The 56,896-nt window shown below is 64.8% G+C and carries 50 protein-coding genes; 13 read left to right on the top strand and 37 right to left on the bottom strand.

Translation table 11 applies throughout. From position 1 onward, the window contains the following. Positions 1-172: 172 nt before the first annotated feature. The 12 genes from E8E75_RS03795 to E8E75_RS03850 form a co-directional block, all read right to left on the bottom strand. Positions 173-442, bottom strand: coding sequence for a DUF2790 domain-containing protein (locus tag E8E75_RS03795; RefSeq protein ID WP_120654466.1), 270 nt, complete (start codon positions 440-442; stop codon positions 173-175). A gap of 29 nt (positions 443-471) precedes the next feature. Further along, positions 472-1,302, bottom strand: a complete 831-nt coding sequence (locus E8E75_RS03800; protein ID WP_153920550.1) for an oxidoreductase — start codon at positions 1,300-1,302, stop codon at positions 472-474. Between the two features lie 212 nt (positions 1,303-1,514). Continuing rightward, positions 1,515-1,880 carry a cytochrome c3 family protein gene (locus E8E75_RS03805; RefSeq protein WP_120654464.1) on the bottom strand — a complete coding sequence of 122 codons (366 nt, stop codon included), beginning with the start codon at positions 1,878-1,880 and terminating at the stop codon, positions 1,515-1,517. Further along, complete coding sequence (locus tag E8E75_RS03810) at positions 1,877-2,587, bottom strand: ferric reductase-like transmembrane domain-containing protein (RefSeq protein ID WP_120654463.1); 711 nt, start codon at positions 2,585-2,587, stop codon at positions 1,877-1,879. The genes E8E75_RS03805 and E8E75_RS03810 overlap by 4 nt, the downstream gene beginning before the upstream one ends. A gap of 150 nt (positions 2,588-2,737) precedes the next feature. Next, the gene (locus E8E75_RS03815) at positions 2,738-3,361 is read right to left on the bottom strand and encodes a glutathione S-transferase C-terminal domain-containing protein (RefSeq protein WP_153920552.1); all 624 of its coding nucleotides are present in this window, start codon (positions 3,359-3,361) and stop codon (positions 2,738-2,740) included. A gap of 13 nt (positions 3,362-3,374) precedes the next feature. Further along, positions 3,375-4,259, bottom strand: a complete 885-nt coding sequence (locus E8E75_RS03820) for a TauD/TfdA family dioxygenase (protein ID WP_153920554.1) — start codon at positions 4,257-4,259, stop codon at positions 3,375-3,377. 21 nt (positions 4,260-4,280) lie between these two features. After that, positions 4,281-6,635 (bottom strand): TonB-dependent receptor, encoded by a 2,355-nt coding sequence (locus tag E8E75_RS03825; protein ID WP_153920556.1) that lies wholly within the window; start codon positions 6,633-6,635, stop codon positions 4,281-4,283. A 653-nt stretch (positions 6,636-7,288) separates the two neighbouring features. Further along, positions 7,289-8,605, bottom strand: coding sequence for a methyl-accepting chemotaxis protein (locus E8E75_RS03830; protein ID WP_153920558.1), 1,317 nt, complete (start codon positions 8,603-8,605; stop codon positions 7,289-7,291). A 241-nt stretch (positions 8,606-8,846) separates the two neighbouring features. Then, a complete protein-coding gene (locus tag E8E75_RS03835) occupies positions 8,847-9,026 on the bottom strand; it encodes a hypothetical protein (protein ID WP_120654458.1) in 180 nt (59 codons plus the stop codon). An 81-nt stretch (positions 9,027-9,107) separates the two neighbouring features. Next, positions 9,108-9,353 (bottom strand): DUF3203 family protein, encoded by a 246-nt coding sequence (locus E8E75_RS03840; RefSeq protein ID WP_120654457.1) that lies wholly within the window; start codon positions 9,351-9,353, stop codon positions 9,108-9,110. A gap of 313 nt (positions 9,354-9,666) precedes the next feature. Then, entirely contained in the window at positions 9,667-11,064 is a 1,398-nt protein-coding gene (locus tag E8E75_RS03845) for a sigma-54 dependent transcriptional regulator (RefSeq protein WP_280358060.1), read from the bottom strand. Next, the gene (locus E8E75_RS03850) at positions 11,064-12,518 is read right to left on the bottom strand and encodes a HAMP domain-containing sensor histidine kinase (protein WP_153920560.1); all 1,455 of its coding nucleotides are present in this window, start codon (positions 12,516-12,518) and stop codon (positions 11,064-11,066) included. The genes E8E75_RS03845 and E8E75_RS03850 overlap by 1 nt, the downstream gene beginning before the upstream one ends. A 385-nt stretch (positions 12,519-12,903) precedes the next feature. On the opposite strand from E8E75_RS03850, the gene E8E75_RS03855 reads away from it, so the two are divergent. Genes E8E75_RS03855 through E8E75_RS03875 form a run of 5 tightly spaced genes read left to right on the top strand, consistent with a single transcriptional unit; the run spans position 12,904 to position 18,788 of the window. Continuing rightward, entirely contained in the window at positions 12,904-14,265 is a 1,362-nt protein-coding gene (locus tag E8E75_RS03855) for a hypothetical protein (protein ID WP_153920562.1), read from the top strand. A 39-nt stretch (positions 14,266-14,304) separates the two neighbouring features. Next, positions 14,305-16,530: an Ig-like domain-containing protein gene (locus E8E75_RS03860; RefSeq protein WP_153920564.1), complete on the top strand. Its 2,226-nt coding sequence runs from the start codon at positions 14,305-14,307 to the stop codon at positions 16,528-16,530. Positions 16,531-16,540: 10 nt separating this feature from the next. Beyond that, positions 16,541-17,011, top strand: coding sequence for a curlin (locus E8E75_RS03865; RefSeq protein ID WP_120654452.1), 471 nt, complete (start codon positions 16,541-16,543; stop codon positions 17,009-17,011). A 53-nt stretch (positions 17,012-17,064) separates the two neighbouring features. Next, on the top strand, positions 17,065-18,447 hold the full coding sequence (locus tag E8E75_RS03870) for a curlin (RefSeq protein WP_153920566.1): 1,383 nt from the start codon (positions 17,065-17,067) through the stop codon (positions 18,445-18,447). 44 nt (positions 18,448-18,491) lie between these two features. Then, on the top strand, positions 18,492-18,788 hold the full coding sequence (locus tag E8E75_RS03875; protein WP_153920568.1) for a hypothetical protein: 297 nt from the start codon (positions 18,492-18,494) through the stop codon (positions 18,786-18,788). Positions 18,789-18,946: 158 nt separating this feature from the next. On the opposite strand, the gene E8E75_RS03880 is transcribed toward E8E75_RS03875, so the two are convergent. The 20 genes from E8E75_RS03880 to E8E75_RS03975 form a co-directional block, all read right to left on the bottom strand. Beyond that, the gene (locus E8E75_RS03880; protein ID WP_120654449.1) at positions 18,947-19,255 is read right to left on the bottom strand and encodes a hypothetical protein; all 309 of its coding nucleotides are present in this window, start codon (positions 19,253-19,255) and stop codon (positions 18,947-18,949) included. Positions 19,256-19,332: 77 nt separating this feature from the next. Beyond that, positions 19,333-20,178 (bottom strand): CsgG/HfaB family protein, encoded by an 846-nt coding sequence (locus E8E75_RS03885; RefSeq protein WP_120654448.1) that lies wholly within the window; start codon positions 20,176-20,178, stop codon positions 19,333-19,335. Positions 20,179-20,205: 27 nt separating this feature from the next. Further along, the gene (locus E8E75_RS03890; protein WP_120654447.1) at positions 20,206-20,607 is read right to left on the bottom strand and encodes a curli assembly protein CsgF; all 402 of its coding nucleotides are present in this window, start codon (positions 20,605-20,607) and stop codon (positions 20,206-20,208) included. Continuing rightward, the gene (csgE, locus tag E8E75_RS03895) at positions 20,604-20,996 is read right to left on the bottom strand and encodes a curli production assembly/transport protein CsgE (RefSeq protein ID WP_153920569.1); all 393 of its coding nucleotides are present in this window, start codon (positions 20,994-20,996) and stop codon (positions 20,604-20,606) included. Before csgE ends, E8E75_RS03890 begins: the two co-directional genes overlap by 4 nt. Then, on the bottom strand, positions 20,993-21,481 hold the full coding sequence (locus E8E75_RS03900) for a type II secretion system protein (RefSeq protein ID WP_120654445.1): 489 nt from the start codon (positions 21,479-21,481) through the stop codon (positions 20,993-20,995). The genes csgE and E8E75_RS03900 overlap by 4 nt, the downstream gene beginning before the upstream one ends. Further along, positions 21,468-21,842 carry a type II secretion system protein gene (locus E8E75_RS03905; RefSeq protein WP_120654444.1) on the bottom strand — a complete coding sequence of 125 codons (375 nt, stop codon included), beginning with the start codon at positions 21,840-21,842 and terminating at the stop codon, positions 21,468-21,470. Before E8E75_RS03905 ends, E8E75_RS03900 begins: the two co-directional genes overlap by 14 nt. A gap of 2 nt (positions 21,843-21,844) precedes the next feature. After that, on the bottom strand, positions 21,845-22,315 hold the full coding sequence (locus E8E75_RS03910; protein ID WP_153920571.1) for a type II secretion system protein: 471 nt from the start codon (positions 22,313-22,315) through the stop codon (positions 21,845-21,847). Between the two features lie 3 nt (positions 22,316-22,318). Next, the gene (locus E8E75_RS03915) at positions 22,319-24,139 is read right to left on the bottom strand and encodes a secretin N-terminal domain-containing protein (protein ID WP_120654442.1); all 1,821 of its coding nucleotides are present in this window, start codon (positions 24,137-24,139) and stop codon (positions 22,319-22,321) included. Then, entirely contained in the window at positions 24,136-24,633 is a 498-nt protein-coding gene (locus E8E75_RS03920) for a secretion system X translation initiation factor (protein WP_153920573.1), read from the bottom strand. The genes E8E75_RS03915 and E8E75_RS03920 overlap by 4 nt, the downstream gene beginning before the upstream one ends. Positions 24,634-24,635: 2 nt before the next feature. After that, a complete protein-coding gene (locus E8E75_RS03925; protein ID WP_153920575.1) occupies positions 24,636-25,187 on the bottom strand; it encodes a GspMb/PilO family protein in 552 nt (183 codons plus the stop codon). Continuing rightward, entirely contained in the window at positions 25,174-25,719 is a 546-nt protein-coding gene (locus E8E75_RS03930) for a pilus assembly protein (protein WP_120654439.1), read from the bottom strand. The genes E8E75_RS03925 and E8E75_RS03930 overlap by 14 nt, the downstream gene beginning before the upstream one ends. Position 25,720: 1 nt before the next feature. After that, entirely contained in the window at positions 25,721-26,512 is a 792-nt protein-coding gene (locus tag E8E75_RS03935) for a hypothetical protein (RefSeq protein ID WP_280358063.1), read from the bottom strand. Then, positions 26,493-28,181, bottom strand: a complete 1,689-nt coding sequence (locus E8E75_RS03940) for a GspE/PulE family protein (protein ID WP_153920577.1) — start codon at positions 28,179-28,181, stop codon at positions 26,493-26,495. Before E8E75_RS03940 ends, E8E75_RS03935 begins: the two co-directional genes overlap by 20 nt. A 416-nt stretch (positions 28,182-28,597) precedes the next feature. Continuing rightward, positions 28,598-29,233, bottom strand: a complete 636-nt coding sequence (locus E8E75_RS03945) for a SurA N-terminal domain-containing protein (RefSeq protein WP_153920579.1) — start codon at positions 29,231-29,233, stop codon at positions 28,598-28,600. Positions 29,234-29,257: 24 nt separating this feature from the next. After that, complete coding sequence (locus E8E75_RS03950; RefSeq protein ID WP_153920581.1) at positions 29,258-30,817, bottom strand: ABC transporter substrate-binding protein; 1,560 nt, start codon at positions 30,815-30,817, stop codon at positions 29,258-29,260. 11 nt (positions 30,818-30,828) lie between these two features. After that, on the bottom strand, positions 30,829-31,461 hold the full coding sequence (locus E8E75_RS03955) for an SCO family protein (RefSeq protein WP_153920583.1): 633 nt from the start codon (positions 31,459-31,461) through the stop codon (positions 30,829-30,831). Continuing rightward, complete coding sequence (locus E8E75_RS03960; RefSeq protein WP_153920585.1) at positions 31,458-32,150, bottom strand: SCO family protein; 693 nt, start codon at positions 32,148-32,150, stop codon at positions 31,458-31,460. The genes E8E75_RS03955 and E8E75_RS03960 overlap by 4 nt, the downstream gene beginning before the upstream one ends. A gap of 10 nt (positions 32,151-32,160) precedes the next feature. Next, positions 32,161-34,071 carry a cytochrome D1 domain-containing protein gene (locus tag E8E75_RS03965; RefSeq protein WP_153920587.1) on the bottom strand — a complete coding sequence of 637 codons (1,911 nt, stop codon included), beginning with the start codon at positions 34,069-34,071 and terminating at the stop codon, positions 32,161-32,163. Between the two features lie 497 nt (positions 34,072-34,568). Then, positions 34,569-40,376 carry a manganese-oxidizing multicopper oxidase MnxG gene (gene mnxG / locus E8E75_RS03970; RefSeq protein ID WP_256673127.1) on the bottom strand — a complete coding sequence of 1,936 codons (5,808 nt, stop codon included), beginning with the start codon at positions 40,374-40,376 and terminating at the stop codon, positions 34,569-34,571. Between the two features lie 528 nt (positions 40,377-40,904). Further along, positions 40,905-41,528 carry a lytic transglycosylase domain-containing protein gene (locus E8E75_RS03975; protein WP_153920590.1) on the bottom strand — a complete coding sequence of 208 codons (624 nt, stop codon included), beginning with the start codon at positions 41,526-41,528 and terminating at the stop codon, positions 40,905-40,907. 162 nt (positions 41,529-41,690) lie between these two features. On the opposite strand from E8E75_RS03975, the gene gspG reads away from it, so the two are divergent. Continuing rightward, positions 41,691-42,113, top strand: coding sequence for a type II secretion system major pseudopilin GspG (gene gspG, locus E8E75_RS03980; RefSeq protein ID WP_120654430.1), 423 nt, complete (start codon positions 41,691-41,693; stop codon positions 42,111-42,113). Between the two features lie 5 nt (positions 42,114-42,118). Beyond that, positions 42,119-43,309 (top strand): type II secretion system F family protein, encoded by a 1,191-nt coding sequence (locus E8E75_RS03985; RefSeq protein WP_120654429.1) that lies wholly within the window; start codon positions 42,119-42,121, stop codon positions 43,307-43,309. Between the two features lie 240 nt (positions 43,310-43,549). Here E8E75_RS03985 and E8E75_RS03990 read toward each other — a convergent pair whose 3' ends face one another. The 3 genes from E8E75_RS03990 to E8E75_RS04000 form a co-directional block, all read right to left on the bottom strand. After that, the gene (locus E8E75_RS03990) at positions 43,550-44,077 is read right to left on the bottom strand and encodes a response regulator (RefSeq protein ID WP_120654428.1); all 528 of its coding nucleotides are present in this window, start codon (positions 44,075-44,077) and stop codon (positions 43,550-43,552) included. A gap of 192 nt (positions 44,078-44,269) precedes the next feature. Continuing rightward, positions 44,270-45,700 carry a sigma-54 dependent transcriptional regulator gene (locus E8E75_RS03995; protein ID WP_120654427.1) on the bottom strand — a complete coding sequence of 477 codons (1,431 nt, stop codon included), beginning with the start codon at positions 45,698-45,700 and terminating at the stop codon, positions 44,270-44,272. A 5-nt stretch (positions 45,701-45,705) separates the two neighbouring features. Next, positions 45,706-47,118: a HAMP domain-containing sensor histidine kinase gene (locus E8E75_RS04000; RefSeq protein ID WP_120654426.1), complete on the bottom strand. Its 1,413-nt coding sequence runs from the start codon at positions 47,116-47,118 to the stop codon at positions 45,706-45,708. A gap of 387 nt (positions 47,119-47,505) precedes the next feature. On the opposite strand from E8E75_RS04000, the gene E8E75_RS04005 reads away from it, so the two are divergent. From E8E75_RS04005 to E8E75_RS04020, 4 genes are all read left to right on the top strand, one after another. Further along, positions 47,506-48,801, top strand: coding sequence for a hypothetical protein (locus E8E75_RS04005; RefSeq protein WP_153920594.1), 1,296 nt, complete (start codon positions 47,506-47,508; stop codon positions 48,799-48,801). 42 nt (positions 48,802-48,843) lie between these two features. Beyond that, entirely contained in the window at positions 48,844-51,048 is a 2,205-nt protein-coding gene (locus tag E8E75_RS04010) for an Ig-like domain-containing protein (RefSeq protein ID WP_280358071.1), read from the top strand. 459 nt (positions 51,049-51,507) lie between these two features. Next, complete coding sequence (locus tag E8E75_RS04015) at positions 51,508-52,326, top strand: outer membrane protein OmpK (RefSeq protein WP_153920596.1); 819 nt, start codon at positions 51,508-51,510, stop codon at positions 52,324-52,326. A 108-nt stretch (positions 52,327-52,434) separates the two neighbouring features. Further along, complete coding sequence (locus E8E75_RS04020; RefSeq protein ID WP_120654422.1) at positions 52,435-52,746, top strand: hypothetical protein; 312 nt, start codon at positions 52,435-52,437, stop codon at positions 52,744-52,746. Positions 52,747-52,768: 22 nt separating this feature from the next. Here E8E75_RS04020 and E8E75_RS04025 read toward each other — a convergent pair whose 3' ends face one another. Together E8E75_RS04025 and E8E75_RS04030 are read right to left on the bottom strand one after the other, a co-directional pair. Further along, positions 52,769-52,903 (bottom strand): hypothetical protein, encoded by a 135-nt coding sequence (locus E8E75_RS04025; protein ID WP_280358072.1) that lies wholly within the window; start codon positions 52,901-52,903, stop codon positions 52,769-52,771. A gap of 11 nt (positions 52,904-52,914) precedes the next feature. After that, entirely contained in the window at positions 52,915-54,354 is a 1,440-nt protein-coding gene (locus tag E8E75_RS04030; protein WP_120654421.1) for a sodium:solute symporter family protein, read from the bottom strand. Positions 54,355-54,739: 385 nt separating this feature from the next. On the opposite strand from E8E75_RS04030, the gene E8E75_RS04035 reads away from it, so the two are divergent. Next, complete coding sequence (locus tag E8E75_RS04035; RefSeq protein ID WP_153920598.1) at positions 54,740-55,576, top strand: arylamine N-acetyltransferase; 837 nt, start codon at positions 54,740-54,742, stop codon at positions 55,574-55,576. Between the two features lie 77 nt (positions 55,577-55,653). Next, positions 55,654-56,403 (top strand): phytanoyl-CoA dioxygenase family protein, encoded by a 750-nt coding sequence (locus tag E8E75_RS04040; RefSeq protein ID WP_153920600.1) that lies wholly within the window; start codon positions 55,654-55,656, stop codon positions 56,401-56,403. Positions 56,404-56,896 lie beyond the last annotated feature (493 nt).

The following is a 56,896-nucleotide window of genomic DNA, read 5'->3' on the forward strand; positions in this document are numbered from 1 at the left end:
ACCTGCGTGGCGGGTAGGACGGGTTGAGGAACGAAACCCATGCGCATCATGGTCGATGGGTATCGCAGGCTCTACCCATCCTACGGACCGTTACTCGTCGGCAGCATGTGCAAAGCCCCTGGAGACCAGGCGATCTCCAGGGGCTTTTTTCATCGTGTGGCGCGTCTGGGCTTCACCCGTGACAACCCGTCCCCATGACCTTGTATTGCAGGGTGTGGTGCTCTCCTTCGGAGTCCACGTAGGTCATTTCCGCCGGCACCACCTTGCAGACGTTGGGAATCTCGCTGTGGGACAACACCTGGGCGATGTCCAGGTCCATTCCGTAGTGATATTTCCCGCCCTTGTCCGCAGCGTTCAGGGTCGACGTCGGGCCCAGCTCAGCAGCGACCACTATCTGTGTGGACAACAGGCCACCGGCCAAGGCGATCAGGGTTGCTTTCATCAGGTTGTCCTCCAGGCTGGACGGGTGGATCAGTCCACGAAGTCGGTGGACATCGACAGCACTTTCCATTCAGCCACTTCGCCATCAACCAGACTGTGCTTGGCGGCGATGCGAGCGACGGCGTCGCTGCCCAGGGCCAGGCGCTGCGGCGGGTTGGCGGCGTTCACCAGCTCCAGCATGGCGCCGGCGAACTTGCTCGGGTCACCCGGCTGGGCGTGGTTGGCGCCTTCGGCGAAGCGGCGCATGGCGCCCACCGTTTCGTCGTAGTCGGGCAGCTCCAGGGCGGTCTTCACCAGCGACTGGTCATCGAGGAAGTCGGTGCGGAAGAAGCCCGGTTCGACCACAGTGACGTTCACGCCCAGCGGCGCCAGCTCCTGGTGCAGCGCTTCACTGAGACCTTCCACGGCGAACTTGGTGGAGCCATAGACACCCCAGCCGTAGTAGGCGTGGTAGCCGCCCAGCGAGGAAATGTTGACGACGTGGCCGGAACGCTGGCGACGCATGTGCGGCAACACGGCACGGGTGACGTTGAGCAGGCCGAACACGTTGGTGGCGTAGATGCGCTCGACTTCGGCGGCACTGGTTTCCTCTACCGCACCGAGAATGCCGTAGCCGGCGTTGTTCAGCAGGATGTCGATGCGGCCGAAGCGCTTGATACCTTCGGCGACCGCCTCATGGGCCTCGCTTTCGCGGGTTACATCGAGGCGCACGGCCAGCAGGTTGGGATGTTCGCCCAGGCGGGCAATCACGTCTTCGGGTTTACGGGCGGTGGCGATCACCGCATCGCCTACCTCCAGCGCTTTTGCAGCGATGAGGGCGCCAAGACCACGGGAAGCTCCAGTAATGAACCAGGTACGCATAGCAACTCTCCTGTGTGGAACCCGCACCGCGCGGGCTTTCTGTTTGAGTTGCGTTCACTGTAGGGCTGGCTGACTGCTGTGATAATCCCAAGAAAATTGCATGTGCTTGTGAGCAAATTTCATTAATTTTAAGAAACGTGTAGAAGCGAGGGAGACGCCGAGTTCTTGCTCGCGAGAACTCCGAGCACGATAGTTCGCGAGCAAGCTCGCTCCTACGGAAGAATCGCGGGCGCATGGCATTGCTGACAGGCCCGCACCGGGCCGGCGGCCTCGATGGCCTGCACCCGTTCCAGGTGGCAGCCCCGGCAGAGTTGGTGGAAGTCCTGCTCAATGCGCACGGCCAGCTCCTGAGACCTCTTGTGGCAGAACAGGCAAGTGCGGTCACCGGAAGGCGGGGCCGGGGAGCGGTCAGCGTAGTCGTGATGGCAGTTCAGGCAATTCACCTGGCCATGTACGCCGTGATCGAAGTTCAGCGGCAGCAAAGGACGCTGTCGCACCAACTCGGCGTGCCCCTGCGCAAGGCCGTAGCCCAGCAGCGCCAGCAGTCCGAGGCAGACCAACAGGTAGAGCCACTTCATAGCGGCAGATCGCTGTTGGTCAGCAGGGCGTAGCCCCCGGCCAGGCACAGGACGAACACCAACAGGCCCGCGCAGAGCCGGCTGGCGAGTCCCCCCGTGTTACGACGCCTGTGCCCCTCGGCTGGCGCCAGGGGGCTACGCGGCAGCAGGGGCCAGATCAGTGCGCAGCTGGTGATGACGCCCCAGAGCACGGCCTTCCAGCACGCACCGGTGTAGAACCCGGTCCCGATCACGTGCACCGCCAGTAGCACCAGCAGCACGGAACTGATCCCGTAGTGCCAACGGCGAAAACGCAGGTGATGACGCCACAGGCGCTGGCGCACGGCGGGGAGACTGATGGGCACGAGAATCAGCAGCAGCAAGGCAGCGAGCGTGCCGGCCAGCATGGGCAGGGAAGCCGAAGGCAGCAGGTAATCCACCACCAGCGGCTCGTCCACTAGCAGCAGGCCAACGTGCAGCGCCAACAGGATCAGCACCGCGTAGCCCAGGTCACGATGCAGGACCATGAAGAACTTCCCGTCGAAGTACGGCCGCGACATCGGCCGGCCGCAGTAGACGAACAAGAGGAGGAGGATCACGCCACCGAACAGGCCTGCAGCGTTGGCAAAGTCCCAGGCGGGCGCGAGACCAGGCATGGCGTCGACCAGGAACACCAGCACGTAGGGCAGCGCACTGAGGATGGCCAGGCGCAATGTCAGCGCGACCATGCACTCCTCCTTGGGCATCCACCCGGCACAAGACGCTGAATTCGACCCGGAGGATTCTCTCAGCCTCTGGCAGGTGTGGCGATCGCCTTGCCTGCCAGTCCCGTTGCTGTGGATGCCAAGGTGCCCGGCTCGCGCGCCGGGCCGGTCAGGTTACTTGAGCAGTCCCTCGTCACGCAGCGCCTCTTGCACTGCCGGACGTTCGAGCCACTTCTGGCGCAGACGGGTGACGTTGTCCAGGCCATCGAACGGCGCACCCAGGCGGGTCAACCAGGTGGCGAAGACGCCGAGATAAATGTCCGCCAGGGTGAAGCGCTCACCCACCAGCCACTGGCGCCCCTCCAGGTGCCGCTCGATGTGCTCGAACGCCTTGAACAACTGAATACGCGCCTGTTCACGGATACCGGTATGCGCGGATTCGTCGGCGGAGTAACGCTCCGGGCGGTTCAGCGGGCGGAATGAGGCAGTGTGAACCTCCGCGGCAAGGTAGCCGAGCCAGCCCTGGATCTGCCCGCGCTCGGCGCTGCCGGCCGGAGCGAACAGCGGAGTACCGGGAACCTGGTCGGCAAGGAAAGGCAGGATGGCGCTGTTCTCGGTCAGCACCGTGCCGTCGTCCAGTTGCAGGGCGGGCACGCGGCCCAGTGGGTTGATGGCGTGGATGGGCGAATCCGGTGTGCGCAAGCCGACCTTTTCGATCTGGATAGGCAGCCCCAGTTCGCGCACGGCGATGTGGGAGGCCAGCGAGCAGGCACCGGGGGCGATGAACAATGTGGTCATGGTCGTTTTATCCTCAGAAGGGCCGGCTGCCGGCCAGGCTGATGCGTTTCAGGCGGCGCCGCTGGGTTGCCGGGAAGCCGTTGCGGGCGTGCAGCGTAACCTGATTGTCCCAGTACACGATGTCGCCCACTTCCCAGCGGTGGGTGTAGGAGAAGCGCGGGTCCTTGAGGTGCTCGCGCAGGCGGCCGATGAGTTCGACGCCTTTGTCCGCGGCGTAGCCGGGGATTTCCACTTCTGTGTGCACGCCGAGGTAGAGCAGGCGCTTGCCGCTCTCCGGATGGGTACGTACCAGCGGGTGCTCGGTGCCCTGGATGGGTTCGATGTCCGGCGTGCGGTAGGTGATGCCGACGTTGTAACCGTCACGCAGGCGCACGAAGGGGTTGTAGTTGATCAGTTTGAGGCCATCGATCTCGCGGCGGGTGTCTTCGTCCAGCGCGCTGTAGGCCAGGGCCAGGTTGGTCCAGGTGGTTTCGCCGCCCTCCTCCGGGACCTCCAGCGCGTAGAGCAGGGAGCCGGCCGAGGGGGTCGGCGTCCAGTGGTGATCGCTGTGGGCCGGCAGAGCGATGTTGCTCAGTTCGCCATCTTCGGTGTTGGCCACTTTGACGATGTCCGGCGCCTTGCCGTCGGTGCCCGAAGACAGCACCAGGTAATCCGGATGGGGCTGGAACACCGAGCCGAACCAGGAGGTGAAGCGCAGGTACTGCGCATCGTCCAGTTCCTGGCCCTTGAAGATCAGGATGTGATGGTCGCGCAGGGCCTGCTTGAGGGCGAGGATCTGTGCCGAGGTCAGGTCGCGGCGGCCATCCAGGCCACGAACCTCGGCGCCCAGGGGCGCGGCGAGGGGTTCGATGCGCAGCCCGTCGAGAGGCTGGCGCAAGGCGGTGACGACAGTGCTCATGGGGTTCTCCTTGGTCGCGGGTCAGAAGTCGTAACGCAGGGACACGCCGGCAGTGCGCGGCTGGCCCACGGAAGCGGTGTAGGCGCCGTTGCTGAAGGCGAAGGCGGTCAGGTAGTAGTCCTTGTCGAAGGCGTTGCGCACCCAGAGCGAGGTGTCCAGCAGGCCGTCACCGAGATCGGCGCGGATGCCGGCGGCGAAGTTGGCCAGGCCGTAGCCGTCGATCTTGGAAAGCTCGGAGTTGTCCAGGGTGCCTTCGGCTTCGGAACGGTAGGAGTAGCTGGCGTTGACGTAGGGACGCAGGCCATTGCCGGTCTGCCAGGTGTACTCACCGTTGACGTTGCCGATCCAGCGCGAAGCGCCCACCACCCGCTCGCCGGTGAGGTCGCATTTGGCAGTGGGGGTCACGGTGTTGATCTCGCCCGGGCACGGCGCGTCCTTGAAGCTCAGGTAGGTGACGTCGTTGAACGAGCCGTTGGCGTTCAGGGTCAGCCCGCGCAGCGGGCGCCAACTGGATTCGAACTCCACGCCACGGGAACGCACGCCACCGGCGTTGGCCAGCACCGATACGGGCGTCAGCGAGGCCGCGGTGGTGGTCAGGGTGGTGGCCTGGTAACCGTGGATACCGGTCCAGAAGATGTTCGCGTTGAACAGCAGGCGGCCGTCGTCGAGGGTGCTCTTGAATCCCAGCTCGGCGTCGTTGGCACGCTCGGGGCCGACGATCAGCGAATCGATTCCCAGCCCCGCCACAGGCGCCACCAGGTTGACCCCACCGGACTTCTCGCCGTGGGCCAGGCTGGCGTAGCCGAGCAGTCCGTCGCTGACCTTGTAGCTGAGGCTGAGCAGCCCGGACGGTGCGGCGTTGTGCAGGCCGAAGTCGCCGGTATCCAGTGCGCCCAATTGCGCTTGCCGTGCAGCCGCCAGCGGCCCGGTCAGATTGGCGCCGCCCACCGGGGCGAAACGGTGCAGCCGCGCCTGCTTCTCCTCGTAGGTACCACGCAGGCCGAAGGTGAAGTCCAGTCGGTCGGTGATGTGCCAGTTACCCTGGCCAAACAGCGCGAAGCTGTCGGTTTCTATCTTGCCGTTGGTTTGGGTGGATACGTTGTTGAAGAGGTTGCGGTTTGCCCCGGTGAGGTAAAGATCGGCGAAGGGACCGTACTGGGTGCGCGTGTTGTTGCCGAGGTTCTGGTTGAACAGGTAGGCACCCACCACATAGTCGAAGGCACCACCGGTGGGCGAGGCCAGTCGGAATTCCTGGGAGAACTGCCGGTCGTGGACTTCGACCCCGCTGTCGACGATCGCCGAGACGTCGGTGAGGTCGGCATCGTTGTGCGGGACGAAGTGCCAGTAGCGGTAACCGCTGATGGAGGTGAAGGTGTAGCCGCTGTCCAGGTTCCAGTTGGCCTCGAGCGACGATCCGCCCTGCCAGACATTCACTGACTGCACGGAGTCGATGTTCACCTCGCGCTTCTTCACATCGAGCTGCGGGTTGGCGCCGATCAGCGCGGCACGCTGGCGGAAGCGGTCCGACACGCCATACAGCGCCCAGACACCGTTGGTGGAATCCTCCTGGTTGTAATCGGTGATCCAGCGCAGGCTGAAGTCTTCGTTCGGTTCGAACAGCAACTGCCCGCGTGCGCCTTCCCGCTCGCCGCCTACGAAGGTGCGGCCGTCATGCTGGTTGTCGATATAGCCGTCCTCACGAGTGCGATAGAACGACAGACGCCCAGCGACTGACTCGGTCAGCGCGCCGGATACCGAGCCCCTGCCCTGGAAGTAGCCGCGCTCGCCGCCGGACAGCTGCAGGCTGCGCTCGGGGGTAAAGGTGGGCTTGCGGGTGCTGATGTTGATCACGCCCGCCGTGGTGTTCTTGCCGAACAGGGTGCCCTGCGGTCCCCGCAACAGTTCCAGCTGCTCCACGTCGAGCAGGTCGAACACGGCCATGCCCGGCCGCCCCAGGTAGATGTTGTCCAGGTAGATGCCGGCGCTACCCTCCAGGCCATCGCTCGCGGGGTTATTGCCGATGCCGCGCACCGCCACGCTGGACTGGCGCGCATGGATGTAGGCGACGTTGACGCTGGGCAGTACCTGCTGCAGGTCCTGAACCTTGTAGACCTTCTGCGCCTCGAGATTGTCGCCGCTGAGGGTCGTGATGGGCGTCGGCACCTCTTGCACGTCCTCCTCGCGACGGCGAGCGGTGACCGTGACTTTCTCCAGCGCCGTATCTTCCTTGGCGCCGGGCTTGGCGGCGGAATCTTCGGCATGGGCGGGCGTAACCAGGCCGCCGAGGGCGAGCAACAGGGTCAGGGCGTATTCGGGAGTCGTCAGGCGGTGCAGGGCCAATGGCCTGGCAATGCGAGAGAGAGAGCGGTATGGCATGTGCGTGCTTCCTGTACCAAGGCCCGGGCAGAACGGGGCCGCATCGCGCAGTCGGCGCGACGTTGAGATGAATCGAGTGATTTCGGGATACCCGCGCTGATGACGCGGCAAGCGGTCAGCGACAGCGGCGCCCGATCATGCGCGGGACAGGTGGTGCGGCGGCTCTGTTCATAGGCTCCCCCGGAGGCTGCAAGGTCATATTCTTATTCCCATTAAATATATTTAATTAATTTAAAAGGACTTTGAGGAATAAGAGCCTGCATTTAAAACCAGCCCTCAGGGCGGGAACAAATGCCTTGTTCCTATATTTTCGATGCCGGGAGTGCATGGGCTGGACGGAGGCTGCTGGGAAGCGGCACCGGTTGGTAGGAGCGAGCTTGCTCGCGAACAGCCCGAGCACAATCATTCGCGAGCAAGAACTCGGCGTCCCCTTCGCTCCTGCAGAAAGTCCGATTTCATCCTGCCAACCCGAGTGCGTAGGGTGGATTCGGCTTCCTGACCCGCCCCCGATGATCCGTCGGGAACTATCGCCCCTTGGCAGGACGACAGTCGAGATACAAGGGTGGATGGCGCTTTTCCCTCCACCACCACGCTGCGGGCCGGACGCCAAAGGTGAAAATGAAAAGCGATTTCCACCCTACGGGGCCAAGGGATCAGCGCGAGAGGTGGCTGGAGAACTGCCCGATGGCGCTGACGACGCGTTGCGCGCCGTCCTGGATTTCAACGATGGCGTTGCCGGCCTGTCCGGACAGTTGCAGGCCAAGTTCGGCCTGCTCGCGCCCACGGTCGATCATGGCGACGGCGCGCTCGGCCAGTTGCTGGTTCTGTTCCACCACCTTGGAAATTTCCACCGTTGCCGAACTGGTACGCGAGGCCAGTTGGCGGACCTCGTCGGCAACCACCGCGAAACCGCGCCCCTGTTCACCCGCACGGGCCGCTTCGATCGCCGCGTTGAGGGCCAGCAGGTTGGTCTGGTCGGCGATCCCGCTGATGCTCTTGACGATGGCGCCGATGACCTGCGACTGCTGGTCCAGCGCCTCGATGCCCTGTACGGCTTCCTGCATGCGGGTAGCCAGCTCGCGCATCACCTCCACCGTCTGCTGCACCACGGCGGCGCCTCGCTGGGCGCTGTCGTCGGTGCCCTTGGAGGTTTCGAAGGCGATGCTGGCAGCCTCGGCCACTGCGGCCTCGCGGTTTACCTGGTCGGTGATCACGGTGGCGAACTTGACCACTTTGTAGAGGTGGTCGTGGGCATCGATGATCGGGTTGTAGGAAGCCTCCAGCCAGACGGTGCGGCCATGCTTGTCGATGCGTTTGAAGCGGTCGGCAACGAATTCGCCACGACGCAACTTGTCCCAGAAGGCGTGGTACTGCGGGGAGTTGTATTCCGCTGGTTCGCAGAACATGCGGTGATGCTTGCCGCGAATCTGCTCCAGGTTGTAGCCCATGCCGTCGAGGAAGCGGTCATTGGCGGTCAGCACTTCGCCTTGTAGGTTGAACTCGATCACCGCAGTCGAACGCTGCAGGGCGTTGATCAGGTTCTCATGCTCGCGGGACGTCTCGATAGTGCGGGTCAGGTTGCTGGCGTAAAGGGAAAAACGCTGCAGCTTCCCGGTACTGTCGCGCAGCGGCTGCAGGATGCAGCGCAGCCAAGCCTCTTCGCCGTCGCCACGCAGCAGGCGCACCACCCCTGCCAGGTGCTCGCCACGGTCCAGCGCGGTCTTCACCTTCAGGTGAAAGTCCAGGCCGCGCACATGTTCAGGGATCAGCTCCAGCAAGCTCTTGCCGAGCAATTGGTCGGCGCGGTAAAGCATCTCCTGCTCGAAGTTGGCGTTGACCGACTCGATGCGGCCGCGCGCGTCGAGGTAGAGCGCAAGCATTTCTTCATCGAGGCTGTCGCGGACCTGCTGGATGGAAGACAGCTCTTCGCGCAGGCTGAGCAGTTCCTGTTTCAAACGGGAGTTGAACATGTCGGGGCTCGGGGAGGTGATTACGCAGGGAAGTACTTCCTGCATCGGCAGCGCTGCCGGCTTCTTGAGACCGTGGACAACCCCTGGCGACGGCCGGGGGAATCACTGCGAAATGAGTCTGGAAGAAGGTGGCCTGGCTGGCCTGCAGGGGTCGCTTGCGCGATGAAGATGGGTGACATCCGTGTCTGATCGCATTCTGCCACCAGCCAGTCAGGCGACGCTACAGCTAAAGCAATTCTCGTTATCCGTGATGGGAATGACGGAAGGTTTCCGCGTCGTCGAGGGTGGGGTCGAATAGCGGATCATCCGGGTCGCGCTCCAGGACCAGGTCGACGTAATCCGGGTCGACCAGCCAGCGCGGAAAGTCCGCCAGGGTTTTGCTTTCACGTCTGCGCGTGTCGCTACTACGTTCGCTGCTCATGCTGGACCTCTTGAGAAACGATGGATCACTTTTATTTGAGCGTCGTGCGCGTCGCTTCGTTCTGCCAGTCGTCAGGATCGATCAGTGCTCGCCCGGTCCGTTTCCTCCGTCGACGAACAGGTGCTTGCGGTCATCCTTGGCCCCGGCGCCGATCAGCATCTGCGCCTGGTCCTCGCTGATCACCGCATTGCCCTCCACGCACCGGATCACCGAAGCGCACATCACTTCATCGGTTCTGACCACGACCTGGTTGATCGGCAGTTCGATCAGCTTGCCGTTGAGTTCCAGGCTGCAGAGGTCGCGATCCAGATCAATGCTGACGGTCATGACGGTCACCTCGGATGACAGGTGAATATGCCGGTAGAAGCGCGAAGTGACAGTGAAGTTCAGGGAATCTGATCGATGGATTCCTCGTCCTGGCAGGCGTGAATCGTTCCCGGATGCGAAGACGCCAGCCCCTTGCAGGGCTGGCGCTATGGAATAAGAAAGCGGGGCCGGTGTGAGGGCACCGAACCCCGGTGGACGATGCGGCGATGCGAGCAGGATCGCAGCCCGGCCACAAGGATCTCCTCCTCCCGTATTGGCGAGAGGGAGTGCTAGGGAACTGTGACGCCCGTGGACGTCGGGGCCTGGTGGCGGATCAGTGACGGCGATCCGGCCGGATCAGGCCCAGTTTTTCGATTCGGTAGCGCAGCATGTCCCGCGTCAGGCCCAGGAGGCGGGCGGACTTGGTGACGTTCCAGTCGGTCTTGTCGAGCATGCGAATGACCATTTCCCGCTCGGCCTCGGGCTCGGCGCCATGACCATTGCCATCGGTGCGGTAGTGGGCAGTGGAGTCCTCCACCAGGCTCGGGCAGATGTGCAATTGCGCGGCGCCGATCAGTTGCCCCTGCGACAGCAGCACGGTCTGCTCCAGCATGTTGCGCAGCTCGCGCACGTTCCCCGGCCAGCTGTAGCTCTGCAGCAGGTGCTCGGCCTCGACGGAGAAATGCAGCCCCGACTTGCCATAGCGCTCGCCGTGCTGTTTGAGGAAATGCCGAGCCAGCAGCAGGATGTCGTCGCCGCGGGCATAAAGCCGAGGCACACGGACAGAGATGATACGCAGGCGGAAGAACAGATCGCGGCGGAACTTGCCCTGCTGAACCATCTGTTCGAGGTTGCAGTTGGTCGCGCTGATGATGCGCAGGTTGACCTTGCGCTCCTTCACCGAACCGATGCGGCGGATGGTGCGGTCTTCCAGCAGCTTGAGCAGCTTGGCCTGGAGCACCAGGTCCATCTCGCCGACTTCGTCGAGGAACAGGGTGCCGCCATCGGCCGCTTCCACCAGGCCCAGGCGCCGATCCTTGGCATCGGTGAAAGCGCCCTTCTCATGGCCAAACAACTCGGCCTCCAGCAGGTGCGCGGGGATCGAGGCGCAGTTGAACTCGACGAAGGGGCCATTGCTGCGCGCGCCGTCGAAGTGCAGAGCGCGGGCGATCAGCTCCTTGCCGGTCCCGGTCTCGCCTTCGATCAGCACCGCAGGCAGTTCGGCGTCGGCCATGCGGCTTTCGGCATCCAGCAACTGGCGCACCATGGATTTGACTTCCATCATCGCCGGCGACTCGCCGATCAGCGCGGCCAGCCCGGCATTCTGCGCTGCACGGCTTTGGTAGAAGTCCAGCTTGTGCTCCAGGCGCTGGGCGTCCAGGGCCTTGTCCAGCAGCAACTTGAGCTCGGCCAGCGCCACCGGCTTGGTCAGGTAGTGGAAGGCGCCGGCCTTCATCGCCTGCACCGCGTCCTCGATGTTGCCGTAGCCGGTCATCATGATCGGTTTGATCTGCGGAGCACGGTTGCTCACCTCGCGGATCAGCTCATGACCGCTCATACCCGGCAGCGAGTTGTCGGTGAGCAGCACATCGGGCACCTGGTCCCGCAACAGTTCCAGTGCCTCTTCAGCCGAATGGCATACCAGGGCCTCGAAGTTCTTGCGCTCCAGGTAAGTCTGGATATTGCCGGCCAGCATCTCGTCGTCTTCGACTATCAATACGCTGTGTTCCATCACACCCGTCCTCCAGCAACCTTGAAGTTCAGGCAGATGCGGGTGCCTTCACGCTCGCGGCTGGTCAGGCTGACCTTGCCGCCGAAGCGTTCCATGATCCGCTTGACCATCACCAGGCCCACGCCGAGGCCACCCTGCTTGGTGGTGTAGTAGGGCTTGAAGGCCATGGTTTCCTGCTTGCGCGTCATGCCCTGACCGGTATCGGTGATGGCCAGCAGCAGGCGCTTGCCGGTGCTGTCGGGCTTGACCTCGATGCGTAGCAGGCCGCCGTTGGGCATGGCTTCGATGGCGTTGGCGAACAGGCTGTTGAGCACCTGCGCCAGCAGCACCTTGTGGCTGACCACCGCCGGCGCCGCCTCGGCATGGAACTCCACCCGCACACCGGAATGGCGAATCTGCTGGTCGAAGCCGTGCAGCGCCTCGCTGATCACTGCCACCGGTTCCACTGCCTCGGAGTCACCGGACAGCGGCCGCGCCGAAATCAGCAGTTCGCGTACCCACTTCGACATACGGTCCACCTGGCTGATGATGTCCGCGACGTTCTTGCGTACCGGCGGGTCCACGAGTTCCTGGGCGAGTTCGGCACTGGAGCGTATCGCCGCCAGCGGATTGCGCAGGCTGTGGGCCACCGCGGAAGACATCTCACCCAGGGCGACGAAAGTTTCGTTGGCGATCAGCAGGCTCTGCTGCCGGGCCAGCAGGCCCGAGGCCCGGCGCACGATCCAGAACAGGCCTAAATAGATCAGCCCGCCGCCGATGGCAGTGGCCATCCAGATCAGCACGAAGCCACGCTGGATGCGCTGCACCAGGTCACGGGGCTCCTTGTAGATTTCCACTACCGAGGCCACGTTGCCCTGGTCGTCCAGCAACGGGATGTAGTTCTCGATGAACAGGGTGCGAGGTGCCCGCAGGAACTTCTGCTCGGCACGCCCTCCGGTGACCTCGTCATAGCTGGAGGCGACTTGCATCGGTGACGAAAAAGCCTGTTCCAGATCGTCGTTGCCACTCATGTCCTTGCCCACCAGCGCCGGGTTGGTGGACCAGACGATCACCCGGTCGGCGCCATAGATGTTGGCCAGCAGGGCATCGGGCAGCATGGAGAGGTGGTCGAGGAATTCGTTGCGGGCCCGCTGCCGGGCTTCCAGCATGTGCTGCGGATGGTGCCCGTCCTGGCGGGCGTCCAGCAACTCGCCCATGGTCATGCTCGCCGGCAGCGCCACATGACGGATTTCGGCCGAGGCGATGGACTGGATGAACTGCGAGCTGAGCATCGCGTCGCGCTCGATGCTCTCGGTCACCACGAAGCGCGTGGAGATGATGCCCAGGCCAATGGCCACGCTGGCGATCACCACCAGGCTGACCAGCGAGAACCAGCGCAGCAGGTTGAATTGCGGTGGCGAATCGCCGGTCTTGCCGATCGCATACCTATCCCAGATCACCGACAGAGCGCTCATGGAAGCCTTCCTATGCGTTGCGTGATGGGTTCGGCCCGTCGTGCCAACCGGGCGGCCTTGGACACTTGTACCGGTGCATAAACCAGGCCGGTTTCCCCCATAGCGCCTGAAAGCCGCGCCCCATGCGGTTTCCCCAGAATTAACCCAGCCATTCCCCGGCTTTTCCCCACTCCCCCACCACCCCCAAATTCACCCAGTTGTGGGGGGCCTCCCCCACCTCGGCGGCCTGCTCGGCGTTTATTTCGGCGACGGCCGTGAGCCCTGTACGGCGCGGCTTTGCGAGGCGATCTCGAAACACTGGCACGGTCGTTGCGGAGGGCCGGTCAGCCAGCCTGTGACGACGCGATTCCGCAGGGAGGCGCCCACATTGCAAGAGGAAACGCTCATGCAACGCACACTCTCCAAGGCCACCACTTCGTTCCTCCTGATCGTCGCGGCAGACCAGGTTCCCGCCGCCCTGTTCGACGTGGACCCCGGCCCATACAACCCCGATATCGGTTCCTTCGCTGCCTGGTACCAGGACACCCACGGCCGTACGCTCGACCTCTGCCTGTCCAAGGCAGTGAGCTCGCGGGCTCCCGGTGCACCTGGAGCACCCGGCTACATGTGCTCGCTGCTGCCAGAGCCTGGCGTGTACGACGATGCCCAGCCGCTGGTCTTCCCCACCAACTTCCCGCCGGAAGCCTTCTGGTTCACCGCCGACGCAGCCATCGCCGACGCAGCCAGCGGTATCAACCTCGATTGGGGCTCGGCGATCGAGGCCGCCTTCGCGGTGGAAACTCCGGCCGAGGGCGACCAGATCAGCTTCGCCCGCATCCGCATCCGGGTGGATGTCCCAACCATCGGTACCTACACCATCACCCACCCCTATGGCGTGGAGGTCTTCGAAGTCACCGCGGCCGAGTTCGGAGCCGACGGTGGCCGCGCCATCAACATGACCCGCGACATCGGCATCGGTGCACCCAAGACCTACAACGGCGCCCTGGGCGGCGACATCGGTCCGTTCCTGCGCAGCGTCAACGGCCCCTATACCGAGGTGAACCCGGAAACCACCCTTTCCGAGCGTTTCATCGGCGACCCCAATCTGAACGAGCCGGTCACCGGCAGTCCTTTCAACACCAACTACGTGCGCATCCAGGGCCCTGGCGGCATTGACCTGCGCACCAACCTGTTCGCCGTCTCCGGAAAGCTCTCCGAGGTGGTCCGGCCGACTCCGGTGATCGTCCAGCGCTCCACCTACTCGCGCAGTGCAGGTGAAGCCGGGGCCAGCGCCCAGCAGGACGTCTTCGTGATGGCGCCGCCGCCCCCCGGCACCGCCGACTACGAGGACAGCGCCGGCGACGCAGTGGCCATGACCGAAGCCAACGCCACCGGCAACTGGTACGGCCAGTCCACCGGCAATCCGACCCTGCCGGCCAGCGTCACGATCAACGCCGACAACAGCGTGGCCATTCCGGAGAGCACGCCCACCACCCTGAGCGCCCCACTGGTCGATATCGTTCGGATCGAGCGCGCCGAATACAACCTGAACTCCGGCGAACTGACAGTGGTAGCCAGCAGCAGCGACGAAACCTCGCCCCCGGAACTCACCGCCACCACCAGTAGCGGCGCCGCCATCGGGACGCTCAGCGGGGACGGCGCCACCAAGTCGCTTACCACCGGCATCACCCCCACACCTCCCGCGAAGGTGACCGTCACCTCGCTCAGCGGCGGCAGTGATACCGAAGAAGTGGTCATTCTTCCCTAAGCGAACCCAGAGCCGAGCGCTCAAGCGCCAGGAGGCAACATGAACAAGTGGCCCTGCCTGCTTCTCACAACCCTGGGTCTCGCTGTCGAAGGCATCGACACGGCCGAGGCCGCCCTCGAGGCGGTCCACCCAGGCCCATACACCGCATCCACCGGCTATTTCCCGCAGTGGTACCAGGACAGCGACGGCCAGAGCCTGGAGCTCTGCCAATCCAAGGCCCTCAGCCCCACCGGCGGCTACATGTGCACCCTGCTGCCGGAACCGGGCCAGTTCGATGACCTGCAGCCGATGGTCTTCCCCAACAACTGGCCCAGCGAGCTGTTCTGGTTCATGGCCGAGGCCAGCATCCCGGACGCGGGCAATTACGGCCTCGAGGTCTACACCGCTGCCGTCGAAGCCGCCTTTGCCCTGGAAGTGCCGCGCGTCGGCGACCAGCAGAGCTTCGCGCGCATCCGCATCCGCGCCAACATCCCCACGCCGGGCAGATACACGGTCACCCACCCCTACGGCGTGGATGTCTTCGACGTGACCGCGGCTGATATCGCAGAACGAGGTGGCCGTCGCGCCATCAACATGACCCGCGATATCGGTATCGGCGCGCCGGGCGTGTTCAGTGGTGCCCTCACCGGCGACGTCGGCCCCTTCCTGAAAGGCCCTGGCTACCCCTATCCGGGCACCAATCCGGAAACCGGCGAAGCAGAGCAGTTCATCGGCGACCCCAACGTCCCCTCGGCCGTGACGGGTAGCCCCTTCGACACCAACTACGTCGAGATCAGCGGGCCGGCGGGGACCATCCGTACCGACCTGTTCTCGGTCTCCGGCAAGGTGTTCGACTCCCGCGCCGCCACCCCGGTGGAAATCGAACGGGCCAGCTACCGGCGCACCAACCAGGGCACGCGCCTGGAAGTGTTCGCCAATGGTCCGGAAGATGCCGACTTCTGCTACCGGGAAACCCTGGAGCTGGTCCAGGACGGTACCAACCCGGCCTGCCTGGCGGACATGGTCAACGACGGCGCCGGCTTCTTCTTCGCCCACAACCCGGCACCGGGCGTGCTGCCGCCCTTCGTCGTGGTGACCGCTACCGACCCGTCGGGCGCCACCAAACCGACTTCGCTTTCCAAGGAAGTCACGGACGTGGTGAAAGTCAGCACCGCTCGCTACAACTGGGCCGACAATTCGCTGACCATCGAAGCCAGCTCCAGCGATGAGGTGCAGATTCCCGACCTCGCCGCCCAGGGCTTCGGCCGTCTGACCAAGGCCGGCGTCCTGCAGTCCCTGCGGGTCACTGACCTGGCTCAGCCGCCAGCTGTGGTTACGGTCAAGTCCGCCGCCGGCGGTGCCGATACCGAGCCTGTGGTGGTGGTCGGCAGCGCACCGGAAGAAGTGCCCAACCAGCCGCCGGTGGCGCTCAGCGACGGTGCCAGCACCAGCTTCGGCGTACCGGTGACCATCGCCGTGCTGGCCAACGACAGTGATGCCGACGGCGACGTCCCGCTCAGCATCACCGATCTGAACCAGCCCGCCCCCGGCCTAGGCACCGTGGCCCTGAACGGCAGCACCAGCGTGATCTACACGCCGCCGCCGGTGGTCAACAGTCCGCTCACCGCGACCTTCACCTACCGCGCCCAGGACGTACGCGGCGCGGCGTCGGCTCCGGCGACCGTTACGGTCAGTGTCAGCCCCAACCAGCCGCCTGTGGCCACCGCCGATACCGGCGCGACACTCGGCGTACCGCTGACCCTGAACGTGCTGACCAACGACAGCGATCCGGAAGGCAACGTGCCGCTGACCGTGGTCAACCTCACCCAGCCGGCAGCCGGCCAGGGCACGGTGAGCACCAACGGCACCAGCATCACCTACACCCCGCCGGCCAATGTCACCGCTGCCTTCGCCGCCACCTTCACCTACCAGGCCCGGGACGCCTTCGGCGCCCTCTCCACCCAGGTGAACGTGACCGTGCAGGTATCGCCGCCACCGGCCGCTGCGGAGAACTTCACCGTCGCCACCAACGAGTTCACCCTGCGCTCCAACAACCGGGTGACCTGGGCCCTGGACGGCACCAGCTCGGTCACCGTCGGCAACAGTGTGCGGGTCCAGGTGACCACCACCACCGGCCTGCTGGACCTGGGCTCGGTCGTGGTGCCGGCAAGCGGACGCTGGCGGATGTCGGTGACCACCACCGGCGCGGTTCCCACCGCGAGCCCGACGGCCACCATCACCACCTCTCAGGGCACGGTTCGCACCGTAACCCTGGTTCCCCGCTAGGAGGCTGGCCATGAACGCCGCCGTCCTGTCGCGCACCGTCCTCCTCCTGGTCCTCGGGCTCGGAAGTGGCGTGCCGCAGGCGGCGGACCTGATGGACAACTTCGACCTGGCCGGCGGCAACACCGACCTCGCAAGCCCGCAAGGCGCCCCGCTGGACCAACAGGCCCTGGTGCGCCAGCTGGGCGACGCGAATGTCGCGTTGCTGACGCAGGACGGGCATTCGTTGCTGGGACAGATCATCCAGAACGGCAGCGACCAGGAGGCCTACATCCTCCAGGAAGGTGTGCAGAACCTGGCGTCCATCTCCCAGCAGGGCACGGGCAACCAGGCCTACATCTCCCAGAGTGGCACCAACAACCGGGCCGAGATCGGCCAGGTCGGTGCCGACAACAGCGCATCCATCGTGCAGTCCGGGGACGGACTGAACAGCAGCGTTACCCAGTACGGAAACGGCCTCAGCGTGCAGGTGATCCAGCACTGAAGGCGCACTCACGATCCAACGACTCGCGGGGACCGTCCCCAGGAGGCAACACCATGTTCCAGTACAAACCGCTCGCCGCAGCTATCCTGGCCCTGGTCAGCATCCAGGCCTTCGCCGACGACAGCCAATCGACCCAGACCCAGAGTGGCCTGGAGAACATCGCCGAAGTGCAGCAGGCCGCCGCGCCCTCCAGCACCGCTACCCAGCTCCAGACCGGCGATGGCAACAATGCCTACGCCAACCAGGCAGACGGAACCGGTACCGTCTCCCAGACCCAGGACGGCGAGTACAACGCCTCCACCGCGGTGCAGAACACGGAAACCGAAAGCCAGGTCACCCACACCCAGAGCGGTGAATGGAACCTCTCCCACAGCGAGCAATGGTTCAACGAGAACAGCCAGGCCAACGTGACTCAGAATGGCAGCGAGAACGACGCGTTCAGCTTCCAGGACAGCCAGATAGCCAGCACGGTCAACATTACCCAGGTCGACCAGCGAAACATCGCCGATGCCGAGCAGACATTCGGCACGAACAATACGACCACCATCAACCAGAGCGGCACCCATAACCAGGCTGGCACCTGGCAAGTGGACCAGACCGGCAGCCGTATCGATATCCAGCAATCGGGCAGCGATAACGAGGGCTACGTCGATCAGACCGGTCCCAGCAACGATAACCAGGCGGTGATCTTCCAGAGCGGCGAGACCGGCTACGCCGAAATCTGGCAGACCGAACAGGACAGCAGCGTGGCCACCATCGACCAGGGCGGCGGCGCCCTCAATGAAGTGGTCGTCGACCAGAGCTTCGGTTCGGGCAACGTGGCCACCATGACCCAGACCGGCGACGCCAACGCCGCCTGGGCCGACCAGTACGAAGCCACCGACTCCACCAGCACCGTCACCCAGACCGGCAACAGCAACCTCAGCCTGACCTACCAGGAAGGCACGAACCTAAACCTGACGGTCGACCAGAATGGCAACGACAACAATGTCTACGCCAGCAACTGGCAAGGCGCCCAGGAAGGCGGCCAGTTCGGCAGCGACCAGACCGCGGAGCTGAGCCAGAACGGCAACGGCAACACCGCCAACTTCACCCAGGAAGGCAACTTCAACGAGCTGTACTTCGACCAGACCGGCGACGACAACACCCTGGTGGTCGCCCAGCGAGAAGGCGGCAACCTGGCAGAAGGCTCCAGCGAAGGTATCGGCAACAGTGTCGAAGTCGACCAGTCCGGCAGCGACAACCTGAGCCAGATCTTCCAAAGCGCCGGTGGCGGCAACAGCGCCATCATCACCCAGGCCGACATGAACAACGTATCCGTCGTCACCCAGGTGGGCTGGGACAACCAGGCCCTGGTCACCCAGAGCAACTTCAACCAGAACTCCATCATCGACCAGAACGGCACCGGCAACAGCGCCATCGTCGTCCAGCAGTAGTCCCCCGATGCCGCCGCCCCTTCGTGGGCGGCGGTCTTTTCCCCATGCTCCTCGCCGCCCTGCTGGCCAGCGCCAGCCTCCAGTTGCACCCTCTGGCCCCCGGCCAGGCCGAAGTGCGCCTGTGCTTCGCCAACCCCACGCCCGCCATCCGCTACGAACTCCAGGTCACCGCCCAAGGCCCCGCCGGCCGCAGCCGTTCGCGCCAGAGCGGTGTGGCCGACCGAACCTGCCCGGTAACCAACACCCTCCAGCTTGCGCCGGGAACGCAAGTCGAAGCGCAGCTCAGATGGTGGGTAGAAGGCGTGGAGCAGGAAGCTCAGGCGGAGTGGGCCGTGCTTTAGGGCGGCCCGCCAACCGGGACTATGGCTTTACCTGTGGGGGCGAGTTCATTCGCCAAGCAGGACACAGACCTGCCCATCGAGCCTCACCGGTCATCTAGTGGGAGCGAATTCATTCGCGAAGGGCTGCGCAGCCGCCCCTCGCACCAGATCCACTGGCATCAATAGACCGGCGGTGCTTCGGGCAATACTTCCGGATCAGGAATGAAGGGCATGGCCCAAGGGTCCAGGTTGCGCCCCTGGCGCTGCAGGTCGGCGCGGGCCTGCCCGATCACCCCGGCCAGCCGCAACGGGTTGGCGTACTGCGTGCTCTGGATGTTCTCGATGGACAGTACTACCTGGCCCTGCAGGTCGTGGACGGTGAGGCTGAAGCTGTCGTCCGCTTCGTGGCTTCTTACCTTGCAGCCGTAGGGTACGAAGGCTTCGCTGGCCAGGCGCATGGCGGTGTTACGGGTAATCGGCGTGGTCATGGCGGGCTCCCCGCTGGGTAGTCACACAAGGTTGACCACCCGAACGCGGGAGCGGGTTCCGCCATGGCGACGGAGGGTCAGTGGATGGAGACCTGCGCCCCCATGTACTTTTTCAGCGAGGTCTGTTCCACCGGCTGGTCCCCGGCCGCCGACCACAGCCGGCGTTCCACGCCCTGGGCAATGAGGTGGGCCACGGCGGATTCGATAGCTGACAGCACGCACAGCTGTGCCGGTTCGTTGGTGGTGTAACCGGCCTCGGCCTCCAGCAGTTCCTTGAACTCGATGAACTTGAACACGCTGGCGCTCTGACCCACCGAGTAGATGGTCTTGGTGGTCATCACGTTGGCCAGAACCGTGCCGCTGCGCACGTCCACCGCGCGCAGATTCACCGAGACCTGGTCGACCCGGTACTCGTGGGAAGCGCCGATGCCAAGGTAACGGGCGCCTTCGCCGCCGCTGCGCACGTTGGTGTCGTAGGCGATGATGCCGCCCTCCAGCAACAGATTGGCGGCCTGCAACGGCGGCAGCTGGGTCTGGATGTTCGCCGGCGTATTGGGTTTGTTCTGCGAGGCACGGATGATCTTGCGTTCGGTCAGCACGTTCTGCAGCCCCTCGCGTTCCAGCACCATGAACCAGCCGCTGGCCTGCAGCGCATCAACCAGCATGCTGGCGGCGCCCTGGGTGACGCTGGTGGAGAAGGAACTGGCCGGGGTCGGCTTGTACTGTCCGGTCTGGTCGCGGAAGCCGTACACGGCCGCCACCAGCCGGCCCTTGGGTCGTGGCAGGTTCAGCAGGTCGTAATAGGTCGAGGCGCGCGGGGTCAGCGTTGGCGTCTGGCCTTCGGTATCGGCCGACATCGGCTGACGAAGGCCGCAGCCTTGCAGGGTGGCGAGCAGCAGGACCAGCATCAGCACTCTGTTCATGGTCGTGGCTTCCTGTCGATGCCTGGATTAGGGGAGCAGGCCGTTGACGACGACTTCCGAAACTTCGCCGGTGGCGCGATCGGTGATTTCGATGGTCAGCTGACCACCATCGTCGATCATGTTGATGATGAAGGACTCGGTGGTGAGGCTGCCGGTATTGCCCTCCTCGATATTGGTCAGCAACTGCGACAGCAGGCGCGATTCCAGGGTGCTGGTGAACCGTTCCAGGGCACTCTGCCGGGTCGCCGTGGAGCGGGAGTCCGGGTCATCGTGATCGTTCTGCGCCTGGGCGTTGTTCAACAGCCAGGTGCCATTGAGCGGGTTGCCGCCGAACGCGGGGTTGACCGGGGTGTACACCAGCTCGGTAGCCTGGACCGATCCGACCAGGCCGAACCCGAGCAACCACAGGGCAAGTCTGTTCTTGTTCATAGTTCGTCCCTCTCCATGTCGTGTGTGTCTTGCAGGAGGCGTTGCAGCTTCGTTTGGGCGATGGCCTCCAGCACCAGGTCCGCCGCTGCATAGGCAGTGGGTTGCAGTTCTGCGGTGTTGGGCGGAAGAAACTGGCGGTAGAGCACGCGTTGCTCGTACTCCACCCAGATCAGGCTGCCCCAGCGGGCATCGGGGCGTTCGCGCACCACCAGGTTGAAATCCAGCTTGCTGGTGTCGCGCAGGCGCTCACTGAAGGAGCGATAGAAGTCGTGGCCGATGTGGGAAATGGTGTAGTCGACGATGAAGCCCATGATCTCGTCTTCATCAGCACGCGCCGCGCCCAGGGCGCAGCACAGAGCGAGGACGGCCAGCAGCGGTGCGCGGCTCATGGCAAGGCCCTCGCCGGCGTGTTCTCCATGAAGGCTTTCTCGGCGACGAAGCGCCAGTCGGCATAGCTGCCCGTGCCTTCGAACTCCACCCATTGCGCGGGGAAGTGCGCCTGTTTCATCGGGCGCTGGCGGGCCTGACTATAGATGCCGGCGATGCGTCCGTCGAAGGAGCGGATCAGGCCCCAGTCCGTGCTGCCGGTGATGGGGTCGGGATAGAGCTGCCTCAAGTGCCTGACGGCCTGCGGGAAACGGTTGTCTTCCAGCAGCTCTTCCAGGGTCGCCGGGTACTGCGCCACCCCCGGCGAGGAGCGGTAGTAACTGCGCAGGGCCTGGGCGTACTGGCTGCCGACCCAGAGCAGGTCGCGCTCGCGGGCGCGCTGGCTGCTGGTGGACCAGAGCTGTCCCGCGCCGGCCAGTGCCATCCCCATCAGCATCACGAGGAAGAGCACGCCGAGGTAGGTGAAACCCTGCTCACCAGTCCGCATAGAGGCTCCCGTCACGCGCCCGGCCCGGGGCGCCGCTCTTGACGTCGTAGACGCTGCCCGGCGCGCCTTCCGGGGGAGGCAGTACCACCCACAGGTCGCTGCGCTCGGTCATCGGGTCCTGTGGCAGGGCGCGCAGGTAGCGCTGGGCAACGAGTTCCTCTATCGAATCAGGATAGCGCCCGGTATCGCCGTAGAACTGGTCCAGGGCCTCGCGCATGACCGAGAGGCTCTGGCGCAGGGTGGTCTCCTTGGAGTTCTCCAGGCTGGAGAAATAGCGCGGCACGGCAATGGTCATCAGCGTGGCGATGATGGCCATGACCACCAGCAGTTCGATGAGGGTGAAGCCCTTCTGCCGAGTCATCGTCACCACTCCCGGTAAAGCGTGCCATTGAGTCCACGGCCGGAGGACAAGGAATAGACGTCGAACACGTCCACGCCGGGCCGCGGGTCGTTCGCCGGGCTGGTATAGGCGCGCAGGCCCCAGTTTTCCTCGGGCTCCAGGCGGGTGTCGGCGAAAGGATCGCGTGGAATGCGGCGCAGGAAGTAGATGCGCTCGCCCTTGATGCTGCGCAGGTCACGCACCCCTTCCACCAGTACCGAAAGCGACGCCGGGTAACCGGAGCTGGCGGCGGATTTCTCGATATGCCCGGCGTCCGCGGCCAGCTTGTAGGCATCGATGGCGTCGCGGATCTCGTAGAGGGCGGCCTTGAGTGCCTGTTCCTTGCCACGCTGGATCACGGTTTCGGCCAGCGGCGCGGCCATGCCGGCAAGCAGGCCGAGAATGGCCATGGCGATCACCAGTTCGATCAGCGAGAAGGCAGCCTGGCGTTGCATGGTTCAGGGCCTCCCACTGATGGGAGCGGGGCTGACCACCACCGCCGGTGCATCGGGCAAATCGACGCCAAGGGCTTCCACCGGGCCGCGCACCGTCGGCACGCGCATGCTGCTCTCGGTGCCCGACGGGAACTCCATGTCGTAGGGGCTCTGGTAAGGCAGGTTGCGCACGATGCGCGGGGTGATGGAGAGCACCAGCTCGGACTTGGCGAGCTGGTCGTTGTTGCTGCCGAACAGCCGGCCGATGCCGGGAATGTCGCCGAGGCCCGGAATCTTGTTGCCGCTGTTGGACTGGTCGTTGCGCACCAGGCCCGCCAGGACCTGAGTTTCGCCGTCACGCAGGCGCAGAGTGGTCTGGGCGTTGCGAGTGTCCACCTGGACCGGGATGGTGCCCGCCTGGGTCGGGGTCAGTGGAGTGGCGTTGCTTACCTCCAGGGCGATCTTGATGGCCACCTCGTTGTTCAGGTGCACCGTGGGCTGTACCTCCAGCTTCAGGCCGACGTCCAGGTAGGTGATGCTCTCGGTGATTACCGGGCCCTGGGTGGAAGGCACCGACGTGGCGCTGACGATGGGTACCCGCTGACCGATATGGACGCGGGCCTGCTCGCGGTTGCTGACGCGGATCACCGGGCTGGCCAGGGTGTTCACGTCGTTGTCCTGGGCGTTGATCTTCAGCTGCGGCGACGGCGAGATGCTGATGCGACCGGAATCGATGCCCTTGAGCTGGTCGAGAATGGTCACCGGCGAGCCGTCGTCGTTGATCACACCGAAGGTGTTGGGCCATTGCAGGCCGAGGTCGAGGATGCGCTTGCGCGATACCTCCATCACTTCCACTTCCAGCACCACCTCGGGGTTGGACTGGTCCTGGGCCTGGAAGAGTTTTTCCGCCATGCGCACAGCGTCCGGCGTATCGCGCATGGTCAGGGTGTTGAGGCGCTCGTCGATGAACACGTCGCGGGTTTTCAACAGCGTCTTGACCAGGTTCATCGCCGTCGCCGCGTCGGTATTGGTCAGGTAGAAGGTGCGCATCACCAGGTCCTGGTAATCCTTCAGCTTCTGCGGCGAGTCGGGGTAGACGACGATGGTGTTGTCGTTCACCACGCGCTGGTGCAGCTGGTTCTGTTGCAGCAGCAGTTCCACCGCATCCTCGATCGGCACCTCGCGGACGAAGATGGTGGCCTTGAGGTCCGGGCGCACATCCTTGTCGAAGATGAAGTTCAGTCCCGAGGTCTGCGCCAGCACTTCGAAGATCACCTTGAGGTTGGCGTCGCGAAACTCCAGGGTCACTGGCCGGTCCAGTCGCGAACGCAGCTGCGGATAGGGCACGGCGGAGCGGGCCTGGACCACTTCGATGCTGCGTTTCAATTCGCGGGCGCCTTCATGCTCGGGGTCCAGGGCGAAAATGCCGCGCACCTGGCGCGAGGCGCCGACCACATCACCCCGGCGCAGGTCGGTCTGGCCCTGGCGCAGCATGTCCTGGATGTTGCGCTGTTGCTCGATCATGTGCAGGCCGTCCAGCGCCCGCTGGTTGTGGCTCTCGATGCGCAGTACGCGCTCGTAGTTCAGGCGTGCGGTGGCGAAGTCACGCTGGCTGCGTGCGAGGTCACCGTTGCTGAGCAACGCCTTCACTGCGCGCTCGCGCTGGGTGGTCAGGGCCATCTGCGCGCCGACATCGCGGGGCGACTCGCGCGCCGTCTGCTCCAGCTTGGCCAGGCCTTCCTCGAACTGGCCGGCATCGATCAGATCCAGCCCTTCACGTTGGGCCAGATTGGTGGCGCAACCGGCGAGTAGCACCAGTGCCAGGCAGCAGGTCAGGCGGCTCATAGCGAACTCCCCACGACCAGGGTCTGGGCGATGTCCAGGGGCAGGTAGACCAGCGTCATGCGCTCGGGATCGATGCGCTGGACCTTGTAGGTCTTGTCGATCAGGTCGCCTTCACGCACCACCAGCACTTGCTCGCCGCGCATCAGGAAAACCTGCATTTGCTGGCGGTCATCCATCTTGCCGATGAACTTGAACGGCAATGGCGGCGCGGTTGGCTTCGGTGGCGGGGGTGACGCCACGGAGGCCATCGCCGGAGGCGGCGGGGGTGCCACATACCAGCTCTGCACAGCGAACAGGTCCGCCGCCGGTACCGCGACCCCGGACAGCGCCGACGCCACTGGCGCAGGCACCTGCGCGGCGGTCTCGGGCGTTGCCGCCAGGCGTGGTGGGCGCGGCATGGCCATGGGTTCGGCCTGCTCGCTGAAGAACTCAGGGACCACCGCCAGAACGGCGGCCGAGCCGAGGAATGCCAACCAGAACAGACGGCGTGCCATGGTCACCTCGCCAGATACAGGGTCATGCGGATACGCCCCTCGAGTTCCGAGTCGGCAATCTGCTTGCGTTGCAGGTCCACCTCTTCCAGGGCCAGGGCCGGCAGTTGTGCCTGCAGGCCATGGAGGAAACGGCGCAGTTGCGGGTAGCTGCCGCGCACTGGCAGCAGTACCTGGTAGCGCGCCAGGCGGGTCTTGGGATCGAGTCCGAGGGCGTATTCGCCACGGGCCAGTGAGATGCCCTCTTCCCTGGCCAGGGCGTAGATGCGGTCGATGGCGCCGGTGGCGTCCAGTTGCGCCGGCAGGTTGCGGCGGAAGTCTTCCAACTGGGCCGACGACGAGTCACTGGTCGGCTTGCTGGAAACGACGCTGGCGGCAGCCGACAGTTGCTCGCGATCCGCAGCCAGTTGGAGATCCAGGTTGGCCAACGCCTGGCGCGCTGGCAGCAGCCCCAGCAGGGCATAGCCCAGGGCCAGGGCCAGCAGTGTGCCGCCGGCCAGACCCGGCCAACCGAGGCGCCGGGTCTGTTCGATGAGGATCAGCCTAGGGACGCGCATCCTTCACCCCCCAGTTCGCCAGCAAGTTGAAGCGAATGGGCCGCTCGGCCTGCTCGGTGACCATTTCGTGGTTGAGCAGCGAGACATCGCTCAGCGCGTCGCTGGCTTCCAGTTCCCGGTGGAAGGCCAGCATGGCCGGCAGGTCGCGCGCCTCGGCGGAGATGCGCAGCTGGCCCTTGCGGGCATCGGGAGTCAGGGACAGCAAAGCGATGTCCTTGCGCGACTGCCCTTCGAGCATGGCGAACAGGCCATCCCACGGCAGGTTCATCTGTGCAGTGATGCGCCGCAGCTCCGCCACGCTGGCGGCGCGGGCCTTCTCTTCTCCGGCCGAAAGCGGTGCTTGGCGCAGGCCGCGTTTCTGCAATTGCTGATCGACGCGTTGCAATTCGGCAGTGCGTGCATCGGTCTCGGCGCCAATGTCCTGGTGCGCAGCGAGCATCAGCACTGACATCAGCATCCCGCCGCCGAGCAGCAGCCAGCCGGGGACGCTGGAAACAGGTTTGTGCTGGAAGTCGAGATCGATCTGGCGCATTTCAGCTCACCGTCATCGCCATGGCGTGCAAGGGGTCCTGGTACTGCCCGTCTGGCAGCATGGAATCCAGACGGGCGACGTCAGTGGCGAACTGGCCAGTGCGTCCTGGTGCATGCAGGAAGAAGGCAGCCGGAGCGCCCTGCTCCAGGCCACGGAGTTCGCCTTCGCGGGCGATCAGGTCATTCAGCGCCACGTCGCTTTCGTCCAGCGTCACCGAACGCACGGTGGCCCAGCGACCGTCGCGCGCCAGCAGCAGGCTGCCGCGACCGGGTTCGGCCACCAGGAAGAGAAAGTCGTCCATCGACAGCGCGGCGCGGTAGCGGTTGAAGGCGGCGACCAGATAGGGCTGCACCGACGCGAGTCGCAGGCCACTGGCCTTGGCCAGGCTGCGCAGCTGGGTCAGCAGCTCCTCCGGCATGGCGGCGGCCAGGCGCGGCTGGCCGGCGGCTTCTGGCGCCAGACTCAGGTTCCAGCCTTCGCCCAGGGTGCCGTAGATGTCTTCGAAGCAGAGGCGCGCGTAACCGGCCAGCTCCTCGGGGGTGTTGATGGCTTCGCTCCAGGGCACCAGGCAGAAGCGCGTGTAGTGGCTGGCCAGCAGCACCTTGAGCATTGCCCGCTCCGGCTTGCGCCCGGCCAGCAGGGTTTCCAGTGCCGCCACGGCGGAGGGCCAGGACAGGCCGCCGACGGTGTCGAAGGCGGTGCTGCCGAGCCACTGGCGGTCACGGCACCGGAACAGGCCCACGCTGCGGGGCCCGAGCACGGCGATGTAGGTCTCAGGCCACAAAGGTGACACGGTTGATCTCCTCCAGCGTGGTGCGGCCTTCACGGACCAGGTCCAGGGCCGAGGTACGCAGCAGGCGCAGGCCGCGCTTGACGGCCAGTTCCTTGATGCGGCTGATGGGCTGGCGCTCGATGATCAGCTGGCGCAGGTCATCGTCCAGGCGCAGCAGTTCGGCGATGGCGGTCCGTCCGCGATAACCGGTGCCCCGGCATCGCCCGCAGCCCGGGCAGCTGATGAAGCGGTACTGGTGCGCGCTGGCGGGGTCGATGCCCGAGGCCAGCAGCTCTTCCTCGCCCGGTTGCACGACCTCGGCGCAGCTCGGGCAGGCCAGGCGGATCAGGCGCTGGGCCAGCACCGCGTTAAGGGCGGAGACGAAGCTGTAGGGGTCCACTTCCATCTGACTGAAGCGGCCGATCACGTCGAACACGTTATTGGCGTGGATGGTGGTGAACACCAGGTGACCGGTCAGCGCCGACTGCACGGCGATCTGTGCGGTGTCGGGGTCGCGGATCTCGCCGACCATGATCTTGTCCGGGTCGTGGCGCAGGATGGAGCGCAGGCCACGGGCGAAGGTGAGGCCCTTCTTCTCGTTCACCGGGATCTGCAGCACGCCGGGAAGCTGGTACTCCACCGGGTCTTCGATGGTGATGATCTTGTCCACGCCGTGGTTGATCTCGGTGATCATCGCGTACAGCGTGGTGGTCTTGCCGCTGCCGGTGGGGCCGGTGACCAGCACCATGCCGTAGGGCTCGGAGGCCAGCCGGCGCAGACTGCGCAGGGTGCCGTCCTCGAAGCCCAGGGCCTCCAGGCGCACGCCGTTGACCTGGTCGGCCAGGTCCTGCTTGTCGAGTACCCGCAACACCGCATCCTCGCCGAAGATGCTCGGCATGATGGAGACGCGGAAGTCGATCTGCCGGCCATTGATGCCGATCTTGAAGCGCCCGTCCTGGGGCACGCGCTTCTCGCCGATGTCCAGCTCGGCCATCACCTTCACCCGCGAGATGACCTGCTCTGCCAGCTCCATGCCGGGCACGCGGCTGCCGCCACCCAGCACGCCGTCGATGCGGTACTTGATGGACAGGCCGTTGCCGGTCATGCCCAGGTGGATATCGCTGGCATGCAGCTTGAGCGCGTCATAGAGAGTGGAGTTGACCAGCTTCACCACCACGCTGGCGTCTTCGCTGATGCGGGCCAGGGAGAGGGTTTCAAAAGACTCGCTTTCCTGCACGGTGCCGGCACCGGCCTGCAGGGAGTCGACGGCGTGGAAGCTTTCCTCGTGGCGTTCGAGGAAGGCGGCCAGCTCGCGGGGATGCACCAGGTGCAGTTGCGCGCCCTGGCGTTGCTCCTCGATCCAGGCCAGCCGCGACTCGTCGAAGGGGTCGGCGAACACGCCAAGGGTTTCGCCGTCCAGCTCCAGCAGCACGAACTCGCGCTTCAGGGCCAGTGCCAGGGGAATCCGTTCGAAACAAGGTGTGCCGCGGCTGAGGGCCTCGAAGGCCAGCACCGGGTAATGCAGGGTGCTGCCCAGGTGCCGGGCGAAGGCATCCGGCGCCAGGTTGGCCAGCTCGTCCAGGGCATCCACCAGACGATGCCCCAGCTCGTCCGAACGTTTGCGCGCGGCGCGCATCAGTTCGGTATCGAAACGCTCCGGTACAGGCTGCGTCAGGAGCTGGCTGTCCATGGTTGTACCTCCAGGGGCCATGGCGGTCCGGTCTTGCCGGAATCCGCCTTTGCCTGGACATACGCACGCATCGTGCCAGCCGATTTGCTCGCTGGAGAGGCTTCTAAGTCGCTGATTTGCAATGGGGGTGGTTTACCCGCCATCGGGGGTTCCCCCAAAACCGGGGGAATGGCCGATGTTGGCCAGTGGCTATCCCCAGAAGTGGGGGATGGCCTTTCGCGGGATCCCTGCCGGCTCCTTCGCGAATGAATTCGCTCCCACAGAAAAGCGGGACTGCGAGCTGCACGGATAGCCCCCTCTCCCTCCGGGAGAGGGTGAGGGTGGCTCCTCCGTGCGGCACATCATTGGGGAGCCCTGCGGCTTCCGCCGCGAATGAATTCGCCCCCACAGAAAAGCAGGCCCTGCGGATCGCCGACCTACAACGCCACCAGCACTTCCACCCTGCCCTTCTCGCGCAATTTCTCCAGCGCCAGCTCGCGGCCCTGGGCTACGCGTTGGCCAATGATGTATTGGCGCACCAAAGCCAGGGCGCGCGCTTCTTCCATGCCCGGGTCGATCTGCGGTTTCAGGCTCTCGAAGGCGACGCGCACATCGGCGTCACTGGGCGGGTCCACATGGGCGATTTCGTCGAGGACGCGGCTGGCGACCAGCTCGTGGCGCAGGTAATCGCGATACGAGGCCTCGTCGAAACCGGCCTCGTCCAACGCGCGGGCAAAACCCTGGGTGTCAGGGAAGGCGGCCTTCATTTCGGCCAGGCTGCCGCTGATTTCCTCATCCGACACGCTGATGCCCAGTCGGCTCGCCTCCTGCCAGAGCAGTTCCTTGTCGATCAGTTGCTGCAGCGCCTCACGCTTCAGGCGCTTGTAGGCCACCGGGCTGCGGATGGCGCCAACCTGGCGGCCCTGGATCTTCAGGTAGTCGGCAAAATGCCGCTCCAGCCGGAAGTTGCTGATGTCGGTGCCGTTGACCCGCGCGGCAATGCCGGTTTCCCCGGCCAGTACCAGGGGCGTGAGCAGGCCTATGACCAGCCCGAACCATGGATTGCCTTGCATGTCCTGTCCTCCCCTTCGTGACGCTTAGAGTCGCGTGTCCACCTTGATGAACTTGCCCAGTGGCCGGAAGCTCTGGCCGTGCAGATCGACGGTGACGATATGCGCGCCGGCCAGGCCCACCCGCTGCCCTGGCCCGAAATCCAGCGCCGGGGTCAGGCCGGTGCGGAAACCACGCAGGCCTTCCAGGGCGCTGACCAGCTTCTTCCGGCTGGCGTCCCGACCCGCGCGCTTCAACCCCTCGCTGACCAGCATGGCGGCGCAGTAGGCGCCCACCTGCAATGCCGCGTGCTGACCGCCCAATCCCTGGCTGCGACGAATCGCCAGCAGCGCTGCCTCGCCTTCCGGGGTCCAGTCGGCGGGCATGAATGGATAGGCGAGGAACACCCGTTCGGAGAAACGCGGCGGAATGCGCAGGGCGCTGCTGGCAACCTGCGCCGAGGCGGCGAACAGGTAGGGCGAAAGGTCGTCTGCCTGGAGCCGGTCGGCGAGCCGGGCGAAGTCCTCCGACTGGCCGAGGAAGAACACACCCTGCGCCCCCCTGGCTGCGGAGCTGAGGGCACTACTGCCGTTTTCGGCGTCGTAGCCCAGCAGGCGTACCCGCGACCACCCCTGGTCCATCAGGCGCAGGGCCAGGGATTCTGCCAAGCCCTGCTGCCGGGCCTCCCCGGGGTAGACCACCAGGGCTTCCGACTGCTCCAGGCCGAGGTCGCTGCTGGCGTAACCCGCCAGGGCGAAAAGCTGCTCGCGCAGGCCCGGCAGGGCATTGAAAACCAGCGGATTGCTTCCAGCTTCATCGAACAGGGCCAGTGGCCCCACCAGCGGTACGCCAGCCTTGCCGATCGACTCGGAAAGGTCGCCATCCAGCGCCGGCACCAGGGGTGCCAGCAAAGCGAAGACCTGATCCTCGGCGAGCAACTTCTCCAGCGCCCTTTGTGTGCTTTGCCGGTCCATGCCGGGGTCAAGCACCACCAGCGACAACCGCCGGCCATGGATGCCGCCCGCCTCGTTGACCTGCGCCAGGGCACCGCGCAACACCGCCTCCACCGTGCGCCCCAGCTCGGCCAGGGGCCCCTGCGTTGGCAGCAGTGTCCCCAGGCGCAGCTCGGCCTCCTGCACACCGGGATCGTGGTCATCTTCCAACCGCTTGAGATAGGCGGTGAGATTGGCCATGTCACGCAGGGACATGACGAAGCGCGGCATGGCCGGGTCGAGGCGGTTGCCGGCGGGGTCGCGGCCCTCGCCCACCGCGCGGGCCAATGCGCCCTCGTCGTAGGCCCCATGGTTGCGGCCGTTGGATTGCCGCTGGCCATAAGGCAGGGAAAGGCGCCGCCAGGTGATATCCGGTGGGCGCACACCGCCTTCCGGGCGCCCGCGGCCATCGGCGCCGTGACAGTTGGCACAGGGCATCACCGCCGCCGGCACCAGGGTATCGCCGGCACCGACCCGCGCGCTGATCTCGCCATTGGCCGAGCCCATGCCCTCCAGGTAGATGCGCCGACCCGCCGCTTCCTCAGGGCTGAGTTCCAGCGCAACGGCCAGGCCCGCCTGGGCGATCAGCATGACCAGCAGCAGGGCGCGCCACATGGCTGCGGCCCTCAACGCCCGGCCACGGGCATAGTCATCAGTTGCAAGCGCTGGGCGATGGCATTCACCGGCGCGTCGGGGCGGATCTTGCTCCAGCGCTTGTTCGGTACATCGCCGGCGATCAGCAGGGTCGAATGGGCCTCCGGGCTTTCACCCAGTTGCCCCAGGCGTGCCAGCACCAGGTCCATGTTGGCCTTGTCGCCGGTCAGGAAGATCCAGTTGGGCGAATCCACGCCGTGCTTGGCGGCGAAGGCCTTGAGCACTGCCGGAGTGTCGTTCTCGGCATCGCTGGAAAGTGAGATGAAATACACCTGCTTCGACAGGTCTTCGCCCATGGCTTCGCGCACTTCCTTGAGCTTGCGGGTGATCAGCGGGCAGGCGTCATTGCAGTGGGTGAAGATCACGTTGAGCATCACCAGCCTGCCCTTCAGTACGTCGCTGTAGAAGCGCACTTCCTGGCCGTTCTGGTCGCGCAAGAGCGTATCGGTGAAATAGGTCTGGGCGTCCGTCGTGCCACCGGCCTTCAGGGGCTGGGCAGCGGGGGCATTGGAGGCCGGGGCGGCTTCATGGTTCTCGTGGCCTTCGTGGGCGTTGGCGACGTTGGCCAGGGCCATGGCCAGGACGAGCGGGAGCAGGCGCTTCATGGGTGGGTCTCCTGGGCAAGGGCGTCATGGCTGCGGCCGCCGTGTTCGCGGGCGGCGCTGAGCTCGTCGACCCGCGCCATCAGCACGGCGGGATCGGTGAAGCCGTAGAAACGGGTCCACTGCTGGGTGCGGCCATCGCCCACCATGATCAGCGGCGGGTGGTCCTGGTAGTTCGCGGTCCAGGTGCCGAGGCCCCTGAGGGTGTCGGTCACGGCCTCGCTGGTGCCGGTGACCCAGCGCCAGCCCCCACCCGCGTCGAAGCGGCCGGCATATTCGTGGAGACGTTCAGGGGTGTCGCGCAGCGGGTCGATGCTGAGGGAAATCAGCTGAACGTCGCGACCGGCGCGCTCGCCCAGTTGTTTCTGAAGCTTCTGCATGATCGCCGAGATCACCGGGCAGACCGTGGTACAGCTGGTGTACACGAAGCCCATGACGACGATGCGGTCGCCGACCAGGTCGTCCTTCAGGCGCAACTCGCGGCCATCCTGGTCCAGCAGCGGCACATCGGCGAAGACCACCTGGGCGCCCGCCTGCGAACTGGCGTGCCCCTGGTGCTGCGCATGCGGGTCGGCGACCATCTGGGCCATATGAGCGGCATGTTCTTCCTGACGGTGGTCCGCCAGAACAGGGCCGGCAACGAGACCCAGGGTGACCAGCGCGGCAGCGATGCCAGTTTTCAACGGTTCCATGGTGTGCTCCTTACGGGTTGGTCCGTGCCTGGCCCTGGACGGCACGCAGGCTGGCATAGGGTTGCGAGCCGAAGGGCATGCCCAGGGAGGACGAGCCCACGTGCAGGTAATACGCACCGACCTGTTTCAGCTCGATCGGCGCCTCATAGACACCCTCGCCCACTTCCACTGCAGCCACCTCGTAGGGGCGTGAGGCCGGCGCCTGGAAGTAGCGCACGCGCAGGTCGGCAATGCCGGTCTTCGGCTGGTCGGCGCCGCCCTGGAGAATGCGGAAGCGCGCCTTGGTGGTGGCGCCCGCAGTCACCAGCGGCTGGTCGATGAGGAACTCCACACGCGGCTTGTTGCGCTGGGCGGCCATGGCCTTGTTGGGCTGCACATCGGCGCTGAAGCAGTGGGCGATCTTCGGCTGGTTGAGCATCACCGCCAGGTCGAACTTGCCCGGTGCCGGCAACTTGATCCGGCTGCTGAACAGGCCCGGCTCGACTTCGCGCATGCTGCGGTCAATGACCCGCGCGGCGCGGGAGGTGTGGCCCCGATTGAGGTAGCCGGTCATGGGGGCGTTCATGCCTTCCATGTAGAAGTAGGTGGTGTTGTCCACCGGGTTGACCACGAACACGGCGCCTTCATCGCGAGCCTGGCTGAGGCCATCGGCCAGTGGCAGCTCGCCGGCCAGCTTGGGGGCAGCGGGACCTGCCTCGAAGGCCTGGACGATGATCTGCTTGTCTTTGCCCAGTGACTCCAGGTTGATCATGCTCACCTTCGGCGACGCCAGGCCGCGCACATAGGCGTAGTTGCGGGTGAACACCAGCTGATAGGGCTCGGCGGTGATCTCGGCGCGCTGGACGATCTCGTCACTGCCGGCATCCAGCACCAGCACCTGGTCGCTCAGGCTGTTCAGCGCCAGGCCGAAGCGACCGTCCGGCGTGAAGCGCAGCGGCCCCAGGCCGTGGCCGGCATCGATCACCTTGCGCACCTTGAGGCTGCGGGCGTCGATGACGGTGACGGTGCCCGCCTTGCCGTCGCTCACGTAGAGCGCACCGGAAAGGTTCGACAGGGCCAGGGACAGCGGGCTCGGCCCGGTCTCGATGTCCTGCACCTTCTTCAGGCTGGCGACATCCACGACCGTCACCCGGCCGGCATCGCGACTGCTGACGAAGGCAAAACGCGAGTCGGCGCTGAAGGCGATTTCGTGATGGCCGCCACCGGTGGCCAGGGTCGCCACGGTCTTGCGTGCCTGGGTGTCGATCACGGTCACGCCGCCCTCCTCCCCGCGCTGGGCATTGTTGCCAACCCAGAGGTAGCGGCCATCCGGCTGCAGCGCCACGCGCACCGGCTCGGGCCCGGCCGGCAGGTTGCCCAGCACCTTGAATTCGGTGGTATCCACCACCGCCACTTCCCCCGCACTGGGCATGGAAACGTAGAGCAGGCGGTCGTCGGCGCTGGCAGCCCAGTCCATCGGTGGGCGCTTGAGAGCGACGCGAGTCAGGGTGCTGGTGATGCCGCCCACCGAGGTCACCGGATCGATCACGGTAAGGGCGGAATCCTTGTTCATCACCACCAGGTAGTAGCTGTTCAGGTCCACCAGCGGGCGTGCGCTGAGCACGCCCTTGAGGTAGGTGCCGATGCGTACCTTGCACTGGTCGGCCTGGCCTTCCGGCAGCGCCTGGTCGAGCCAGGCCCCCGGTACCTGCCCGGCCAGCGGCTGGCCAGTGGTGGCATCAGAGATGCGCAAGCGGACATCGGCAAACATCCCTTCGGTGAGCACGCCATCGCTGCCCAGCGGCCGGGCCTCGAACTCGATGGCGACGCCATCGCGCACCAGACGCTGGGAAACGCCAGCCGGCGCTTCGGCCGCAGGGACCTGGACGGCCAGCAGGCCGGTGAACAGCAGCAGGCTGGAAGCTTTGTGCAGGGCTTTCATCTGGCGTCCTTCCCCTTGGTCTGGACCTCGTGCTGATGCAGGAGCAATGCCTGTGCCAGCCGTTAAAGGTCAACAGATTCAACGACTTGTGAAGTCGTGGACGGGCAGAGCCCGGATTATTCCCCACCCATATCCCCTCTTTTGGGGGAACGCTGCCCGGCAGGTTCGAGCCTGCCTGAAGCCACCCTCTCCCCCGTCCCCTCTCCCTGAAGCGGAGAGGGGTGACTCGCGCCGGCAGCACCCTGCCCCGGGAAGCCACCCTTGTGGGGGCGAATTCATTCGCCAAGCAGGACGCAGTTCTCTCTGGTGAACGATCCGCGGATGCCCGGAAAAGACAATCGCAGGCCATGCCTGGCCTGCGATTTCAGTGTCATGGCTGGCCGAGCTCGATGGGCCCACCGCAGAGTGGGTAGAGGCACGAAACCCATAGGCAGAGTGGACCTTCGGGAGCGAATTCATTCGCGAATGAATTCGCTCACACAGTCGTTCATCAGGCCCTACTGCTCATTGGTCACCCGCAACAGACCCCAGACCCCGCCGACGTTGCCGAAGGCAGCGTAGTCCCGGTACAGGTAATCCCCCGGCACCGCGTTGGCGCCACCAGCACTGGGGATCGACAGGCTGTAGTGCGCCGCCGGCAGCACGCTTTCCTGGGCACCGATGTAGAGCGCCGCCGGGTTGATGCCGAAGCGCAGCGAGCCGATGCCAGCGTTCTTCTGCGGGTAGCCCCAGACGTCCAGCTTCTCGGACAGGAAGGGGTTGAACGCCCAGACATGGCCATCGAGCTGGAAGGTCATGCCACGGCTACCGCCCGAGGGCATGGTCACGTGGGTACGGAACGGCTGGCCGGGTTTGACCTTCATGATCGGGGTCAACGGGTCGCCACCCACCAGCTCGTTGTTGTACGCCATGTGCGCGTTGGGTACGTCGCCCCAGCCGTGGCCCTGGGCATGGCCGAAGGGCGCGTCCGGCGCCTTGCCGAAGCGGTACCACAGCGGCTCGCTCTTGTAGTTCACCGCCATGCCGGAGTTGTCCTTGGGATCGGCCGGGATGCCGAAGCCTTCGGAGGCCATGTTTTCCACCGGCCGGCCATTGGCCCAACGCATGTTCAGCGACTTGTGCAGCACCAGCGAGAAGTCGCGGTACGGCGTGCCGGACAGCGGGGTCACGGTGGCGGCAGCACGCATGCCGGCGTCCTCGACCCAGGTGGCGCCTTGCGGGGCGATGCTCATGGCGCCGGCGAGGCCTTTCTGGCCCTGCTTGACCGGGTCGGCCGGCAGCAGGTTGAAGCCACCGAACTCGACCGGGGTCGCGGTGATGTTGTCGACGCTGCGGCCGAGCTGGGTCACCGGTTTGCCCTCGCGTTCCAGGTGGCCGACGTAGAACTTGTAGCTCTTCGACGGCCAGGCGCCGCCCGCCGCGCCGCGCGGCTCGACCGTCTGCACCGGGTTGATGCCGACGTTGAAACCGTCCGACTTGGTGATGTCGTACGCCAACAACTGGGTGTGCAGGCCGACATGGCTGGAGGGCCGCATCATGTTGTTGTTGAAGGTGGTTGGACCCTGCGCGCTGTTGCGGTCGCGCTTGACCAGGCCCTGCATCACCGCGTAGGTCGGCAGGTCAGGCATCGTCTGCGGCAGGCGGTTTTCCAGGGTGATGTTCACGCAGTCGCCAGCGGCAGCGCGCAGCACCAGCGGCTCGACGGGCACGCCGGGCTTCAGCTTGCCGGTGAGCGGGTCCAGGTCGGCCTTGCGCACATAGAGGATGGCGGTCGGGTCATGCAGCGGGCCGGACTGGCCGCCGATGGTGAACACCTCGCCGTCTTCCTCGTCGATCACCGTTGCCTGCGCAATGGTCACCGGCCGCGCGTTGAACACCAGGGTGCCACCCTGCGGGTTGAGCGGCCCGCCGGCATGCATGCCCGCCCCGGCCGGATCGCCGATGGTCAGGCCCAGCGGATTGCCGAGAATGTCGTTGGCGAGCGCCGCGACGATCTCGTAATTGCGCTGCACCGTGGTGCGGGTACCAATGCCATTGGGGTTGGAGCTGGTACGTGGGCACACCCCATCGAACTGGGTGGTGTTGCGCGATGAGACCGGGCGCGGGTTGTTCGGCAGGGCGAACAGGTCGGTGCGCGGCTGGGTGTAGTTGCGCATCACGCCCCAGATGCCGTTCCAGTAGCCCTCGATGGAGGCATCCATGTTGTAGAGGTAGTCGGCAGCCTCATAGGTGGTGTTGCCGGACATCATGGTCACCGGGGCGACGAAGCCGAACTGCTCGGAGATGCCAACCATCTGCGAAGCCTTCCATCCCGAGTTGCCGCTGTTGCCGAAACCGGTGCCCGAGTGCAGCCACTTCACGCCGTGCAGGGTGACGTTGTGCTCCTCCTCATGGCCACCGGCGTGCATGCGCAGGCGCACGTTGTCGCCGGAGTATGCCCGCAGCAACGGAGTGAACGGGTCGCCCGGCAGATCGCCGCCGAAGTTGATGTGGGGCGGGAACGCGGTGCTGGCACCGGTGGGGCCGGTGGCCGAGCTGATGGCGCTGGGCGCCAGGTTCAGCGCGGGAATGGCGCGATCGGTACGGGTCTGCAGGGCATAGGCGAGATCGCCCGCCAGGCCGTCGGCCTGCATGCCGGGCTTGCCGTCCGGGGCCAACTTGTTGGGGTCGAAGATGCGCAGGCCCACAGGCTCGTTGCGGTAGTTCACGACGAACATGCCGGGGTCATCCACCGAGATCGCCTGCGGGCAAGGACGGCTCGGGCAGCCCAGGACCTGGCCGCCAGCAGCCTCACGCACCGACTCGAAGAGGTTCGAACCGGACTGGCGCACGGGCGGGTTGATGGCGTAGCGGAAGCTGTCCATTGAGGTCGGATAGGCGCCGGCATCCGGGATGCCGTCAGGACCGGCGCCGACGTAGACGCCCGCCTCGTAGGCATGCTGGAAGTCGCTGTACTCCATGAAGAACTCGCGGAAGCTGTCGTTCTTGCCGTCGCCATCCAGGTCGCCGGTGGCGATCACCGCCTGCCAGGAGGTCGGGCCGCCGTCCTGGCGTCCACTGTAGAGCGGCTGCCCGGTTTCGCCGTGGTACCAGCTGGAGCCGGCCGGCTCGGTGAGCACGGTGGCGTAGAGGCCGAGCTGCTGGTGGGTGGACGGGCCGAAGTGGTCGTGGGTGAAGATGTTCCCCAGACCGCGGTCGACGTTGTAGGTATTGATCAGCGGGTCGGCGAACCAGCGCTGCAGGGTGGTGCGCGCACCCAGCCAGTCAGCGCGGCCGAACTGGCCGAAATACGGGTGCTGCCTGGCCACCGGGCACTCCTGGGAACCGTCGCGCGGGTCGGCGTCGACGCAGTGGTTGTACTCGCGGATGGCGTGGATGCGTTCCACCACGCTGGCCGGCGAGAGGGTGCCGTCCTCGTAGTTCCAGCCATTGGCCGAGCCGTCGGCCGCGGTCAGGTCCCACTTCGGCAGGTGGATGTGTTGGCCGATGATGTCGGTGGGGGTGCGCACCTGGTAGTCGTCCAGCTCGTACACCGCCGGGATCAGGTTGGTGTGCTGGTACATGGTGCAGTCGAAGGTGTTCATCCGCATCACCAGCGGTTCCGGCGGCTGCTGCTTGTTGATCACCGGCCAGGCGTCTTCCCAGAGCGCGAGGATGCGCGTCTGCGGGAAGTGATAGCCAACCTTGTTGAACACGGCGTCGAACTGGATGTTGGCGCCCTTGTAGACGCGCGGGCGGTCGGCGGTGTAGGCCGAGCTGCCGGTGAAGGACTGGCCGTTGATGGTGTCGCCGCTGTTGTAGCGACCGACTGCGGAGGCCTGGATCAGGCGCTTGCCGGTGTCGTCCATGCACGGCTCGTAGTACGGCGCACCGCCCACCGGCAGGCTGCCGTTGGTGCGGAAGTTCTTCGCCTGCACGGCGCCGCTGGGCGACACGGCGAAGCTAGGGTGGCTGGCCTTGGCGTGGAAGGCCATGACCGACTGTTCGACGTCGGTCCCCTCTTCCGGGATGAACACGGCCTTGGCGCGGTGGACCACCTTGGAGAAGTCCAGGGCGCTGGTGACCACTTCGGCCTCACCGCCAGCGGACACACCGTCGAGGGTGTGGCGCGGCAGGCCGCCGTCCCAGCCACCGGCCTGGGCCGGGTCGATGTTTGCCCACAGGGCATTGCCCGAATCACGCAGGCTCTGGGCCCTGGCGGTGTCGAGCATGTCCAGTGGCGGAGTGCTGGGGCGTTGGCCAACGGTGCTTTCGATACCACCGATCCAGAACGGGAAGCCCGGGTTTTTCAGGGTGCCGTCGGCGTTGCGGTTGGCCTCGCTGCGGTCCACCAGGGCCACCGAGCCCACGGCCTTGCGTTCAGGTTCGTGGTTCGAATCGTCATCGCCCTCTTCGTGCTCGTCGTCATCGTCGTTCGCAGCCACCAGTTCTTCGCCGTACTTGGCGACCACCGTGACCTTGCCCGGCATGGGCGGCATGGCCTTGCCCGGCAGCGGGACGATAGCGGGAATCGGTGTACCGGCGACGATTTCGCCATCCGGCAGGGCGCGGGCGCCCTGTGCAGGCAGGCCGCTGCGCAGTTCGAAGGCCTTCTTGTGATAACCGTCGTCGCCTTCCTCGGATACCGCCAGGCGGGTGCCTTCCTCGAATACATCGTGGATGCGCCACATGGCCCACATGCCCTGGGCGAAGTGCGGGTAGAAGTGGCAGTGGTAGATGGCATCGCCCGAGGTGCGGTTGCGGTTGCCGGAGCCACCGTTGGCGATTTCGTAGGTGTAGCCCGAACCCGGCCCGATGCCCTGGGCGTCGATGTAGTCGGAGTTGTCGTCATTGGGGTTGAACAGCCACTGGTGGCCGTGCAGATGGAATACATGCTGCTCGTAGCCGTTATGGGTGTTGCGGAAGCGCACGGCATCGCCGATGTAGCTGTGGGCGACGTTGGACGGCTCGGCCGGGAACAGTGCCATGGTGGCCTTCACCCCGGTGGTGCCTTCCGGCGGTACCTGGCCAGGCAGGATGGCTTCCAGGCCGACGTTGGCCGGTACGTCCACCTGCATGGCGATATCGCCGACGGCGTGAGCGCTGAGGAAGAACTCTTCGTACGCGCAGGACAGGCAGTCATGCATCGGGCCGACACCAAGACGGTTGGCCACCACCTCGGCACCGATACCGCCAGCGCCGTAGTTGATCATGAAGGAGTCGCGGGTCGGCTCCAGCACATGGCCGAACACCGGGTCATTCCAGTAGCCGGGGAAGGCCTGGGCCACGGCGTTTTCGTCATGGAACACGGACGAGAAATCGCGGAAGGGTTCCAGGCGATTGGGCAGCGCCGGGTTGCGCTTGCCGTAGCTTTCCAGCGGGTAGGTGTTCTGCGGGAAGGTGCCATCGGGGTTGGGGCCCATGACCACGGCATCGGTGTCGCTGGAGATGATCTCGCCGTTGTCCATCATGGCGATCACCGGCAGCCCGGCCTTGCCTTCCTCGTTCCAGGGCGCAGCCTGTGGATAGCGTTTTTCGTAGTCGATGATCGGCTGGCCGGCCGGGGTGCGTCCGGTGGTGGCCAGGCGCATTTCTTCTTCGGTGATCACGTTACGGTAGGTGCGGGCGCCCTTGGGCAGCACCACCACCTGGGCGAACAGGCCGTTGGCGGTGTTGCCGCCGGTGCCTTCACCACCAAAGGTGGCGCCGTAGCTGGTGGCGGCAAAAGCGCCCTCGCGCTCGGCATACAGGGTGTAGGTGCGGCTGCCACCCGGCGGGACCAGGTTGTTCTGGTTGCGGCCAGCGTTGGTGGCGATGTCGCCAATGTCGTTGACCGCCTGCATGCCGTTGACCTGGAAACCGACATGACGGTCGGCGACCTGCTCGTCTTTCTTGAACAGCGGGTCTTCGGGATTGTTGGGGTTGGCCTGGTAGGCCAGCAGGTTCTGCAGGTTGATGGTCAGGCAGTCGCCTGCGGCCACCCTTAGCACCAGCGGGCGAGGACGCTTGTCCGGACGCAGCGCCACCTCGCCGGGCACTGCCGCGCCGCCCTGGGTGAGCGGCACTTCGTTCCGGTCCACCACGTCACGACGCAGGGCGAACATCATGCCGTTGATGTTCTGGGCACCGAGGCGGTTGAACATCAATGGCTGATCCAGCGCCACGACATTGGCCACGAGGTTTCGCTGGCACTGCACGGCCGCCCGTGCCTCCTCGGTGGAGAAGAGCGCGCCCAGCAACAGGAAGACGCCGCCCAGATAAAGAGATGCCCTCGGGGCACCATCGGAAATGGGGTTTGCACTGCGCGAAGGGTTAGTCCGTTTCATTTGGCTGACCTCGGTATCAGGTGCACGGATGCCAAGAGAGGGCAGGACTGATCGAGCAATGCCTGTGCCATCAGAGCAAGGCCTTTAAAATCAGATAGTTGCAATCGCCAATGGGGGAATTGCCAGTATTTCCCCCACCCGATTCCCACCCAATTCCCCGGTTTCTACGGGGTGGGGGCGATGGGGCGTGGAGTGATTCGTGAAGGGTGATTTCAATCGTGATGGAGTGCGTGGGGGCAGGATAAAAAGAGCGTTATCCCCCCTACGCACCCTGCGGCGAACTCGTTCGCAATCGGCCAGCACCTCGTAGGGTGGACGACGCTTTTCCGTCCACCAGGCGGAGTTCGATTCAGCGCCGGCCTGTTCAGCGACTGAAGTCGCCCCCACAGAAGAATCCATGGCCCGAATGCAATTCCTGTGGGAGCGAACTCATTCGCGAATAAATTCGCTCCCACAGGACTACGGAATCGGGGTGATGGCGGTGAAGGATTCGCAGGAAAACGCCCCCGCATCTGGGGAATTTCCCCACTAGCGGGGTCGTTTTGCGTCGGCCTGGAGGCGCTGGTAGTGACCCAGGACACTGGGCACGTAGCGCTGGGTTTCCGGGTAGGGAGGAATGGCACTGCCATAGGCGAGCACGGTCCCGGGACCCGCGTTGTAGGCGGCCAGGGCAAGGGAGAGGTCATTGTCGAACATCGTCATCAGGCGCTTCAGGTAGCGCGCGCCGCCACGCACGTTGGCGGCCGGGTCGAACACGTCCTGCACGCCCAGGTCCTTCGCGGTGTCGGGCATCAACTGCATCAGGCCGGCAGCGCCCTTGGGCGAGAGGGCGGAAGGATCGTAGTTGGATTCGGTCTGAATCACCGCGTGCAACAGCTCCGCCGGCAGTTCGTAGTCGAAGGCCGCCTGGGCGACGATCAGCGCGTAGCGCGGGGCCTTGGTCCTACCTTTGCGGATCGGCTGGACCAGGCTTGGGGCCTTGGCCAGCAAGGGTTTCTCACGGGCCACGCGAACCAGTTTGCGATCACTGCGCTGGATGTTGGTGAGGGTGATGCTGCCGTCCGCCGAGACAACCCGGAAGATGTCGGCATGGGCGCAGAACGCGCTGCTTGCAAGGATGCTGGACAGCACCAGGACGGGCACTCTGATCATTGTTCTCTCCCTGCGGGGCCGGAGCCCTTGGGGTTGCTCGGTGCTGTTCCGTCAGCAAAGCACGTGCCGGAAGGTCGGTCCGGCGATGTGTCGCCCCCCTCGCCCGTCTGTCGTGCATAGCTCTTGCATAGCCATACGCAGTGACCCGCAGCGGAGGCTCCCATGAAGATGCTTCGTCGACCCGAACAGGGCTTCACCCTTCTCGAACTCCTGGTGGTGCTGGTGGTGCTTGGCTTGTTGGCCGGCATTGTGGCACCGAAGTATTTCAACCAGCTGGGCAAGTCGGAAACCAAGGTGGCCCGGGCGCAGATCGAGGGGCTGGTGAAGGCCCTGGATATCTACCGCCTGGAGGTGGGCCGCTACCCCAGCACCGAGCAGGGCCTGACGGCACTGGTGAGCGCCCCGTCCGACGAGCCGCGCTGGGGCGGTCCCTACCTGCAGAAGGAAGTGCCGCAGGACCCCTGGGGCCGCGCCTATGTCTATCGCGCTCCCGGTGAGAACGGCGATTTCGACCTGCTCACCCTGGGCAAGGACGGCCAGCCTGGCGGCGACGGCGAGAACGCCGAAGTCACCAGCTGGCAGTGACCGCCATGCGCTTCCAGGTGAAGGCGGTACGCGCCCAGGCCGGGGTAGTCGCCCTGGTGGTGGAGGCGGCAAGCCAGGACGACGCCCGTCGCCAGGCCGAAGCCCAGGGATTGCGGGTGCTGGCCCTGCAGGCCGAACGCGGCTGGTCGCTGCAGAACTGGCGGCGCCGTGAGGCGTTTCCGCTGCTGCTGTTCAGCCAGGAACTGACCACGTTGTTGAACGCCGGCCTGTCGCTGATCGATGCGCTGGAGAGCCTGGCGGAGAAGGAAGCCGACCTGCAGGCGCGCAAGGTGCTGGGAGCCCTGGTGCGGCTGCTCTATGAGGGCAAGTCGCTGTCCCAGGCCCTGGCGCAGTTCCCCTCGGTATTTCCTGCGCTCTACGTCGCGCTGGTGCAGTCCAGCGAGAAGACCGGCGCGGTCGGTGACGCCCTCGGCCGCTACGTGGCCTATCGCACGCGGATGGATGAGGTGCGCCAGAAGATCATCAGTGCCTCGGTCTACCCGGTGCTGTTGTTCATGGTCGGCTGCGGTGTGTTGCTGTTCCTGGTGGGCTATGTGGTGCCGCGCTTCAGCCTGGTGTTCGAAGGTCTGGGCTCGAACCTGCCCTGGCTGTCCCGGGTCCTGCTGCACAGCGGCCTGTTCCTGCACTCGCATCAGGCGGAGGTGTTCGGCGGCGCCGCGCTGGTCCTGGTGGCCCTTGTGCTGTTGTTGCGCCAGGAGAGCGTGCGCCGCGCCCTTGGCCGGCAGATAGAGCGACTACCGGCGATCCGAGAGCGCATCCAGGTCTATGAGTTGGCGCGTTTCTATCGCTCCCTGGGCATCCTGCTGCAGGGCGGGATCCCCATCCTCACCGCCATCGAGATGGTGCGCGGCTTGCTCGGCGCCGCCTCGCGCCCGAGGCTGGACCAGGCCGCCGCGCGCATTCGCGAAGGGCAGTCGTTGTCACGCGCGCTGGAAGAGCATGGGCTGTCGACGCCGGTATCGCTGCGCATGCTCAGGGCCGGTGAACAGTCCGGCAACCTCGGGGAGATGATGGAGCGCACGGCCGATTTCCATGACGAGGAAACCGGCCGCTGGATCGAATGGTTCGTGCGTCTGTTCGAACCGCTGTTGATGACCTTCATCGGGCTGATCATCGGGGTGATCGTGATCCTGATGTACATCCCGATCTTCGAGCTGGCATCCAGCATCCAGTGATCCGCGCGTGCTGGTAGGGGCGAATTCATTCACCAAAGGCCGCGCAGCGACCCCGTCGCGGTCCGTTCGACCAGGCAGGCTTCGGTCCAGCACCGATGGTGGATAAAAGGGCGTTTTCCTCCGCACGTTCCCTGCGGTTGGCTCGTCCGCAACCGGCACGCACCTCGTCCACCAAGCGGAGTCCAGCCAGAAAAAACAAAGCGCAGGACCAAGCCTGCGCTTCTTCTTGAACCGGCGACGTCAGGTGCCTTTCTTGACCTGCTTCACGGGTTCTTCGGAGCCTGCCGCGGGACGGCGGCGATCGGAAAGTACCCAGGCGCCGTCATACAGCTTCAGCGGGAAATTCACTTCGCCGCCACGACGACGTTCCATCTGGGACGACGGTTCGCTCGGGGACTCGCGCAGGGCGCCGGTAGGCAGGCCATGCAGCACCACGTTGCCCAACTCATGCAGGGGGAAAGGCTTGAGCAGGATGATGTCGATCTTGCGCTCGATGGCGCGGTTGCACACTTCGATGCTGGGATGTGCGGTCATCAGCACCGCTTCGCAGCTGTGCAGGGTGCGGATGGCATCGAAGACATCGAAACCGGTCATGTCCGGCAAGCGATAATCGAGCACCAGCAAGTCGGGCTTGAAGTTCACCACGACTTCCAGAGCGATGGCACCGTTGGCGGCGGTGCGCACTTCGCAACCGAGCATTTCCAGGTAGGTCTGGAAGTTCCCGGCGAGGATTTCTTCATCGTCGACTATCAATACTTTCTTCGACACTGCGGCTGCTCCCCTGTCAGGAGATCGGACGGCGGCCAGGCTGACCGCTACTTGCATCCTTGCACGTTCCGAGCCAAGGCTGCATCGACCCGACTGGGTCGATGATTTCTAGAGTCTAGATCGGCGCGGAAGTTTCACCAGACATTGATCCCCCGACCTTGGTCGGGGGAAACCCCTGAATCGGGGAGGATTTCAATGTTGCTGCCGGTCGGGCCGTTCCAGGCCCAGCTTGTCGATACGGTAACGCAGCATGTCGCGGGTCAGGCCGAGCATGCGGGCGGACTTGGAGATGTTCCAGTCGGTCTTGCCCAGCACCTTCACCACCAGGTCACGCTCGGCGTCGGACAGGCTCATGTTCTCGTCTTCCAGCCCCAGCGGACTGCTGGCCATCTGCGGCATCGCCGCTTCGGTGACGCCGGCGCCCGCCAGCAGGCCACGGCAGATGGTGAGCTGGTCCGGGCCAATGAGGTTGCCCGGCGCCAGCAGCACGGTCTGCTCCAGCATGTTGCGCAGTTCGCGCACGTTTCCCGGCCAGCTGTAGCCCTTGAGCACGGACTTGGCTTCTGCGCTGAAACGCAGCCCCGGCTTGCCATAGCGTTTGCCATGCTGGGCGACGAAATGTTCGGCCAAGGTCAGGACGTCGTCGCCACGGGCGCGCAGTGGCGGCACCTTGATGGTGATGATGCGCAGGCGGAAGAACAGGTCGCGGCGGAACTTGCCCTCCTGGACCATCTGTTCGAGGTTGCAGTTGGTGGCGCTGATGATGCGCAGGTTGACCTTGCGCTCGCGCACCGAACCCAGGCGACGAATGGTGCGGTCCTCCAGCAACTTGAGCAGCTTGGCCTGGAGCAGCAGGTCGATCTCGCCCACCTCATCAAGGAACAGGGTGCCGCCGTCAGCAGCTTCCACCAGGCCCACGCGACGGTCCTTGGCGTCGGTGAAGGCGCCCTTCTCGTGGCCGAAGAGTTCGGCTTCCAGCAGGTGAGAGGGAATCGAGGCGCAGTTGAACTCGACGAAAGGGCCCTTGCTGCGCGCGCCGTCGAAGTGCAGCGCGCGAGCCACCAGCTCCTTGCCGGTACCCGTCTCACCCTCGACCAGTACCACTGGCAGGTCTTCCCCGGCCATGCGCTCTTCGGCACCGAGCACCTGGCGCACCATGTCCTTCATGGTGCGCATGGGTTCGGAATCGCCAATCAGTCCGGTGAGCCCGGAGTCCTGGGCTTCACGTTGCTGGTAAAAGGACAATCGCTGTTCCTGTCGCCGCGCTTCCAGCACCTTGTCCACCACAAGCTTGAGCTCGGCGAGCGCCACCGGCTTGGTCAGGTAGTCGCTGGCGCCAGCCTTCATGGCCTCTACCGCGCCCTGCACATTGCCGTGGCCGGTGATCATGATGACCTTGAGCTGTTCGTCCATCGCGCGGGCACGGCTGATCAGGTCGCAACCGCTCATGCCGGGCAGGCAGTAGTCGGTGAGGACCAGGTCCGGATGCTGCGCCTCGATGATCGGCAGCGCTTCTTCGGCCGAGCTGCAGACCATGACGTCGAACTGACGCCGTTGCAGGTAGGTGCAGAAGTTGTCGGCCAGGATTTCGTCGTCTTCGACAATCAGAATGCTGTTGCCCATTTTTGTTATCCCCCTGCCGTGGCCCTGAAGGTCAGGTGCACGTTGGTGCCGGCGTTCTCCCGGCTATCGATGCTGACTGCTCCACCAAAGCGCTCGACGATCTTGCGCACCAGCACCAGGCCGACGCCCAGACCGCCACGCTTGGTGGTGTGGAAAGGTTTGAAGGCCATCTCCAGCATGGCCGGCGACATGCCGCTGCCGGTATCGCTGACGGTCAGGGTCAGCAGATGGCGACGCGCATCGGGTTCCAGGCAGATGGCCAGGCGACCGCCGCGCGGCATGGCCTCGATGGCATTGGAAAGGACACTGCCGAGCAGTTGTTGCAGGAGTACCGGATGGCTGACCACCTTGGGGGCCTGCCGGGTTTGCCAGTCGACCTCGATGCCGGCGTGGCGAATCTGTGGCTCGTAGGCGGCGAGGGTTTCCTCCAGGGCGTTGGTGAGGTCCACCGGCTCCTGGTCGCCGGCCAGCGGGCGGGCTGACAGCAGCAGCTCGCGCACCCACTTCGACATGCGATCCACCTGGGTAATGATGTCGCCCAGGTTCTTGTGCAGCGGCCCCGGATCCACCTCCAGCGCCAGCTCGGCGCTGGAGCGGATGGATGCCAGCGGATTGCGCAGGCTGTGGGCAACCGCTGTGGACATCTCGCCGAGCAGGGCCAGTGTTTCGTTCTCCACCAGTTGCCGCTGCTGGTCGTCCACCAGGCGCGAGGCGTGGCGCACGAACCAGAACAGGCTGAGGTAGATCACCGCTCCGCCCACTGCCGTGGCGATCCACAGCAGCACAAGCCCGCGGTTCATGCGGGCGATCAGATCCACCGGTTCCTTGTAGATCTCAATGATCGAGAGCACCTCGCCCCGGCTGTCCAGCAGCGGGATGAAGCTTTCCAGGTAGAGGCTGTGCGGCACACGCATGAAATAGTCTTCCGCCGGGCAGGCATCGGGGCCGTGATGCTCGGTGGTCACTGTGTTGCCGCTGCTGACCGCCTCACTGAGCTTGGCGCGCTCCAGAGAATGCCCACCCACCAGCTTCGGATTGGTCGACCAGATCACCACGCCGTCGGGCGCATAGACGTTGGCCAGCAGCACATCGGGCAGGCGCACGATGTGGTCGAAGAACTCTTCGTGGGACTTGATCAGTTGTTCATGGGAGACGCCAAGGCGCGCGCCATCGACGCGCTTGTCGAGGAACTCGCCCAGGGTCAGGCCGGGGGAGAAGTTGCCGTGGATGACTTCGACATCGGCGATGGACTTGATGAACTGGGCACTGAGCATGGCATCGCGGTCGATGCTCTCGCGCATGAGGAAGCGGGTCGCCGCCGAGCCGAGCAGGATGGCCACCGCGAGGATGATCACCAGGCTCACCAGGGAGAACCAGCGGAACAGATTGAAGGGCTTGGTCACCAGCGCCATCTTCATCGAAACCTCCCCTAGTGTGACCGTCGGATCGCTCGCAAGGCGGGCGTGAAAAGGTGCCTCCGGCCGGGCCGGCAACTCCTGCGCCGACTGCGGGTAGTTATAGCGCAGGCCCCGTGATTCGCGGCCGTACCGTTCAGCGGTCGCCGAACGGTACGGCCGGAAATTCCCCATTTCGCCACCCACTTTTCCCCCACTTCTGGGGTGCCAATCCCCAGCTCCGGCGAAAGCTCCCGACGACTCTTTTCAAGATGTTTCAGACGTCGCCCCCATGCCAGAGCGGCCGAACCGCTCTGGCATGGGGTTTGCGCCCTTTCCTGGTCAACGACGGGCCCCCGGCCTATCGGAGCCTGACAAACGGCGAAGTTCATCGACTGGAAGGGCAACACCATGCACAACGCACTGCCGAAACTCGCGCTCCCACTATTGCTCGGACTCACGGTCGTCCCGACCAAGGCCGGTCTCTATGCGGTCGACCAGACAGCCACTACCGAGGCCAACGGGTTCTTCGCGGCCTGGTATCAGGACACCCATGGCCGCGCCCTCGATCTCTGTCTATCCAAGGCACAGAGCACCCGCGTCCCCGGCTCCTTCATGTGCAACCTGCTGCCCAACCCGGGTGTATTCGACGAAACCCAGCCGGTCGCCTTTCCCGACAACTTCCCGGACGAGGCGTTCTGGTTCACCGGCGATGCCGTCATCACCGATGCGGCCACCGGCATCGACCTGATCTATGTCTCCGCACTGGAAGCGGCTTTCGGGGGTGGTCTGCCTGCAGCGGGCGACCAGATCAGCTTCGCGCGAATCCGTATCCGGGTGACCGTACCGGTGGCTGGCACCTACACCGTCACTCACCCCTACGGCGTGGAAGTGTTCGATGTGGATGCCCCCGGGACGCGCGCCATCAACCTGACCCGCGACATCGGCATCAGCACGCCCGGCGACTTCAGCGGGGCCTTGAAAGGTGACGTCGGGCCCTTCCTGCGCTCGGTGAACGGACCCTATGTGGAGGTCAACCCGGTCACCAGCCTGCCCGAGTCCTTCATCGGCGACCCGAACGTGCTGGAAGAAGTCACTGGCAGCCCCTTCGGGACCAATTTCGTGCGTATAGAAGGCCCCAACGGCTTGCGCGCGGAAACGCGGCAGTTCGCCATTTCCGGCAAGTTGTCCCAGGTGCCGTTGCCGACGCCCCTGATCGTCGAACGCGCGACCTATTCCACTGGCGGTACCGACGGCACCGCCCAGCAGGACTTCTTCACCCTGGCCCCACCCGCCCCGGCCACCGTGCGCTACACCGATACCGCCGGTGCCAGCGGCGCCATGCTGGGCAGCGCCACCGGTGCCTGGTACGGCCAGTCCGCAGCGACCCCGACGGCCAATGGAAGCGTGTCGTTCATCGCCGACAACAGCGTGGCCATCCCCGGCAGCACGGCCGCTACCAAGACCGCGCCGCTGGTGGACCTGGTAACCATCAGCCGCGCTGAGTACAGCCTGGGCACCGGCCGCCTGACGGTGGACGCCAGCTCCAGCGACCAGGCCGACCAGCCGGTGCTCACAGTGGAGGGACTTGGCCCGCTGGTAGCCGGACACCTGGATCTCCCGGCCGGCGTCATTCCACCGGCGAGCGTCCATGTGAGCTCGGCCAATGGCGGTTCCGATACCGAAGAAGTCCTGATTCTCCCCTGAGAACAACACTCACCCGCCCCAGGCGAGTGAACGGAGGCAGTCATGTTCAAATGGCCAGGAATACTCACCCTGTTGCTGGGTGTGCTTATCGGCGCCCCGGTTGCCGAGGCGCAACTGGCTGCGGTGGACCCCGGTCCGTACACCGCTGCCAGCGGCTACTTCCCACGCTGGTATCAGGACACCCAGGGCACGCCGCTGGAGCTTTGCCTGTCCAAGACCCTCAGCACGCGGGCTCCGGGTAATTTCATGTGCACCCTGCTGCCGAACCCAGGCATCTTCGACGAGACCAAACCCGTGGCCTTCCCCGGCAACTTCCCGGATGAAAGCTTCTGGATGCTCGCCGAAACCAGCATCGACGATCCCGGCAACGGACTGCAGCTGGATGTCTATGTGGCCGGCATCGAGGCGGCCTTCGCCGGCGGCGTGCCGCGGCAGGGCGACCAGCAGAGCTTCGCGCGCATCCGCATTCGCGCCACGGTGCCGGTGGCCGGCACTTATACCGTCACCCATCCCTATGGCGTGGACACCTTCAACGTTACCGCGCCCGGGCGTCGCGCCATCAACATGACCCGCGACATTGGCATCGGCGCCCCCGGCAACTTCAGCGGTGCCCTGGCAGGGAACATCGGCCCTTTCCTGACACGAGCCGGAGGCCCCATCCAGGAAACCAACCCGGAGTCCGGTGAACTGGAAACCTTCATCGGCGACCCCAACCTGACCGAAGCGGTAACCGGCAGTCCCTTCGGAACCAACTTCGTGCGCATCGACGGCCCCAATGGCCTTTCCATCCAGACCGACCTGTTCAATCTGTCCGGCAAGCTCTTCACCGGTGGCGTCGCAAGCGAGGTCGGCGTCGACCGCGCCACGTACAGCCGCGACGCCCAGCGCACCTGGATATCGGTGTTCGCCAACTCCAGCGCCAGCGCAACGCTGTGCTTCCGCGAAAGCGTCGACCTGGTGGGTGACCCACCGTCGCCTTGCCAGTTCGAGATGACCGGCGATGGCAGCGGGCTGTTCTTCGGCCAGGACCTGGCCCCGGCCAACCTGCCGCCCTTCGTGCTGATCACCGCAACAGACACCAACGCCTCGGCCACCACCCTGACCCAGCCACTGACCGATATCGTCAAGATCAGCCAGGCGCGCTATTCCTGGCCGAACAAGACGCTGACGGTAGAGGCGCGCTCCAGTGACGAAGTGGAAATTCCGTCCATGGCCGCTGAAGGCTTCGGCCGCCTGCTGCCGGTCAGCGGTGTGATCCAGCGCCTGGTAGCCGTCGGCATTGAGCAGCCCCCGGCGAAGGTCACGGTGAAATCGGCCGCTGGCGGCAGCGACACGGAGTTCGTGGTCATCGAAGGCAGCCCCGTTACCCAACCGGCCAATCAGCCACCCGTGGCCTACCCGGACAGCGGCAGCACGACCGCCGACGTGACGGTGACCCTGGCCCTGACCGCCAACGACAGCGACCCGGACGGCAATCTGCCGCTGTCCATCGCCAGCCTTGGCAGCGTCACCTTCGGCACCCTGGTACAGAGCGGCACCGGTGCGGTGATCTACACCCCGCCGCCCCAGGTCGCGAACACCCAGACAGAGACTTTCACCTATCAGGTCCGTGACAACCTGGGCGCCCTGTCCGCCCCCGCCCTGGTGACCATCACCGTCCGACCGAACCTGCCGCCGGTGGTCGCCAACGACACTGCGACCACCAGCGCCGGCGCACCGGTGACGATCAATGTGCTGGCCAATGACGCAGACCCGGAAGCCAACCCGATGACGGTGGTGAACCTCACCCAGCCGCCGACAGGACTCGGTACGACCAACACCAACGGCACCACGGTGACCTATGCCCCGCCGGCTAGCGTGACCACCGCCTTTACCACCACTTTCAATTACCAGGCGCGGGACTCGATCGGCGCCACCTCGTCGGCAGCAACGGTAACCGTGACGGTGAACCCGGCCGTGGCGGCCGACAGCCTGGCGATCACTCAGGCGCAAGTGAAGGCGGGCTCCAACAACCGCTACTCCTGGGATATCCAGGGCACCACCTCGCGGCCGCAGAACAACCAGATCCGCATCGAGGTCACCAGTACCCAAGGCACCGCTCTGCTGGGCACCGCCACGCCGGCGGCGAACGGCCGCTGGAAGCTGTCGGTGAATAACTCCTCCGCTATCGTCCCCAGCGCCAGCCCCGGGGTCACCGTGCGCTCCACCTTCGGAGGCGTGCGCACCGGCAACATCACCGTACGCTGATCGCTCAGCGCCAGTTCCCCCCAGTCGCGTCGGGCGGCTGGGGGGATTTTTTTGTTTGGCATTGGCCCAACGCTCAGCAAGCCGACGTTCAATCTCACAAGCCCATTAGGGTGGATAGCGCTTCTCCATCCACCAGCGGCGCCATGCCCGCCCCGAATGGTGGACCGGTGAAACGTGGCCCCCCTAAGACATGGCCCCCCTGCCGCCCCAATTCAAGGCAAAACCGCCCACACGGTCAGATTCATCCCCAGAGTTGTGCACCTGGTCAGCTTCCAGCAGTCGGGAAATCACCGCGAACCTCGTACAACCGCTTGAAAAACCTCGCCTTCACCCGATAATCGCGCGCCCGGTCGTTTGCCCAGAGCATCCTGGCGCTCTTTTTGCTGCCCGGCAGACCTGACCAATCAGACAAGTTCTACGCAGATAGACACAGCTTAAAACCACTGGAGCCAATACCCGATGAACCGCGTCTTTTCCTCCCTGATGCTCGCTGGTGGCCTGCTGGCGGCCGGCAACGCCCTGGCCGACGGCCCCCTGCTGTGGCAGGACAACAGCCTGACCTACCTCTACGGCAAGGATTTCGAGATCAACCCTGAAATCCAGCAGACCTTCACCTTCGAGCACGCCAGCGGCTGGACCTTCGGTGACCTGTTCATCTTCGTCGACCAGATCAACTACAACGGTGAGGAAGACGCCAACGCCGGCAAGAACACCTACTATGGCGAAATTTCCCCGCGCCTGTCCTTCGGCAAGATCTTCGACCAGAAGCTGGAATTGGGCCCCATCAGCGACGTGCTGCTGGCCGCGACCTACGAGCGTGGCGAGAACCGCAACCAGAACTACCTGCTCGGCCCGGGCTTCGACCTCAAGGTCCCCGGCTTCGACTACTTCCAGCTGAACTTCTACTACCGCAAGCCCGACGGCATCACCAACAGCCCGTCCGGCCAGTGGCAGGTCACCCCGGTGTGGTCCTACACCATTCCGGTGGGCAATTCGGACATCCTGATCGACGGGTTCATGGATTGGGTATGGAACAACAAGGACGCCACTTCCGACCGTCCGAATGACCTGCACGCCAACCTGCACTTCAACCCGCAGATCAAGTACGACCTGGGCAAGGCCATGGGCTGGAGCGCGGTGAAGCACTTCTACGTCGGCATCGAGTACGACTACTGGAAGAACAAGTACGCCATCGACGACAACAGCTTCCTCGGCGACGAGATCCTCGGCGGCACCGACCAGAACACCTTCAGCCTGCTGGCCAAGGTGCATTTCTGATGCCTGTGGGGCCCGGCACAATGTCGGGCCCCTCTGTCTTGCACCATGGAAAAGGCGGGTAGAGAATGCGCGACAGTCTCAGCCTGCAGTCAGAAAAGGAACCTTCCGATGGCCAGCGACAGCGCCCAAGCCACTTCGCACACCCGGGGTGAGAAACTGGTTTCCAGCGCCTGGATCGCCATCGCGATTGCCGCCCCCATCGGCTGCATCCTCGCCAGCGAGCCCTTCGACTTCTCCTCCGGCCTCGCCGCACTCTCCCTGATAGCCCTCTGCGCCATCTTCGCCTGCTGGCCGAAGCTTTTCTTCGCCCCCATCAACTACCGCAATCTCTGCGACGAAGTGCCCCGCAACAGCTCGATTGCCATGGCCGTATTCGTCGGCCTCACGGTGCTGCGCGGCTTCGTCGAACTGGTGGCCTGAAGCCTGATTTGTGGGGGCGAATTCATTCGCCAAGGGTGGCGTAGCTACCCCATTCAGCCTCGTAGGGCAGACCTTCGGCCTGCCTGGCGAATGAGTTCGCCCCTACAAGCCATTCGCCGCCAATGAAAAAGCCCCGCACTTGGCGGGGCTTTTTCATTTCTCGACCTATCAGGCCGCGACAGGCTCCAGGGACTCGCGACGGCTGCGCACGAACTGCGGCAGCATCGAGCCCACGAACATGCCAAGGGCACTGAACAGCAGGCCAGCCAGTTGCGGCGGCCAGAAGTCGGTTTCGGCGTAGGTGGCTTCCAGGAAGATCCAGGAGATCAGGCCCGCGGCGATTGCCAGCAGGGCGCCCTGGGTGGTGGCGCGTTTCCAGAAAAGACCTGCGAACAGCGGCACCACGGCGGCGACCAGGGTCACCTTGTAGGCGTTGCCCACCATCTCGTAGATGCTCGCATCCGAGTACAGGGCGAACAGCGAGGTCGCAATGGTCATTGCGATCACGCTCAGACGCATGGCCAGCAGGAACTGACGGTCGTTCATGTCCGGAATGAAGCGCTTGAGCACGTTCTCGGTGAAGGTCACCGACGGTGCCAGCAGGGTGCCGGAGGCAGTGGACATGATGGCCGAGAGCAACGCGCCGAAGAACATGATCTGGGCGAACAGCGGAGTGCGCTCCATGATCAGGTGCGGCAGGATCATCTGCGAGTCTTCGGCCAGCCACTTCTGCACCATGGCCGGGTCGATCAGCGATGCAGCGTAGGTCAGGAAGATCGGCAGCATGCAGAAGGAGAGGTAGAACACGGCGCCGGTCATGGAGGCACGGGCGGCGATGTTCTCAGTCTTGGCCGACATTACGCGGGCGTACACGTCCTGCTGCGGGATGGAGCCGAACATCATGGTCACCGCCGCGCCGATGAAGGCGACGATGTCCCGTGGCTCGAAGCCGTGCATGAAGGTGAACTTGCCTTCGCTGGCGGCATGGCTGATCACCACGTCGGCGCCACCGGCCATGTCACCGATCAGCCAGGTCAGGTACACCAGGCCGACGACGATGATGATCATCTGCATGAAGTCGGTCAGGGCAACGGACCACATACCGCCGAACAGGGTGTAGAGCAGCACGATACCGGTGCCGATCAGCATGCCCTGGGTAGTGGTAATGGAGCCGTCGGACAGCACGTTGAACACCAGGCCCAGTGCGGTGAGCTGTGCAGCCACCCAGCCCAGGTAGGAACCGATGATTACCAGGCTGGTGATCAGCTCGACGTTCGGACCGAAGCGCTTCCTGAAGAAGTCACCGATGGTCAGCAGGTTCATGCGGTAGAGGGGACGGGCGAACACCAGGCCTACCAGCATCAGGCAACCGAAAGAGCCGAAGGGGTCTTCGATGATCCCGGCGAATCCTTCCTCGATGAAGCTTGCGGGAATGCCCAGCACGGCTTCCGAGCCGAACCAGGTGGCGAACACCATCGCCGCAACCAGGGGGAAGGACATGCTCCGGCCGCCGGCCGCGAAGTCCTTGGAGTTTTTGACGCGGGTGGCGGCGTAGAAACCGACACCGACGGTGACCAGCAGGTATACCGCAACAAACCAGATAAGCATTTGTTCTTGTTCCAGAGGCACGCCCGTCGGGGCCGGAAACCTGGGAGACAGGAGTCTCGACTGACGGAGTTTTTGTTATTGACGGCGAAGCCCGGCACGGAGTGAACCGGGCGGATACCACGGAAGCGAAGTCTGCCAAAGACGTAAAATATGTCAAACAAATACAGCAGCAATGAGCAAAAAAATCGACAGAACGCCTCTGACCAAAAATACAGAGATCACCTCAAGCGCATGATTTAGCGCTATTTTCCGCGTCATCTCGTGACCTGTTAGTTTCTTATTTTTTACAGGGCCTGTTGATTAAGAACGACACCAAACTACCGTTCATCGCCAGTGGGAAGGCATCTGCTAGCATCCAGGCGTCATCGTCATGGAGCCTTCGTGCATGTACGCGCTGAACCCGCAACAGACCGAGTCTTACCTGCGCCATCTGGACATCCCCGCTGCGAAGCAGCCCGACCTTGCCAGCCTCGACCGGCTCATCGCTGCTCATCAGCGCCGGGTGGCCTTCGAGAACGTCGACGTACTGCTCGACCGCCCCATCCGTATCGACGCCGACGCGGTGTTCGCCAAGGTGGTGGAGCGCCAACGCGGTGGCTACTGCTACGAGCTGAACAATCTCTTCGCGCGCCTGCTGCTCGCCCTCGGCTACCAGATCGAACTGCTGGGCGGCCGGGTGCGCTGGGGCCTGCCGCTGGACGCACCGCAGACCATGCTTTCCCACCTGATGCTGCGCGTCCTGCTTCCGGAAGGCCCCTACCTGGCGGATGTCGGCTTCGGCTCCGCCACCCCCTGGCGCGCCGTGCCCCTGGCAGGTGAAATGCCTGGCGACCTCCCCTATCGCCTGCGCCCCCAGAACGACGGAACCGGCGAAGTGCAGCTGGAAAACTTCCGCGCGGAAACCGGCTGGGCGGCCTGCTATCGCTTCGGCGCGGAGGTAAACGCCTGGGTCGATTGCATCCCGCGCAACTGGTACACCTCCACCCACCCCAATAGCGTGTTCCGGCAGATGCTGATGACCGCCCGCAGCGAAGGCGAGTGGCGCCTGACCCTGGCCAACGGCACCTTCAACAAGCGCCATCGCGATGGCCGGGTGGAAAGCCGTAAGATCGAAGACGCAGCGGAACTGGTTGAAGTGCTGAGAAACGACTTTCTGCTGAGCCTGACGGAAGACGAGATCGAGCCGTTACACCAGCGCCTTGCCGGCCTGCTCAAGGGCTGACGCCTGGGCTCGAATGGTGGACCGGTGACGCGTGGTCCACCCTACAGGTAGCCCCACCGGCGAAAGAGGACATCCCCATGTCCACCACCGACCACCTTCGGGCGTTGCACGACCAGGGTTTCACCCTCCTTCCTGGCATACTCGATGGCCCCGCCATCGCCACCCTGCGCGCACTGATGGACCGACTCCAGCCCATCCACTGGGACTACATCGGCCTGGTGGATGACCACTTCAAATGCGTGTTCAACCGGGGCCCGGAGTGGCTGCCATATCTCGACCTGCCCGGAGTGATCGAATTGGCCGAAGCGGCACTCGGCGGAGACTGCCACCTGGTCGGCATGACCGCCTGGCGAAGCCACCCCGGCTTTATCGGCGGCGAACTGCACGTGGACCATCTGGCCATGGAACTGCCGGAAAGCCTGCTGGCTGACCCGGCCTTCTCGCTGCCGGTGCAGATATGCACAGCGCACCTCTACCTCGACGATATCGACGCCGACCTCTGCCCCACTCTGGTGATTCCTGGCAGCCATCGCGCCGGACGCAAGCCCTGCACAGGAGAAACCAGCTGGCGCGGCAAATCGGCCGAAGCCGTGCTGTGCAGGGCCGGCGATGTGCTGGTGTTTCGCAGCGAGCTCTGGCACGCCGGCAGTCGCAATCGCACAGCCGACCGCACTCGCTACCTGCTGCAGGTGCATTACGGACGACGCATGGTGGCGCAGAAGTTCTCGCCCTACCTCGCCTTCCGCTTCAACCCGGACGTGCTGGCCGCCTGCTCTCCGCGTCAGCGCCGCCTGATGGGCGATCACGAAGCCGCTGAATACGACTGACGCCGAAAAACCGAGCAAGCGCTTCCAGCCCATCTCCCGCGGGCCACAGCGGCATTTATCCCAAAGATATCCACAGAGCGACCCACAGTTTTTGTGCGCATTACCTGACCTGCAGCAGGGGGCATGCCTAGCGTTATGGGAGCTAGTTCACTCGCGAGTTTCAGAGCCATCGCAACCCGCAGCCCAGGCAGCTCAAGACACCTGAGCAAAATCCAACCACCACGCTGAAAGCCGCGCACTTCAATGCCTGTAGCCATCCACCCCAAAGCTATCCACAGCTTGCCCCACAGATTCCGTGAGTATCTGCGGCAGGCCTTCAGGCGGATAGGGTTGCACCCCGCATGCACATGAAACGAGCAACCAGTGCCAACCCTCCAGGCACGGGCCTTGCGGCAATCCATCCAGAAGATATCCACAGCTCGCTCCACAGAAAATGTGGGCACGCCCGCACGGGCCTGATCTTTACTTCAACGCAAGACCTCACGCAGGAAGC

This window comes from Pseudomonas sp. BN606 (assembly GCF_029873115.1).
Classification (GTDB): Bacteria; Pseudomonadota; Gammaproteobacteria; order Pseudomonadales; family Pseudomonadaceae; genus Metapseudomonas.

Bases quoted from the DNA above. Each gene is read 5' to 3' on its own strand.
- E8E75_RS03795 (WP_120654466.1), bottom strand. From the start codon at position 442: ATGAAAGCAACCCTGATCGCCTTGGCCGGTGGCCTGTTGTCCACACAG.
- E8E75_RS03800 (WP_153920550.1), bottom strand. From the start codon at position 1,302: ATGCGTACCTGGTTCATTACTGGAGCTTCCCGTGGTCTTGGCGCCCTC.
- E8E75_RS03805 (WP_120654464.1), bottom strand. From the start codon at position 1,880: ATGAAGTGGCTCTACCTGTTGGTCTGCCTCGGACTGCTGGCGCTGCTG.
- E8E75_RS03810 (WP_120654463.1), bottom strand. From the start codon at position 2,587: ATGGTCGCGCTGACATTGCGCCTGGCCATCCTCAGTGCGCTGCCCTAC.
- E8E75_RS03815 (WP_153920552.1), bottom strand. From the start codon at position 3,361: ATGACCACATTGTTCATCGCCCCCGGTGCCTGCTCGCTGGCCTCCCAC.
- E8E75_RS03820 (WP_153920554.1), bottom strand. From the start codon at position 4,259: ATGAGCACTGTCGTCACCGCCTTGCGCCAGCCTCTCGACGGGCTGCGC.
- E8E75_RS03825 (WP_153920556.1), bottom strand. From the start codon at position 6,635: ATGCCATACCGCTCTCTCTCTCGCATTGCCAGGCCATTGGCCCTGCAC.
- E8E75_RS03830 (WP_153920558.1), bottom strand. From the start codon at position 8,605: ATGTTCAACTCCCGTTTGAAACAGGAACTGCTCAGCCTGCGCGAAGAG.
- E8E75_RS03835 (WP_120654458.1), bottom strand. From the start codon at position 9,026: ATGAGCAGCGAACGTAGTAGCGACACGCGCAGACGTGAAAGCAAAACC.
- E8E75_RS03840 (WP_120654457.1), bottom strand. From the start codon at position 9,353: ATGACCGTCAGCATTGATCTGGATCGCGACCTCTGCAGCCTGGAACTC.
- E8E75_RS03845 (WP_280358060.1), bottom strand. From the start codon at position 11,064: ATGGAACACAGCGTATTGATAGTCGAAGACGACGAGATGCTGGCCGGC.
- E8E75_RS03850 (WP_153920560.1), bottom strand. From the start codon at position 12,518: ATGAGCGCTCTGTCGGTGATCTGGGATAGGTATGCGATCGGCAAGACC.
- E8E75_RS03855 (WP_153920562.1), top strand. From the start codon at position 12,904: ATGCAACGCACACTCTCCAAGGCCACCACTTCGTTCCTCCTGATCGTC.
- E8E75_RS03860 (WP_153920564.1), top strand. From the start codon at position 14,305: ATGAACAAGTGGCCCTGCCTGCTTCTCACAACCCTGGGTCTCGCTGTC.
- E8E75_RS03865 (WP_120654452.1), top strand. From the start codon at position 16,541: ATGAACGCCGCCGTCCTGTCGCGCACCGTCCTCCTCCTGGTCCTCGGG.
- E8E75_RS03870 (WP_153920566.1), top strand. From the start codon at position 17,065: ATGTTCCAGTACAAACCGCTCGCCGCAGCTATCCTGGCCCTGGTCAGC.
- E8E75_RS03875 (WP_153920568.1), top strand. From the start codon at position 18,492: ATGCTCCTCGCCGCCCTGCTGGCCAGCGCCAGCCTCCAGTTGCACCCT.
- E8E75_RS03880 (WP_120654449.1), bottom strand. From the start codon at position 19,255: ATGACCACGCCGATTACCCGTAACACCGCCATGCGCCTGGCCAGCGAA.
- E8E75_RS03885 (WP_120654448.1), bottom strand. From the start codon at position 20,178: ATGAACAGAGTGCTGATGCTGGTCCTGCTGCTCGCCACCCTGCAAGGC.
- E8E75_RS03890 (WP_120654447.1), bottom strand. From the start codon at position 20,607: ATGAACAAGAACAGACTTGCCCTGTGGTTGCTCGGGTTCGGCCTGGTC.
- csgE (WP_153920569.1), bottom strand. From the start codon at position 20,996: ATGAGCCGCGCACCGCTGCTGGCCGTCCTCGCTCTGTGCTGCGCCCTG.
- E8E75_RS03900 (WP_120654445.1), bottom strand. From the start codon at position 21,481: ATGCGGACTGGTGAGCAGGGTTTCACCTACCTCGGCGTGCTCTTCCTC.
- E8E75_RS03905 (WP_120654444.1), bottom strand. From the start codon at position 21,842: ATGACTCGGCAGAAGGGCTTCACCCTCATCGAACTGCTGGTGGTCATG.
- E8E75_RS03910 (WP_153920571.1), bottom strand. From the start codon at position 22,315: ATGCAACGCCAGGCTGCCTTCTCGCTGATCGAACTGGTGATCGCCATG.
- E8E75_RS03915 (WP_120654442.1), bottom strand. From the start codon at position 24,139: ATGAGCCGCCTGACCTGCTGCCTGGCACTGGTGCTACTCGCCGGTTGC.
- E8E75_RS03920 (WP_153920573.1), bottom strand. From the start codon at position 24,633: ATGGCACGCCGTCTGTTCTGGTTGGCATTCCTCGGCTCGGCCGCCGTT.
- E8E75_RS03925 (WP_153920575.1), bottom strand. From the start codon at position 25,187: ATGCGCGTCCCTAGGCTGATCCTCATCGAACAGACCCGGCGCCTCGGT.
- E8E75_RS03930 (WP_120654439.1), bottom strand. From the start codon at position 25,719: ATGCGCCAGATCGATCTCGACTTCCAGCACAAACCTGTTTCCAGCGTC.
- E8E75_RS03940 (WP_153920577.1), bottom strand. From the start codon at position 28,181: ATGGACAGCCAGCTCCTGACGCAGCCTGTACCGGAGCGTTTCGATACC.
- E8E75_RS03945 (WP_153920579.1), bottom strand. From the start codon at position 29,233: ATGCAAGGCAATCCATGGTTCGGGCTGGTCATAGGCCTGCTCACGCCC.
- E8E75_RS03950 (WP_153920581.1), bottom strand. From the start codon at position 30,817: ATGTGGCGCGCCCTGCTGCTGGTCATGCTGATCGCCCAGGCGGGCCTG.
- E8E75_RS03955 (WP_153920583.1), bottom strand. From the start codon at position 31,461: ATGAAGCGCCTGCTCCCGCTCGTCCTGGCCATGGCCCTGGCCAACGTC.
- E8E75_RS03960 (WP_153920585.1), bottom strand. From the start codon at position 32,150: ATGGAACCGTTGAAAACTGGCATCGCTGCCGCGCTGGTCACCCTGGGT.
- E8E75_RS03965 (WP_153920587.1), bottom strand. From the start codon at position 34,071: ATGAAAGCCCTGCACAAAGCTTCCAGCCTGCTGCTGTTCACCGGCCTG.
- mnxG (WP_256673127.1), bottom strand. From the start codon at position 40,376: ATGAAACGGACTAACCCTTCGCGCAGTGCAAACCCCATTTCCGATGGT.
- E8E75_RS03975 (WP_153920590.1), bottom strand. From the start codon at position 41,528: ATGATCAGAGTGCCCGTCCTGGTGCTGTCCAGCATCCTTGCAAGCAGC.
- gspG (WP_120654430.1), top strand. From the start codon at position 41,691: ATGAAGATGCTTCGTCGACCCGAACAGGGCTTCACCCTTCTCGAACTC.
- E8E75_RS03985 (WP_120654429.1), top strand. From the start codon at position 42,119: ATGCGCTTCCAGGTGAAGGCGGTACGCGCCCAGGCCGGGGTAGTCGCC.
- E8E75_RS03995 (WP_120654427.1), bottom strand. From the start codon at position 45,700: ATGGGCAACAGCATTCTGATTGTCGAAGACGACGAAATCCTGGCCGAC.
- E8E75_RS04000 (WP_120654426.1), bottom strand. From the start codon at position 47,118: ATGAAGATGGCGCTGGTGACCAAGCCCTTCAATCTGTTCCGCTGGTTC.
- E8E75_RS04005 (WP_153920594.1), top strand. From the start codon at position 47,506: ATGCACAACGCACTGCCGAAACTCGCGCTCCCACTATTGCTCGGACTC.
- E8E75_RS04010 (WP_280358071.1), top strand. From the start codon at position 48,844: ATGTTCAAATGGCCAGGAATACTCACCCTGTTGCTGGGTGTGCTTATC.
- E8E75_RS04015 (WP_153920596.1), top strand. From the start codon at position 51,508: ATGAACCGCGTCTTTTCCTCCCTGATGCTCGCTGGTGGCCTGCTGGCG.
- E8E75_RS04020 (WP_120654422.1), top strand. From the start codon at position 52,435: ATGGCCAGCGACAGCGCCCAAGCCACTTCGCACACCCGGGGTGAGAAA.
- E8E75_RS04025 (WP_280358072.1), bottom strand. From the start codon at position 52,903: ATGAAAAAGCCCCGCCAAGTGCGGGGCTTTTTCATTGGCGGCGAATGG.
- E8E75_RS04030 (WP_120654421.1), bottom strand. From the start codon at position 54,354: ATGCTTATCTGGTTTGTTGCGGTATACCTGCTGGTCACCGTCGGTGTC.
- E8E75_RS04035 (WP_153920598.1), top strand. From the start codon at position 54,740: ATGTACGCGCTGAACCCGCAACAGACCGAGTCTTACCTGCGCCATCTG.
- E8E75_RS04040 (WP_153920600.1), top strand. From the start codon at position 55,654: ATGTCCACCACCGACCACCTTCGGGCGTTGCACGACCAGGGTTTCACC.